49 protein-coding genes are annotated in these 57,671 nt (G+C 71.7%); 26 read left to right on the forward strand and 23 right to left on the reverse strand.

Features of this window, described 5'->3' with window-relative positions; genetic code table 11:
* Positions 1-145: 145 nt before the first annotated feature.
* Both ASD90_RS08865 and ASD90_RS08870 read right to left on the reverse strand, forming a co-directional pair.
* Positions 146-1,027: an SDR family oxidoreductase gene (locus ASD90_RS08865; RefSeq protein WP_082588590.1), complete on the reverse strand. Its 882-nt coding sequence runs from the start codon at positions 1,025-1,027 to the stop codon at positions 146-148.
* Positions 1,028-1,558: 531 nt separating this feature from the next.
* Positions 1,559-2,116, reverse strand: a complete 558-nt coding sequence (locus ASD90_RS08870) for an OsmC family protein (RefSeq protein WP_056754800.1) — start codon at positions 2,114-2,116, stop codon at positions 1,559-1,561.
* Positions 2,117-2,237: 121 nt separating this feature from the next.
* On the opposite strand from ASD90_RS08870, the gene ASD90_RS08875 reads away from it, so the two are divergent.
* A complete protein-coding gene (locus ASD90_RS08875) occupies positions 2,238-2,891 on the forward strand; it encodes a TetR/AcrR family transcriptional regulator (RefSeq protein ID WP_056756276.1) in 654 nt (217 codons plus the stop codon).
* 166 nt (positions 2,892-3,057) lie between these two features.
* Here ASD90_RS08875 and ASD90_RS08880 read toward each other — a convergent pair whose 3' ends face one another.
* Positions 3,058-3,384, reverse strand: coding sequence for a hypothetical protein (locus ASD90_RS08880; RefSeq protein WP_056754803.1), 327 nt, complete (start codon positions 3,382-3,384; stop codon positions 3,058-3,060).
* A complete protein-coding gene (locus tag ASD90_RS08885; RefSeq protein WP_056754806.1) occupies positions 3,381-4,229 on the reverse strand; it encodes an alpha/beta fold hydrolase in 849 nt (282 codons plus the stop codon). The genes ASD90_RS08880 and ASD90_RS08885 overlap by 4 nt, the downstream gene beginning before the upstream one ends.
* Before the next feature lie 80 nt (positions 4,230-4,309).
* Here ASD90_RS08885 and ASD90_RS08890 point away from each other — a divergent pair, with 80 nt between their 5' ends.
* A complete protein-coding gene (locus ASD90_RS08890) occupies positions 4,310-4,993 on the forward strand; it encodes a TetR/AcrR family transcriptional regulator (RefSeq protein WP_082588591.1) in 684 nt (227 codons plus the stop codon).
* Between the two features lie 126 nt (positions 4,994-5,119).
* Here the strand turns inward: ASD90_RS08890 and ASD90_RS08895 are convergent, their stop codons facing one another.
* Genes ASD90_RS08895 through ASD90_RS08905 form a run of 3 tightly spaced genes read right to left on the reverse strand, consistent with a single transcriptional unit; the run spans position 5,120 to position 13,123 of the window.
* The gene (locus ASD90_RS08895; RefSeq protein WP_056754809.1) at positions 5,120-7,450 is read right to left on the reverse strand and encodes a beta-galactosidase; all 2,331 of its coding nucleotides are present in this window, start codon (positions 7,448-7,450) and stop codon (positions 5,120-5,122) included.
* Entirely contained in the window at positions 7,447-9,642 is a 2,196-nt protein-coding gene (locus ASD90_RS08900; RefSeq protein ID WP_056754811.1) for a glycoside hydrolase family 3 N-terminal domain-containing protein, read from the reverse strand. Before ASD90_RS08900 ends, ASD90_RS08895 begins: the two co-directional genes overlap by 4 nt.
* A 1-nt stretch (position 9,643) precedes the next feature.
* Positions 9,644-13,123, reverse strand: coding sequence for a GH36-type glycosyl hydrolase domain-containing protein (locus ASD90_RS08905; RefSeq protein ID WP_056754814.1), 3,480 nt, complete (start codon positions 13,121-13,123; stop codon positions 9,644-9,646).
* A gap of 189 nt (positions 13,124-13,312) precedes the next feature.
* On the opposite strand from ASD90_RS08905, the gene ASD90_RS08910 reads away from it, so the two are divergent.
* From ASD90_RS08910 to ASD90_RS08960, 10 genes are all read left to right on the forward strand, one after another.
* Positions 13,313-14,995 (forward strand): ABC transporter substrate-binding protein, encoded by a 1,683-nt coding sequence (locus ASD90_RS08910; protein ID WP_056754817.1) that lies wholly within the window; start codon positions 13,313-13,315, stop codon positions 14,993-14,995.
* A gap of 61 nt (positions 14,996-15,056) precedes the next feature.
* On the forward strand, positions 15,057-16,043 hold the full coding sequence (locus ASD90_RS08915) for an ABC transporter permease (protein WP_056754821.1): 987 nt from the start codon (positions 15,057-15,059) through the stop codon (positions 16,041-16,043).
* Positions 16,040-16,993 carry an ABC transporter permease gene (locus ASD90_RS08920; RefSeq protein WP_235506508.1) on the forward strand — a complete coding sequence of 318 codons (954 nt, stop codon included), beginning with the start codon at positions 16,040-16,042 and terminating at the stop codon, positions 16,991-16,993. Before ASD90_RS08915 ends, ASD90_RS08920 begins: the two co-directional genes overlap by 4 nt.
* Positions 16,990-18,843 (forward strand): ABC transporter ATP-binding protein, encoded by a 1,854-nt coding sequence (locus ASD90_RS08925; RefSeq protein ID WP_056754824.1) that lies wholly within the window; start codon positions 16,990-16,992, stop codon positions 18,841-18,843. The genes ASD90_RS08920 and ASD90_RS08925 overlap by 4 nt, the downstream gene beginning before the upstream one ends.
* A 173-nt stretch (positions 18,844-19,016) precedes the next feature.
* Positions 19,017-20,063 carry a LacI family DNA-binding transcriptional regulator gene (locus ASD90_RS08930; protein ID WP_056754826.1) on the forward strand — a complete coding sequence of 349 codons (1,047 nt, stop codon included), beginning with the start codon at positions 19,017-19,019 and terminating at the stop codon, positions 20,061-20,063.
* 780 nt (positions 20,064-20,843) lie between these two features.
* The gene (locus ASD90_RS23775; protein ID WP_056754832.1) at positions 20,844-21,344 is read left to right on the forward strand and encodes a glucoamylase family protein; all 501 of its coding nucleotides are present in this window, start codon (positions 20,844-20,846) and stop codon (positions 21,342-21,344) included.
* Between the two features lie 123 nt (positions 21,345-21,467).
* Positions 21,468-21,944 (forward strand): hypothetical protein, encoded by a 477-nt coding sequence (locus ASD90_RS08945; RefSeq protein WP_056754836.1) that lies wholly within the window; start codon positions 21,468-21,470, stop codon positions 21,942-21,944.
* A 151-nt stretch (positions 21,945-22,095) separates the two neighbouring features.
* Positions 22,096-23,421 (forward strand): ABC transporter substrate-binding protein, encoded by a 1,326-nt coding sequence (locus ASD90_RS08950; RefSeq protein WP_200958586.1) that lies wholly within the window; start codon positions 22,096-22,098, stop codon positions 23,419-23,421.
* Between the two features lie 284 nt (positions 23,422-23,705).
* A complete protein-coding gene (locus tag ASD90_RS08955; RefSeq protein WP_157611064.1) occupies positions 23,706-24,431 on the forward strand; it encodes a carbohydrate ABC transporter permease in 726 nt (241 codons plus the stop codon).
* The gene (locus ASD90_RS08960; RefSeq protein ID WP_056754842.1) at positions 24,431-25,282 is read left to right on the forward strand and encodes a carbohydrate ABC transporter permease; all 852 of its coding nucleotides are present in this window, start codon (positions 24,431-24,433) and stop codon (positions 25,280-25,282) included. The genes ASD90_RS08955 and ASD90_RS08960 overlap by 1 nt, the downstream gene beginning before the upstream one ends.
* Positions 25,283-25,371: 89 nt before the next feature.
* Here the strand turns inward: ASD90_RS08960 and ASD90_RS08965 are convergent, their stop codons facing one another.
* Positions 25,372-25,704 (reverse strand): cupin domain-containing protein, encoded by a 333-nt coding sequence (locus ASD90_RS08965; protein ID WP_056754846.1) that lies wholly within the window; start codon positions 25,702-25,704, stop codon positions 25,372-25,374.
* An 82-nt stretch (positions 25,705-25,786) separates the two neighbouring features.
* Positions 25,787-26,170 (reverse strand): hypothetical protein, encoded by a 384-nt coding sequence (locus ASD90_RS08970; protein ID WP_056754850.1) that lies wholly within the window; start codon positions 26,168-26,170, stop codon positions 25,787-25,789.
* Positions 26,171-26,321: 151 nt separating this feature from the next.
* On the opposite strand from ASD90_RS08970, the gene ASD90_RS08975 reads away from it, so the two are divergent.
* Complete coding sequence (locus tag ASD90_RS08975) at positions 26,322-26,777, forward strand: hypothetical protein (protein ID WP_056754852.1); 456 nt, start codon at positions 26,322-26,324, stop codon at positions 26,775-26,777.
* Between the two features lie 41 nt (positions 26,778-26,818).
* Here ASD90_RS08975 and ASD90_RS08980 read toward each other — a convergent pair whose 3' ends face one another.
* Entirely contained in the window at positions 26,819-27,940 is a 1,122-nt protein-coding gene (locus ASD90_RS08980) for a carbohydrate kinase family protein (RefSeq protein ID WP_056754855.1), read from the reverse strand.
* A gap of 152 nt (positions 27,941-28,092) precedes the next feature.
* Between ASD90_RS08980 and ASD90_RS08985 the strand changes: the two genes are divergently transcribed.
* Positions 28,093-29,454: a 6-phospho-beta-glucosidase gene (locus ASD90_RS08985; RefSeq protein WP_056754857.1), complete on the forward strand. Its 1,362-nt coding sequence runs from the start codon at positions 28,093-28,095 to the stop codon at positions 29,452-29,454.
* A gap of 19 nt (positions 29,455-29,473) precedes the next feature.
* On the opposite strand, the gene ASD90_RS08990 is transcribed toward ASD90_RS08985, so the two are convergent.
* The gene (locus tag ASD90_RS08990) at positions 29,474-32,644 is read right to left on the reverse strand and encodes a discoidin domain-containing protein (protein WP_056754859.1); all 3,171 of its coding nucleotides are present in this window, start codon (positions 32,642-32,644) and stop codon (positions 29,474-29,476) included.
* A gap of 126 nt (positions 32,645-32,770) precedes the next feature.
* Between ASD90_RS08990 and ASD90_RS08995 the strand changes: the two genes are divergently transcribed.
* The 9 genes from ASD90_RS08995 to ASD90_RS23955 all read left to right on the forward strand — a co-directional run bounded on the left by ASD90_RS08995 (position 32,771) and on the right by ASD90_RS23955 (position 42,829).
* Positions 32,771-33,529, forward strand: coding sequence for a LamB/YcsF family protein (locus ASD90_RS08995; RefSeq protein WP_082588593.1), 759 nt, complete (start codon positions 32,771-32,773; stop codon positions 33,527-33,529).
* A gap of 23 nt (positions 33,530-33,552) precedes the next feature.
* On the forward strand, positions 33,553-35,154 hold the full coding sequence (locus tag ASD90_RS09000) for an urea amidolyase family protein (RefSeq protein WP_082588659.1): 1,602 nt from the start codon (positions 33,553-33,555) through the stop codon (positions 35,152-35,154).
* Between the two features lie 187 nt (positions 35,155-35,341).
* Entirely contained in the window at positions 35,342-36,298 is a 957-nt protein-coding gene (locus ASD90_RS24260) for a lytic transglycosylase domain-containing protein (RefSeq protein WP_056754866.1), read from the forward strand.
* 162 nt (positions 36,299-36,460) lie between these two features.
* Positions 36,461-38,185 (forward strand): nitrite/sulfite reductase, encoded by a 1,725-nt coding sequence (locus ASD90_RS09010; protein ID WP_056754869.1) that lies wholly within the window; start codon positions 36,461-36,463, stop codon positions 38,183-38,185.
* Entirely contained in the window at positions 38,182-38,931 is a 750-nt protein-coding gene (locus ASD90_RS09015; RefSeq protein ID WP_056754872.1) for a phosphoadenylyl-sulfate reductase, read from the forward strand. The genes ASD90_RS09010 and ASD90_RS09015 overlap by 4 nt, the downstream gene beginning before the upstream one ends.
* Positions 38,928-39,875: a sulfate adenylyltransferase subunit CysD gene (gene cysD / locus ASD90_RS09020; protein WP_056754874.1), complete on the forward strand. Its 948-nt coding sequence runs from the start codon at positions 38,928-38,930 to the stop codon at positions 39,873-39,875. The genes ASD90_RS09015 and cysD overlap by 4 nt, the downstream gene beginning before the upstream one ends.
* 73 nt (positions 39,876-39,948) lie before the next feature.
* The gene (locus ASD90_RS09025) at positions 39,949-41,319 is read left to right on the forward strand and encodes a sulfate adenylyltransferase subunit 1 (RefSeq protein WP_056754876.1); all 1,371 of its coding nucleotides are present in this window, start codon (positions 39,949-39,951) and stop codon (positions 41,317-41,319) included.
* Entirely contained in the window at positions 41,307-42,530 is a 1,224-nt protein-coding gene (gene cobA, locus ASD90_RS09030) for a uroporphyrinogen-III C-methyltransferase (protein WP_056754878.1), read from the forward strand. The genes ASD90_RS09025 and cobA overlap by 13 nt, the downstream gene beginning before the upstream one ends.
* Positions 42,531-42,655: 125 nt before the next feature.
* On the forward strand, positions 42,656-42,829 hold the full coding sequence (locus ASD90_RS23955) for a hypothetical protein (protein WP_157611066.1): 174 nt from the start codon (positions 42,656-42,658) through the stop codon (positions 42,827-42,829).
* 15 nt (positions 42,830-42,844) lie between these two features.
* Here ASD90_RS23955 and ASD90_RS09035 read toward each other — a convergent pair whose 3' ends face one another.
* On the reverse strand, positions 42,845-43,399 hold the full coding sequence (locus ASD90_RS09035) for a hypothetical protein (RefSeq protein WP_056754881.1): 555 nt from the start codon (positions 43,397-43,399) through the stop codon (positions 42,845-42,847).
* Positions 43,400-43,498: 99 nt separating this feature from the next.
* Between ASD90_RS09035 and ASD90_RS09040 the strand changes: the two genes are divergently transcribed.
* Entirely contained in the window at positions 43,499-46,555 is a 3,057-nt protein-coding gene (locus tag ASD90_RS09040) for an alpha-mannosidase (RefSeq protein WP_056754884.1), read from the forward strand.
* A gap of 59 nt (positions 46,556-46,614) precedes the next feature.
* Here the strand turns inward: ASD90_RS09040 and ASD90_RS09045 are convergent, their stop codons facing one another.
* The 7 genes from ASD90_RS09045 to ASD90_RS09075 form a co-directional block, all read right to left on the reverse strand.
* Positions 46,615-47,568, reverse strand: a complete 954-nt coding sequence (locus tag ASD90_RS09045; RefSeq protein ID WP_056754887.1) for a phosphotransferase enzyme family protein — start codon at positions 47,566-47,568, stop codon at positions 46,615-46,617.
* A 30-nt stretch (positions 47,569-47,598) separates the two neighbouring features.
* On the reverse strand, positions 47,599-48,192 hold the full coding sequence (locus ASD90_RS23455) for a hypothetical protein (protein WP_056754890.1): 594 nt from the start codon (positions 48,190-48,192) through the stop codon (positions 47,599-47,601).
* A gap of 56 nt (positions 48,193-48,248) precedes the next feature.
* Positions 48,249-48,917, reverse strand: coding sequence for a Type 1 glutamine amidotransferase-like domain-containing protein (locus tag ASD90_RS09055; RefSeq protein ID WP_056754893.1), 669 nt, complete (start codon positions 48,915-48,917; stop codon positions 48,249-48,251).
* A 19-nt stretch (positions 48,918-48,936) separates the two neighbouring features.
* Positions 48,937-49,329 carry a YciI family protein gene (locus ASD90_RS09060; protein ID WP_056754896.1) on the reverse strand — a complete coding sequence of 131 codons (393 nt, stop codon included), beginning with the start codon at positions 49,327-49,329 and terminating at the stop codon, positions 48,937-48,939.
* Positions 49,330-49,420: 91 nt separating this feature from the next.
* Positions 49,421-49,780 carry a YciI family protein gene (locus tag ASD90_RS09065; RefSeq protein WP_056754899.1) on the reverse strand — a complete coding sequence of 120 codons (360 nt, stop codon included), beginning with the start codon at positions 49,778-49,780 and terminating at the stop codon, positions 49,421-49,423.
* A gap of 139 nt (positions 49,781-49,919) precedes the next feature.
* A complete protein-coding gene (locus tag ASD90_RS09070) occupies positions 49,920-50,837 on the reverse strand; it encodes a hypothetical protein (protein WP_162260190.1) in 918 nt (305 codons plus the stop codon).
* Positions 50,838-50,961: 124 nt separating this feature from the next.
* On the reverse strand, positions 50,962-51,984 hold the full coding sequence (locus ASD90_RS09075) for an AAA family ATPase (RefSeq protein ID WP_056754904.1): 1,023 nt from the start codon (positions 51,982-51,984) through the stop codon (positions 50,962-50,964).
* Positions 51,985-52,200: 216 nt separating this feature from the next.
* On the opposite strand from ASD90_RS09075, the gene ASD90_RS09080 reads away from it, so the two are divergent.
* Positions 52,201-52,680 (forward strand): group II truncated hemoglobin, encoded by a 480-nt coding sequence (locus tag ASD90_RS09080; RefSeq protein ID WP_056756283.1) that lies wholly within the window; start codon positions 52,201-52,203, stop codon positions 52,678-52,680.
* A 120-nt stretch (positions 52,681-52,800) separates the two neighbouring features.
* Here the strand turns inward: ASD90_RS09080 and ASD90_RS09085 are convergent, their stop codons facing one another.
* The 4 genes from ASD90_RS09085 to ASD90_RS09100 form a co-directional block, all read right to left on the reverse strand.
* Entirely contained in the window at positions 52,801-53,631 is an 831-nt protein-coding gene (locus ASD90_RS09085; RefSeq protein ID WP_056754907.1) for an anti-sigma factor domain-containing protein, read from the reverse strand.
* Complete coding sequence (sigK, locus tag ASD90_RS09090; RefSeq protein ID WP_082588596.1) at positions 53,628-54,239, reverse strand: ECF RNA polymerase sigma factor SigK; 612 nt, start codon at positions 54,237-54,239, stop codon at positions 53,628-53,630. Before sigK ends, ASD90_RS09085 begins: the two co-directional genes overlap by 4 nt.
* A gap of 47 nt (positions 54,240-54,286) precedes the next feature.
* The gene (locus tag ASD90_RS09095; protein ID WP_056754910.1) at positions 54,287-54,949 is read right to left on the reverse strand and encodes a fasciclin domain-containing protein; all 663 of its coding nucleotides are present in this window, start codon (positions 54,947-54,949) and stop codon (positions 54,287-54,289) included.
* A gap of 111 nt (positions 54,950-55,060) precedes the next feature.
* Positions 55,061-56,638, reverse strand: a complete 1,578-nt coding sequence (locus tag ASD90_RS09100; protein WP_056754913.1) for a molybdopterin-dependent oxidoreductase — start codon at positions 56,636-56,638, stop codon at positions 55,061-55,063.
* A 261-nt stretch (positions 56,639-56,899) separates the two neighbouring features.
* On the opposite strand from ASD90_RS09100, the gene ASD90_RS09105 reads away from it, so the two are divergent.
* Positions 56,900-57,592 carry a hypothetical protein gene (locus tag ASD90_RS09105; RefSeq protein ID WP_157623122.1) on the forward strand — a complete coding sequence of 231 codons (693 nt, stop codon included), beginning with the start codon at positions 56,900-56,902 and terminating at the stop codon, positions 57,590-57,592.
* Positions 57,593-57,671 lie beyond the last annotated feature (79 nt).

Genomic DNA, 57,671 nt, shown 5'->3' on the forward strand with positions numbered 1-57,671 from the left:
CGAAGGCCAGAAAAGTATGAGTGCTGACCCGCCAGCCGCTACCGGAACCGAGCCTCCCAGCAACACCAGGCACCCGGCTAGAACCCATGAGATGAGTGTAGGAGACTCGATCTGCAGGACTGGATGCCAGCCGTGGGATGCAGGATCAGACGGTGTCCCAGTTGTGCTCGCTGATCCAGCGCACAAGCGATAGGGGCTCGACGCCAAACTGCGCGCGCGTCGCCGTCATGTCGACGGCCCCCGTACCGCGCCGGATCATGGACCTGACTTGCGCCGCGACCTCGAAGGCGACAGTTTCGCCAAAGATGGGCGCCAGCGCTCGCTCGTAGTCGTCGGGGTCGATGGGCAGGTAGCTCAGTGAACGCCCCATCACCTCACCGAACCGCGCGGCGATGTCGTCGCCGGTGAGCGCCTCGGGTCCCCCTACGTCGAACTCCTGCCCTGCCAGGTCGCCACGCTCGAGCGCGGCCACTGCGTACGCGGCCGTTTCTTCCGCCGAGACCCACGACATCGGGAACTGGGCGGGCAGCGGGAATGCCACGACACCTGACTCGACGATGCCCGGCCTGATCCATGGGCCCAGGAAGATCTCGTAGTAGAAGGTCGGGCGAATCACGACGCTCGGGATTCCGCTGGCGCGCAGGTAGTCGACGACCTCCTGCCGAGCCTGGTAGGCGTGCACATCCTCACCGGATATGACGTGGGCGCTGGTGTTGAACACCACGAGGTCCACCCCGGCCGCTTTGGCGGCGTCGACGGCGTTGCGGCCATAGGCCTCGTGCAGCTCGAAGTCGTACTGCAAGGGCAGTTGGAGGACTACGCGCTCGATGCCCTCATTCGCCGCCGCGAGACTTTCCCGGTCACCGAGGTCGGCCACCGCGACCTCGGCGCCGCGAGCGGCCCAGTGGGCGGCGTGGTCTGCGTCGCGTGTCACCACCCGCGTGTTCTTGCCCTGTTTGAGCAGCTGGTCCTCGACCGGAGTTCCTTGGGTGCCCGTTGCACCGTAAACGAGCACAGTTCCAGCCATTGTCGTTCCTCCAGTACTGACGACGGCGCACCGGACAGTGCGGCCCCGAGGATCCTCATGATCGTCCTCGCGGGTTCTGGTCGTCTACTGCTTCCAAGCCCCACCTTGAGGTGACAGCGCAGTGATCCACAAGATCCGGAGCCCGTTTAGGTGCCGACCTTTAGAGGAGAGCAGGCGTCCGACATCACGAAGATCCATTCGGAACCAACAATCATCGGCCGTATCGGCAGGATCCATCGGGGCTTGGCCCGGGACTTGACCCCTGGCCGGAGCAGTTACCGCTGCGGTACTGCTCATCATCTGACCACCCGGACAGGTGAAGGCAAAGCGAAGCCCCATCACGTGGGGGCTTCGCGCAGGCTGGGAGTTGCGTGGGCGCCCCGAGGCGTCTGGTGCCCGCGACTGCGCGCCGAAGTTGATGCCCAGCCCCGCTCGTGCGGCTTGCTCTGGGGGCGGAGGTCAGGCGGCTACATGGTGCGAGCCGGGCCTGATGTCCGCGCCGGGTCCGGCGCGGACATCAGGTGGATCACCTCAGGCGCGTGCAACGTCGATGGTCACGGCGACCGGGTTGGTGATCGTGTCCCGGACGGGCGAGAAGCGGGTGAGGGCGGCCAGCTCGGCGACCTGCTCGTCGTCGAACTCGCCGGCGACCTTGATGCTCACCTGGATCTGCTGGTAGCCGGGGCGGACGTTGCCGTCGAGGCCGAGGAAGCCCTGCACGTCCAGGTCCCCTTCGACCGTGCACTCCAAGCCCTGCAGCGCCATGCCGCGGGCGGCGGCGTGGTAAACGACGGTGCCTGCCAGGCAGGCTGCGAGGGCCTGCAGGGCGAACTCGCCAGCGTTGGGGGCCCGGTTCTCACCGAGCAGGACCGGCGGTTCGTCGCTGTCGACGAGGAACGGCTGGGCGCGGGTGGTGTCCTCCTGGCCCGCGCCGTAGAAGCCCTGGATCGTGGTGCGGCTGTGGCCGCCGTCGACCCAGTGGTTCCGTGCGCGGAACTGGAACCGTCCCAGACCGGGGTCGGCCGTGACGGCTTCGATGGTGGCGTTCAGGCGCTCGAGGTCGACGCCGTTGACGGTGCTGATGCTCATAGTGGTTTCCTCTCGGGTGTTGAGTGGTTCGACCGCGCCCGACCTTCCACCGATAGTTGGCACGATCGGTCGTACTACTTGGTGGCGTGACAGTACGACCGATCGTGCTATGTTGTCAATCATGACGAGCGATACCACGAGCCAGGTGAGACCCCGGCCGCGTCAGCGGCGTGCAGACGGGGAGCGCACTCGCCGGGCCATCCTGAGCAGGGCCGCGTCGCTGGCCACCGTCGACGGACTGGAGGGACTCTCCATCGGAAACCTGGCGGCCGCGACCGGGATCAGCAAGAGCGGTCTCTACGCGCACTTCGGGTCCAAGGAGGAGCTGCAGCTGGCCACCGTGGAGGAAGCGGAGCGCATCCTTAAGGAGGAAGTGGTGCAGCCGGCGCTCGCCGCCGCACCCGGCCTGGGTCAGTTGGCGGCGGCGTGCGAGGCGTTCTTCAGCTACGTGGAACGTCGCGTCTTCCCCGGCGGCTGCTTCTTCGCAGCCACCTCGCTGGAGATGGGAGCGCGCCCCGGGCCGGTCAGGGATCGCCTCGCCACTGTCCAGTCCGACTTCACGGCCCTGCTGCGCTCCTTTGCGGGGACCGCGATCAAGCAGCATGAGCTTGCCGCCCATGAGGACCCCGACCGGCTCGCCTTCGAGCTCCACGCGATCCTTCTGGGCGCCGACACCAAGTTCGTCCTGCATGACGACCCGGCCGTTATGTCCCTCGCCCGCGAAGTCATCAGCCACCGGCTGGGACTGGACACCATCGCCGACGCCCCCACGTGAGCTCGCCCAGGGCGGTCGCTGCAGACGGAAGTCCAGCGCCGGGGAGCACGTTGACGAACATGAGCGCGCCACGGGCACCGAGTACGCGCCCGGTCACCGTGATGAGGCTGCGTATGGCAGGTTCCTCCAACAAGCCCTTGCCCACGGTATCGACGTACGTCCCTTGCTAGCCGAGCGAGACGCGCCCAAACCTGAGCTTCACCCGGCTTAGTAGTGACGACGCTGCCCCGGGCGAGCCCGGCCCGACGGACGAGTAGTTGCCCACCAACTGCAGCACCGCACAGCCCATCAGCAGACACTCGACGCCTCGCATCTGGGTGAGCAGCCCGCGAACCAAGAGCACCGACACCACCGTCGGGCCGACCGTTTCCAGTCCGAGTAATCTGGACGGTCCGAACTCGGCGACGTTGTGGACGACCAGGCCGAGCCATGACAGCGCGACGGGTGGGACGACGGTCGTGGCCGGAGTGGCCCAGTCAGGCGATGCCGTCACTGCACCGTCGGCCGCCGTTCGGAGACAGTCGCTGCGTCCTCGGCTGCCCAGAAGTCGGCGACGAGTTGCGCCGTGGTGGCCGGTACCTCCAGCGGCACGAGGTAGGCGGCGTCCGGGACGATCGCCACGCCACCGGACGGGAGTAGTCGAGTTGCTTCTTGTGCCTGCGCGGGCGTGAAACCGTGGTGGTCGGCGCCCGTGATGATCAGAGTGGGCTGGGCGACGTGCCGGAGCGGGTCGCTCAGGTCGGTCCTGTGCAGCGAGACCGAGGTGATCGCGTTGCGCAACATTCGCCGATCCGCACGGCGCAGGCAGTCATGGACGAGGTCCACGGCCTCCGCGTCGCCGGCCCGGGTCCGGGGCGACAGCAGCACCTTGCTGGTGCCGTTGACCACCGCCGGCGAGGGCCCCGACGCCCGGTACAGGCCGAGAAGCAGATAAGTGCGCGCCCGCTCTAGCGGGCTCAGGGCTGCGATCGGGCTGCCCAGCATGACCAGGGTCCGGACGCGGCTGGGATGCCGCGTCGCTGCAAGAACGCCGACGTGACCGCCCCAGGCGTTGCCCACCCAGTCCACCGGCCTCTGGACCCCGAGTTCGTCGAGGATCGTGATGGCGGCATCGGCGCACTCCTCGCTGCTATAGCGGCGACCGGGATCTGTGCTGTTCCCGTGCCCCGGCCCGGTGACGATCAGCAGCTGCCGTCCGCCCTGAATCAGCGGCACGAGCCGTTTCCATGATCGGTCGTCCACGAACAGGCTGTGCCACAGCACCACCGGCTGACCCTGACCCAGGACCTGGACCTTCAGGTGCCCGACAGCCGTTTCCACGATGTGTTGCTCTTGCATGACGCCTCCGTTGACAGTGTCAACCTCTAGTGTCGATACCATTGGTTGACAGTGTCAACCCCCCAGATGTGGAGGAAGGGATGGACAGCGCACCGGAGGTGGTGGGCACCGGCGACGCGCTGGACCGTCGCCTGGTTCAAGCAGCCGTCAAGGCGCTAGAGGACACGCCCGCTGACGCGCTGAGCTTGCGACAAGTCGCCCAGTCCCTCGGCGTGAGTCACCAGGCTCCCTACGTGCACTTCGGCTCCAAGCGCCGGTTCCTGGCGGCGGTGGCAGGCGCCGGGCTGCAGAGTGCCGCCGACGACGCCGCGGCAGCCGTCGCCGCCAGCCCCGATTCGTTGAGCCGGTTGCATGCCCTGACGGGCGCCTACCTGTCCTTCATTCGCGACCGGCCCCATCTGCACGACCTGGCCTACGGGCCCGCCATCGCCAAACGAGACCACCCGGCGCTGCAGCGCGCAGCAGCCGAATACTGGTCCTTGCTCCACGACACCGTCGCAGCGTGTCAACCCCCCGGCATTGCCGAGGAAGAGGTGCTCCGCCGTTCCGCCGCCACCTGGGGGACCGTCTACGGCATCACCCGACTGGTCACCTTTCACCAGATACCCCAGTCGGTGCCCGCGGATGCGGACACGCTCGTCCACGCCGCAATCGACGCGCTCTTCACCGGATGGCAAACCCAGCGGATCACTCGCGAACCCTCCGACCACAACACGCCGAGAACGTCGCCATCCCCCCACAACGATGAGGCGGTTAGCCCATAGTGGGCGCTGAGCCTCTAGCCCTATCTGGGCGGTATGGGCTACGTGCAGGGAGTCCATCGCTCAGCAGCGAAACGGCCGGGGTGCGACGTGTTGTCGTGACCCCGGCCGTTTCTCGTGCCTCTGACTTCAGGGCCGCAGAGCGTGCTCCCCCGGGGCCAGCTCCACGGGCAGGCCGTCGACGATGACCGTCGTGCCGCCGTCCTCGTCGAGGCCGGGGCGGAAGTGCACCGTGCCGTCCGCGTCCACGCCGGCGATCTCCGCGGACGCCCAGTCCAGACGACGCCCCGCGACGTCGAGGCCGAGGGGCAGGATGTGCCCCGACCGCGGCGGCACCTGCAGGGTGGTGCCGACCGCGATCGGGGTGCCGTCGAGGGCGACCGTCACCGTGGCCCGTGCGCCCGAGGTGTTGATGACGTGCAGGGCCCGCTGGCCGTCGTCGGTGACCGTCGTCGTGGCGAAGACGCCCGGCCACTGGGTCTCGAGGCGCAGCCCAGGGGTCACCCCGAGGCTCGAGAGGGCCCGGTCGAAGAGCACCGGGTCCGAGGGGACCTGGGCCGCGAGGACGATCGCCCGCCCCTCGCCGAGCGGCACGTCGACGCCGCACACGGCGCCGTAGACGTCCGTCAGGACGACATCGCCACGCTCGTGCGACAGAGCCTGCACCCAACCAGCCCGCATCTCGGGCCACGGCTGCGCCCACCCGTGGGCGACGAGCGACGGGTAGTAGTGGCCGGTGTCGCGCACCACCTCACCGCCTCTGATCCCGAGGGCGTCCGCCAGCAGCGTGCACGGCGAGCCGTCCAGGTCGCGCTCCGGGACGCGGCCGAGGAGCACGACGTTGCCGCCGGCGCTGACGTGACCGACGAGCCGCTCCTGGACGACTCTCGACAGGTAACGCCCGGTGCCGACGAGCACGGTGCTGCCAGGCTTCGGGTCGCGCCGCTCGAGATGCGTTGCCCCGTAACGGAACCCGCCGAGCAGGAGTGAGCGTGCCAGCGCCTTGCGCTCGCCGGCGCCGCGGTGCGACGTCAGGTCGTCGACGACCTCGGTCATGAGCTCGGAGCCCGGGTGGTGATACTCCGTCATGTACGCATCGAGCACGAGTCCCAGCGAGAGGTCGTCGTGGTCCTCGTCCATGCGGGCGAGCCACGGCTCGTTGGCCTTGACCGCCAGCACTCCCTGCCGCGTCGCCTCGTAGGCGTAGCCGCGCTGCCCCTCGGGCCCGACGGGCGCGGCCGTGCCGTGGCGCTCGCCGGTGAAGCTGATCCGGTCGTTGCCGTCGTCGATGCGCTCGTCGAGTGGCGGGTTGATGCCGCCGGCGAAGAGGTAGTAGTTGACGAGCCGGTTGCCCTGGGCGAGGCAGAGACGCGTCTTGAGGTCGGCCGTCGAGGGGTCGTGCTGCATCTCGGCCCCGGCGCCGTAGTCACCCGACCCGGCCTCGAACTCGAGCGAGGTGAGCGGCTGGTCGCCGTCGTGCACCGCGGCCATGTAGGCGTTGATGACGTAGAGGTCGGTCATGGTGTCGAGCGTGGCCTCGCCGAGGTAGTGGTCGGACCCCGAGACCATCCCCGGGATGCCGGCATACGTGTCGACGAGCTGGCTGATGCCGATGGGGAACGGCGCGCCGTTGCCACCCTCGGTGCCGTGGATGTTGACGAAGAACGGCACGCCCGCGACGCCGCGCTCCTCGCACATCCGGCGCAGCGCCGCGACGTAGTCGGCGAAGCGGCGGCGCATGAAGAGGCCGAGGTCGAGCCGGAGCGCTCCGGCCCACTCCTCCTTGGGGGAGCGGACGACCTGCGCCCAGCCCTCCTCACCCGGCGCGACGGCATACGGCTGGTCGGCGCCGTGACGCTCGCGGACGAAGTCGCCGAACGCCTCGACGAGCCCGTCGGTGAGGTCGGGCGAGTTCGTCACCCAGGCGAGCATGCCGACCTCGTTGTCGAGCTGGACGCCGATGATCGGGCCCCCGTCGGGCTGCAGCCGCGGTGCGAGCACCGGCATGATCGCGTCGAACCACCGCGCGCTCTCCGACTGGAACGCCGGCGCCAGGTAGTCGACCGTGCTCGAGCTGACCTGCTCGCCGTCCCAGCCGACCGGGCTGACCTCGGGGTGGTCGCGGTAGACGCTGAACGGGATGCCCTCGTTCTTCAGCTCGGCCATGATGAACGGTCCGGGCCGGGCGATGAAGCGCAGGCCCTTCGCGGCGGCGAGGTCGATGAACGCCCCGATGTCGCGCTCGGGCCGGGTCTCGCCGGTGACGTCGATGCTGCCGTCGGGCAGCTCGTGGAAGATCCACGGGATGTAGGAGGCGACGGTGTCGCAGCCGGCCTCGACGAGCAGGTCGAGGCGCTGGCCCCACTCCGCGCGCGCGACGCGGAAGTAGTGCACCTCGCCCGACATGACGATGCGGGGCTCGCCGTCGATGCGGATCTGGCGGTGGACGGTCTCGATCATGAGGAGGCCTTCGGGGAGGTGATGGTGACGGACACGGGCTGGAGGCGGGCCGCGTCGGGCCCGGTGAGCAGGACGATCTCGCCCTCGTCGACGCGCGTCGTGAGGTCAGGGCCTGCGTATGCCGTCTGCTCGGCCTGCACGTCGAAGGTGACCTCGCGTGCTTGGCCGGGCTCGAGGTCGACGAGCGCCCAGTCGGTGAGCTCGACGAGGGGGCGGGTCACCTGGGCGACGGGGTCGCGGAAGTAGAGCTGGACCACCTCGCGGCAGGGGCGCCCACCGGTGTTGGTGACGGTGACGGTGAGCGTCGTGGACCCGTCGGTCGTCATCGTCGGCGACGACAGGCCCGGCGCCCCGTAGTCGACGGTCGTGTAGGACAGGCCGAAGCCGAAGGGCAGCCGCGGGTAGGTGAGGGCGTCGATGTAGCGGCCCTCCTCGTGGTCGACCTCGGCCCGGATGAGCCGGCCCGTCGGCCGCTGGTGCGTGCTCGTCGGGATGTGGCCCGTCGAGAGCGGGAAGGTCATCGGGAGCCGGCCGTGCGGCTCGGCGTCGCCGAGCAGGACGTCGGCCAGGGCGGTGCCGGCCTCGACACCGGGGTGCCACACGACGAGCACCGCGTCGGCGAGGTCGAGCAGCTCGGTGAGGTCGAGCGGGCGGCCCGTGTAGACGACGGCGACGAGCGGCTTGCCGAACGCCGCCACCGCGCGCACCAGCTCGAGCTGGCCCGGAGGCAGGCCGATGTCGACGACGGACTGCGCCTCGCCGGAGCGGGACCGGTGCTCGCCGAGGAGCAGCACCGACGTGTCTGCCGCGCGCGCCTGCATCAGGGTCACGTCGGGGAAGCGGCCGTCGACGACCGTGACGCGGTCGCCCAGGCGCTCGCGCAGGGCCGCCCCGGGGGTCACCACCTCCTCGCCGCGGCCGTCGAGGACCCACGTGCCGAGCAGTGCATCGCCGTCGTCGACAAAGGGCCCTGACAGCAGGACGCGTCCGGCGGCGTCGCCGAGCGGCAGGACGCCGTCGTTCTTGACGAGCACGTGCGCCGCCCGGGCCGCACGGAGGGCGACGGCCCGGCTCCCGGAGGTCGGCGCGTTCGAGGCACCCGGCCGGGCGGCATACGGACGCTCGAAGAGCCCGAGGCGGAACTTGAGCCGCAGCACGCGACGGACGGCATCATCGACGAGCGCGAGGTCGACCTCTCCCGACTCGACGAGCCCCTCGAGGTGCTCGAGGTAGGCGCCGCTGACCATGTCGAGGTCGACGCCCGCCCGGATGGCGAGGGCAGCGGCCTCCCGCTTGTCGGCGGCGACGCCCTGGAAGACGATCTGGCCGATGCCGTTCCAGTCGGCGACGACGACACCGTCGAAGCCCCACTCGCCCTTGAGGACCTCGCGGACGAGGTGCTCGTGGGCGTGCATCGGTATGCCGTCGACGTCGTTGAAGGCCGCCATGACGGTGAGGACGCCGGCGTCCAAGGCCGAGCGGAACGGGCGCAGGTGCAGGTTGCGCAGGGTGTTCTCGCCGACGCTGACCGTGTCGTAGTCGCGGCCACCGGCGGCGAGGCCGTAGCCGACGAAGTGCTTGGCGCACGCCGCCAGCCGGTCGGGGTCGCTCGGGTCGTCGCCCTGGAAGCCGCGGACGAGCGAAGCGGCCAGGCGGCCCGAGAGCACCGGCGTCTCGCCGAGCGACTCGGCGACCCGGCCCCAGCGCGGCTCCTCGGAGATGTCGACCATCGGCGTGAAGGTCCACGCCACCCCGTCGACGACGGCCTCGCGCGCCGCGACCTCGCCGATCTCCTCGGCGACGTCGGGGTCGAAGGAGGCGGCGATGCCGAGCGGGATCGGCGCGACGGTGCGGTGGCCGTGGATGACGTCGCGGCCGAAGAGCAGCGGGATGCCGAGGCGGCTGCCCTCGACGGCGTGGCGCTGGGCGGCGTCGATGTTGCCGACGAGCACGCCCTCGTCGCGCTCGTTGCCGCCGGTCGGGCCGGACGCGTAGAGGCTCGAGCTGATCCGGCCGGCCGCGATCTCGCCGGCATCGGCCTCGGGGTCGATGTTGGCGACCTGGTGGGTCTGGCCGACCTTCTCGGCCAGGGTCATCTCGGTCATGAGGAGGTCGATGCGCTCCTCGACGGGCAGCGTGGCATCGAGCCACGGCCGCTGCTGGGTGGGCGGCGTGGCGGTGACGTCAGTCATGTCAGTGGGTCTCCACGAGAATCTCGATGGTGGGTTCGGTGGTCCGGGTGCCGTGGTCGCCGTCCGGCGCCGGGGCCGCGAGCAGGTCGGCGGCCCGCACGGCCGCTCCCGCCCGGCGGTAGGGGTTGGTCAGCGGGCGCAGGCGCAGCTCGCGCCCACCCACGCAGACCCGCCGGACGCCGTGGCCCACGGGCCCGACGACGTAGCGGACCGTGAGGTCGCTGCCGGCGAGCGGCAACCGGGCCGTGAGCTCGCTCGCCCCCGTCTCGCCGTTCGGCGGCAGCACCGGGTCGATCTCGACGTCGTCGCCGCGCTGCCGGATGCCGAGCAGCACCTCGGTGACGAGGCGGAGCACGAGTCCGGGGCCGGAGGAGTAGACGCGCCACCCGCCCTCGAGCGGCACGTCGCCGGCCATGAGGGCGGCATACCGCTCGGACGCGTCGTAGCGGTCGGTGAAGGCGCCGTCGGACGACGAGTAGTAGCACGTCGTCTGGCGCGGGCGGGCTTGTGGCACCAGCGAGTCCAGCCCCACGGGACTCGCCTTGGCGAGGGCGTTGAGCAGCGCGGCACCGTCACCGACGCGGGCCAGCGCCTCGGCGTAGCGCAGGTGGGCGTGCATGTACATGAGGCCGATCTCGCGGCCCCAGAAGGTGCTCGCCTCGGCGCGCTGGAAGACCGTCATCGGCCCGCCGACGTAGCTGACCGGGCGGTCGAAGAGACGCGCGCCGTCAGGCCCGAGGAGGTGCTCCTCGGTGAGGTCGAGGTGGTGGCGGGCCTGCTCGGGCGTCAGCAGGTCGGCGCCGATCGCGTGGATCCAGGGCAGCACGCCGTAGCGCAGGCCGGTGCGCTCGTCGGTGGGGTGGACGAGCGGCTCGAGGCGGCCGTCCTCGTGCTGCAGCAGGTAGCCGGGAAGCACGGGGTCGGAGGCGAGCTGGTCGAGCAGGGCGTCGTGGGTGCGCTCGGCGAGCTCGTCCGCGTCGGCGGCGAGCGCCGTCGTGCCGCCCGGTGCACCGACCGCGTGGAGCCCCTCGGCGAGGGTGCGCAGCGACTGCGTCTGGAGCACGGCCGTCCACGTGGAGACGAGGTGGGCGGCGAGGTGCGGGTCGGCCGGCTGGAGCGAGTCGTTCCAGTCGCCGTGGCCGTATGCCGGCAGCGGGCTCCCGGGGACCGTGCTCTCGGCGATGCGCGCCACGGCACGCCGCAGGTGCTCGGCCACGGTCGCCGGCTCGCCGAGCGCGTCGTCGCCGACGAACGCGACCGTCTCGTCGAGGAGGCTCGCGTCACCGGTCGTGCGCAGGTAGTCGCCGGCCGCGAGGACGGGCCAGAAGACGACGTCGCCGTGCGAGTCCTGCTGGCCGGTCTCGGGTAGCGGGGGGAGGAACTCGAACGCCTGCGGCCAGTCGCCGCGGGCGTTCTGTGCGCGGAAGACGCGCAGCAGCACGTCGCGGACGGCGTCCTGCCGACCGAGCGCGGTCAGCAGGCCGACCGGTCCCTGGCAGACGTCGCGTGTGCCCCACGCGCCGCCGGAGAACTGCTCGAGGCCGCGCGGCGAGAGGTAGTGGACGAAGGCGTTGTGCGCGAACCACGGCAGAGCGGCGGAGAGGTTCGCGGCCTGGGACCCGGCGTCGCCGAGCGATGACCCGTCGAGGCTGACCGCGTGGCCGGCCTTGTCCCAGAAAGCCGCTCCGAGGTGCTCGCCGGTGGGGACGACCTCGCCGACCGCCGCGTCACCGGCCCCCGGCGCGGAGCCGACGACGACCTCGAGCTGCTCGCTCGGGTCGAACAGGACGGTGACCCAGCCCGGGCCGCGCCCGACGCCGTCGGCCTGGAGCCGGGCGTCGCCGACCTGCGGCGTGCCCGGGCCGGTCCACGAGATGCGCCACGGCCTCGGGTCGTGCGCCGTCGTGACCTCGACGTGGTCGCCCTCGGTCGCCACAGAGGGTGCCTCGGAAAGGTCGTCGGCCACCTGCATGGCGAGGAGCACCCGGCGCGGGGCCGCGCCGCGCTGCCCGACCGACAGCGTCAGGGCGTGCTCGTCGGCGGGGGCGCTCGAGGTCACGGTGAGCAGGGGACCGGACGCGGCGGCATACCACCACGTGCAGTGGTCGAGCCCGGTGAACCACGCGCTCGGCGTCTCGAGAAGGCTCCAGGTGCCGTCGGCGTCCTCGACGAAGAGCCGGAGGCCGTGGGCGCGCTGGAGGCCGAGGTAGGTGCGGCGACCCGTCACGACGGGGTTGCGTCCGACGTGCCCGCGGGTGATCTGCGAGTGGAAGGTGCCGGCCATCCAGACCGTCGACGCGAGGGAGCGCGAGTCGGGGGTGAAGGCGTCGCCCGTGCGGAGCAGGTGCCCGTGCGGGCGCAGGACCGCGAGCTCCTTGGCGGGCGTGACGAGCTGGCCGCCGCGGACGGTCCACGCCAGCTCGGTGCCGTCGTCGGCCGACTCGACGCGGGTCCGACCGTCGAGCAGGCCGGCGTCGTCGAGCTCGGCGCGGTCGAGGGGCCGCGACGCGAAGCCGGGGCTGGAGGACCACAGGGTCGCAGGGGTCGCGGCGTCGGCCCTGTCACCCGCCCTGTCACCCGCCCCGTCACCCGCGCCCCGCCGGCCGTGGGCGCCGTCGCCCGCCGGCGCCCACGGGGTCGGAGTGGCGGCCAGTGCGACGTCGGCCCAGCGGGCGTCGGCGTCGGACGTGGCCTCGGGATGGTCCTCGAGGACGATGCCCCAGAAGCCGGTGCGGTGGGTGTCGGCCGGTGCGATGAGGGCCGGGGCGTCCTGCAGGGCGATGAGCGAGTGCTCGTGCTGGAGGCGCGCGCTCGGCAGCTCCGGGGCGTCGAGCCCGGGCCAGGCCACGCCGCGCCCGGTGCGCTCGACGAGCTGGAGGGCGTCGGTCGCCCAGCCGGCGCCCGTGCCGACCGTGCCGACCATGAGCCACGGCACGCGCTCGCCGGGCATGTTCTGACGGACCGCGACCGCGGTGCCGTGGTCGGCCGTCGCGACCGGGGTGATGTCGAGGTACTGGCTGACGTAGTACTCGTTCACGCGGACGTTGCCGAGGGGCGCGAGGGCGGGGTCGTGGGTCAGGAGCGCGTCGGCCGTCACGGGCTCGCCCGTCGTGTTCGTCAGCTCGAGGTCCCAGTGCCACGTCGGCGTGGCCGGTGACCCGTCACCGAGCTGGAGGGTGAGGGAGTAGGCGAGTCCCTCGTGCCGGCCCCTGACGGTGACGGAGCCGTCGCCCGGGGTGACCACCGAGCCGCTGCCGGGCCCCAGCAGGGCCCGACGACGTATGCCGTCCGGCCGGTGCACGCGCAGGTGCACGTTCGTCAGGCCCGCCTCTGCGACGGTCGCGGGGTGCAGCAGCAGGCTGGTGCCGAAGGCCTCGAGACGGCGCAAGGCACCGTTGTCGAGCACCTCGGCGGAGAGCGTGGAGCTGCCCTCCGGGGTGAGGACCGTGGGGGCGGTCAGGACGGCGTTGTCGTCGAGCACCTTTCATTCCTACCAGCGGGCCTGATTTCGCTCCAGAGCGAATCCCCTTGAAAACAAATGAAAGTCAGGGCACGCACAAAGGACCCCATGAAAGTAGTTACATGCCTCCAGAGCGTTGACAGTCGTCATGAGCGCGCCCATAACCTGACGGAAATCCCGCCCTTGATGAAGGACTGACGGAGGTCTGCAATGACGCTGACTCGCACGAAACCCCTGTTGATCGTGACCGGCCTCACCGCCGCCCTGGCCCTGACCGGCTGTGCCGGCAGTGCGAAACAGAAGGAGAGCGACGGCGCAGCCGGCGCCGGCGGGATGATCCCCCAGCTGACGTTCCCCTCGGAGGCAGATGCGTCCGTCGGCAGCCTCGCGAACTACAACCCCTACGCACCGAAGCCGCTGACGACGACGTGGCTCTACGAGCAGCTCATCGTCCGCAACGCGCTCACCTGCGAGGAGACTCCGTGGCTGGCCGAGAAGGCCACCTGGGAGGGTGGCGAGAAGCTCACCTTCGACATCCGGCAGGGCGTCAAGTGGACTGACGGCCAGCCGTTCACCGCCAAGGACGTCGCCTTCACCTTCAACCTCATGAAGCAGTATCCGGCGCTCGACAAGCCCGGTGTCTGGACGTCGACCTTCGGTGCGCCGGCCACCAGCGTGACGGCGGAGGGCAACAAGGTGGTCTTCGCCTTCTCCGGCAACGCCGCGCCCAAGTACGACGGGATCATCGCGTCGAAGATCCTGCCCGAGCACATCTACTCGAAGGTCGGCGACCCGACCAAGTACGTCGACAAGACGCCCGTGTCCACCGGCCCCTTCAAGGTGGGCAGCTTCAACGGCCGCCAGCTCGTCCTCGAGCGCCGGCCGGACTACTGGCAGGCCGACAAGATCAAGGTGAAGAAGCTCGTCCTCGAGGGCCAGTACGACGCCTCGCAGGCGGCTCTCAAGCTGCGGTCCGGTCAGCTCGACGCCTACTTCGGTGAGATCCCCAACCCGGAGAAGACCTTCGTCAGCGCGGACCCCAAGAACAACCACTTCTACTACGCGCCCAACGGGATGTCGGTGCTCACGGGCAACAACGAGAAGCCGCCGTTCAACGACGCCAAGTTCCGCGAGGCCATCTCCTACGCCATGAACAAGCAGGAGATGTCGCTCAAGGCCACCTACGGCGTCATGAAGCCGGCGAGCCAGACCGGCCTCAAGCTGCCGTCCATGGACAAGCTGCTCCCTGCGCAGTACGCCGGCAAGGACACCGTCATGCCGTACGACCTCGCGAAGGCGGGCGAGCTGCTCGACGCCGCGGGCTACAAGAAGGGGCCCGACGGCAAGCGCACGAACCCGGACGGCTCGCCGCTCACGGTCAACTTCTCGGTGCAGGCCGGCTGGATCGACTACCAGGCCGTCGCCGACGTGGCGGTCAAGGGGCTGAACGACCTCGGCATCACGTCCAAGGTCACCGCTTCCGCACCGGACTCGGTGGACGGTCAGAAGAAGACCGGCGACTACCAGCTGATGATCGAGTACCTGCACGGTGGTTGCGAGCTCGCCAAGAACCTCGGCACCAAGCTCTCGAGCACCCAGATCCCGACGAAGACCGAGGTGCTGCCCAACGTCCAGCGCTTCAAGGACCCGGCGGTCGACGCGGCGGTCACGAAGCTCGCCGGCGACACGGACCGGGAGAGCCAGAAGACCGATCTCGCGCCCCTGGTCGACACGATGATGACGCAGTACCCGGTCACGTCGCTGATCTACGCCCCGGCCCGCGTCATCTACCGCACGGACAAGGCGGTCGGCTGGCCGAGCGAGCAGGACCCGTATGCGAACCCGCAGGACGACAAGCTCCTCATGCTGACCCACCTCACCGCCCCGCAGTGACCATCTCCATCTCAGTCGGGGCGGCCGCCAAGGTCGCCCCGGCTCGGGCAGGGAGGCCCGCATGACGTACTTCGCGCGGAAGTTCGGCTTCTTCCTGGCCACCCTCTGGGCGGTCGTCACCCTGAACTTCCTCATCCCACGACTGCAGCCCGGTGACCCGGCGGAGATCATGGTGAAGCGGATGGCCGGCAAGGACGCCGCCCTGGACCAGGCCCAGGTCGAGGCGATGCGGGCCATGCTCGGCACGCCGACGGATTCGCTGTGGCACCAGTACCTCTCGTATCTGGGCGAGCTCATCCACGGCAACTTCGGTCTCTCCTACACCTACTACCCGTTCCCGGTGACAGAGGTCATCGCCCAGGCGTTCTGGTGGACGATCGTGCTCGTGACGGTCGCCCAGGTGCTCTCGTTCGTCGGTGGGGTCGTGCTCGGGGCGTATGCCGCGTGGCGGCGCAACTCGCGCTTCGACTCGGTGGTGACGCTCGGGTCGACCTTCCTCGGCACCCTCCAGGTGTTCTGGGTCAGCCTGCTGCTGCTCTACGTCTTCGGCTACAGCCTCGGCTGGTTCCCGACGTCGGGCGGCTACGAGGAGGCGACCCCGGGCTGGAACTGGCCGTTCATCCAGGAGGCGATCTCGCACTCGTTCCTGCCGGCGTTCGCCCTGCTCATCGTCACACCGATCGGCTGGATCCTCGGCATGCGCAACACGATGATCATGAACCTCGGCGAGGACTACATCCGGCTCGCCAAGGCCAAGGGACTCCCCGACCGCGACGTCGCCCTGAAGTACGCCGCGCGAAACGCCTTGCTGCCCAGCGTCACCGGCTTCGCGCTCGCACTCGGCGGCGTGCTGGGCGGGGCGATCCTCGTCGAGACGGTCTTCGACTACCCCGGCCTCGGACGTCTCATGGGTGAGGCCGTCGAGCAGAAGGACTACCCGTTGTTGCAGGCGCTCATGCTCCTGACCACGGTCGGCGTGCTCGTCGCCAACCTCGCCGCAGACCTGCTCTACGGCGTGCTCGACCCACGAGCAAGGAGGGCTGAATGATGAACGCCAACACCACCCCCGTACCGACCCCGGGCGAGGACTTCATGGCCGCGGGGGAGGCCGGCCAGGAGCTCGCCGTCGAGCAGGTCAGCGACGCCGAGACACCTGACCGGTGGTGGCAGGTGATCTGGAGCAGCAGGAAGGCCCGGGTCGGCGTCATCATCCTCGCGATCTACGTGCTCGTGGCCGTCTTCGCCCCCCTGATCGCCCCCCACGACCCGCTCGACGGCTCGTTCGAGCCGCTCGCCGGCCCGAGCTCTACCAACTGGCTGGGCACGACGACGAGCGGCCAGGACATCGCGTCTCAGCTGATCTACGGCACCCGGATCTCCTTGCTGGTCGGGCTCTTCGGCGGTCTCTTCGCCACCGTGATCGCCACCGTCATCGGCCTCATCTCGGGTTACGCGGAGGGCACTCTGCTCGACGACGGGCTGTCCTTCCTGACCAACGTCTTCCTGGTCATCCCCGTCTTCCCGCTCATCATCACCCTCGTCGCCTACTCGGAGGTGCGCGGACTCTGGCTCATCGTGGGCGTCGTCGCGATCACCTCCTGGGCCGGAGCGGCCCGTGCGAAGCGCTCCCAGATCATCACGTTGCGCAACCGCGACTTCGTCACCGCGGCGAAGTTCTCGGGCGAGGGAACGTGGCGCATCGTCTTCCGGGAGATCATGCCCAACATGAGCTCACTCGTGCTGGCGAGCTTCGTCGGTGCCGCGACCGGTGCCATCGCCGCCGAGGCGGGCCTCGCGGCCCTCGGCCTCGGTGACAGCCGGAGCGTCTCGTGGGGCACCATGCTCTACCAGTCCAACGCGCAGGGGGCCATCGCCCAGGGACTGTGGCTGTGGGTCTTCGTGCCAGGCCTCGTTCTCGCCATCCTCATGACTGCGACGACGTTCATCAACTTCGGCGTCGACCTGCTGAGCAACCCCCACCTCCGGGAGGACGCATGACACTCCTCGACGTCCGCGACCTCAGCGTCCGCTACGAGCCCAAGGCCTCCCGGCCCCTCGACGCCGTCCAAGGGGTCACCTTCTCGATCGAACCGGGCGAGTTCGTCGGACTCATCGGCGAGTCCGGCTCGGGCAAGACGACCCTGGGCACCGCAGTGCTGCGCCTGCTGCAGCGGCCCGGTCGCATCAGCGGTGGCTCGATCGAGTTCAACGGGACCGACATCACGGACCTCCCGGAGGACGAGCTGCGCTCGCTGCGCTGGCGTGACCTCTCGACGGTCTTCCAGAGCAGCATGAACTCGCTCAACCCCGTCGTCCGGGTGGAGGGCCAGTTCCGTGACGCCATCGAGCAGCACTCGTCCCTGCGCGGCGAGGCGGTGACACGACGCATCCGTGAGCTCTTCGACATGGTCATCATCGACCCGAAGTTCATGACCGCCTTCCCGCACGAGCTCTCCGGGGGCATGCGCCAACGGGTCAACCTCGCGCTGGCCCTGGCGCTGGACCCGAAGTTCATCCTGCTCGACGAGCCCACCACCGGGCTCGATGTCGTCGTGCAGCACTCGATCCTCGAGAACGTCCGGCGCCTGCAGGCCGAGCAGGGCTTCGCGGTCCTGTTCATCAGCCACGACATCGGCACCGTGCTCGACCTCTCGGACCGCATCCTCGTGATGTATGCCGGCCGCATCGTCGAGGACCAGAGCGCCGGCGCGCTGCTGCGCGAACCCCTGCACCCGTACACGAAGGGTCTGCTCGGGTCGTACGGCGACCCACGCGACGAGATCGTCAAGATCACGTACGTCCCGGGTCGGCCGCCGGACCTCAGCCGCTCCATGGTCGGATGCAGCTTCGCTCCGAGATGCCCAGAGCGGATCCAGGTCTGTCTGGAGGAGGACCCGCCGCTCGTGCCGCTGAACGGTGGGCGCGCGGCGTGCCACGTCGCCGTGCTCCAGCGCGCAGAGGACGGCGCCGAGACGTTCGGGGAGCCGAAGCGCGGGTTCGAGGGACCGCAGTTCGTCAAGACCGCCGACGAGTCCCGGAGCGCCCTGACCAACGAGGTCGTGCTCTCGGTCGAGAACGTCTCGAAGGTCTTCGAGCGCCGTCGGGGGCTCACCGTCACACGCACGCAAGCCGTCAGTGATGTCAGCTTCGAGCTGCGGCGGGGCGAGGTGACGGCGCTCGTGGGGCAGAGCGGCAGCGGAAAGTCGACCCTGGCCAAGATGATCACCGGCGTGGAGACCCCGACTCAGGGCCGCATCGTGTTCCACGGCCCGGACGGCGACCGGCTCGTCTCGGGATTCAAGGGCAGGGCCCTGCGCGCCTATCGCAGCGACGTCCAGATGGTCTTCCAGGACCCGTACAGCTCGATCAACCCGGCCAAGCGACTCGGCTACGTCCTGTCCCGCCCGCTGGTCAACTACCAGGGACTGAAGGGTGAGGAGCTGCGCGAGCGGGTCAAGGAGCTGCTGGAACGGGTCGCCCTGACGCCGGCCGAGCGGTTCATCAACCGCTACGGCTACGAGCTGTCCGGTGGCCAGCGCCAGCGCGTCATCATCGCGAAGGCGCTCGCCGTCGAGCCCGAGATCATCGTCGCCGACGAGCCGATCTCCAGCCTCGACGTGTCGATCCGTGCCGAGATCCTCGAGCTGCTCAACGACCTGGTCAAGGAGAACGACGTCAGCATCCTCTACATCACCCACGACCTGCTCAGCGCCCGCATGCTCTCCGACGAGGTCATCGTCCTCAACGGCGGCAAGGTCGTCGAGAAGGGGCCGACCCTCGGAGTCATCCGTGCCCCCAAGGACGACTACACGCGCAGCCTGCTCGATGCGATCCCCAACCCGTTCTGACGCGCCGGTCGGGAGGACCTCCTGCACGTCGCGGCGGGGTGGTCCGGGAGGGAGCCCCGGCCGGCCTGACGGCATACGCCATCGGTCGGCGAAGGTGACGCCGAGGCGGTCTGCGTCCGGCTTGTGAAGCGTGGCGGCGCCGTGCACAGTTGACCCCGGGAGAGGGAGCCTGGGTGTCCACTGAGCACGACGACGCGCGACCGGTCACGATCTACACCGTGGCCGAGCGGGCCGGCGTGTCCATCGCCACCGTCTCGCGCGTGCTGAGCGGGTCGACCCCGGCGTCGGCGATGACCCGGCAGCGGGTGCTGCGGGCCGTCGAGGACCTCGAGTACGTCCCGCTGCGCGCCGGCCGACCCGTCGACGTGCCGTCCCACGAGACGCACGGCCTCGTCCTGCCGGGCCTGCGCGGGCCCTACTACTCCGAGCTGCTGTCGGGCTTCGAGTCCACGGCCGCGCGCGAGGGGCAGTCGGTCGTCGTCGTCGTGTGCGACGCGTCGAAGGACGCCGAGGCCTCGGTACGCAAGATCCTCGGCCGGGTCGACGGCATCGTCATCGCCAACGACACGATCAGCGACACGATGGTGCGCCAGATCGTGCGCTCCACCCCGACGGTGCTCGTCGCGCGCGACGCCATCGAGGGCTGCGACTCGGTGCAGGTCGAGAACTTCATCAGCTCGGCCGAGCTGACCCGGCACCTGCTCGAGCACGGCCGCACGCGGCTCGTCTTCGTCGGCGACCCCGACACCTCTCACGACGTCTCGGAGCGCTACCGCGGCTTCCAGCACGCCCTGACCCGCAAGCGCGGGGCCGAGGTGGCCGGTCCGATCCGGGTGCAGTACGAGGAGACGTCGGGCCGTCGTGTCATGGAGGGGCTGCGCGAGGCCGAGGCGGCCGGGGCCGAGATCGACGGGCTCGTCTGCGCCAACGACGAGCTCGCGCTCGCGACGATGGTGCTGCTGGGCCGCGACGGCCGACGCGTGCCGGACGACATCGCGGTGGTCGGCTTCGACGACATCATGACCTCGCGCTACCTCGCCCCCGGCCTGACGACGGTGCAGCAGCCGATGCGCGAGCTCGGACGGTGGGCCGCGATCCGGCTCCACGAGCGCATCTCCGGTCGCACGTTCGACGTGCACCCCCAGGTCCTGCCCACCCGCATGGTCGTCCGTGGCTCGTGCGGCTGCGACTGGGACCAGACCTCCGTCGTCAGCGACTGACGACTTCCGCTCCCCGTGCTCCTCGGCGGCCCTATCGACCGCCACGACGCACCTCGGCACGCTCACCCCGATCCCGTATGCCGGTTCGCGGCGGTCCGTCGGACCGTTGCCACCGTCTCCGCCCCAGGACCCGAGGACCTCCGTATGCCTGACCGCACCCTCCTGCTCCGCTGGGCCGCCGACACCTGGCGCTCCTTCGAGGCCATGACCGACCCCCGGTACCGGCCTGCCGACCGACAGCATCGCCGCCTCGCTCGACCCCGCGACCCGCAGCGGCTACGACCGCTCGGGCGCCCTGCTGCGGCAGATGCCCGACAGCGGTCACGAGATCCAGCAGTTCCTCTCCAGCGTCGACAACGGCTGGCTCGCGGCCGGGCTCATGGTGGCCGCGGCAGCCGAGCCTTCAGTGGCGGCCGAGGCGCACCCCGTCCTGCACCGGATGGACTTCGGCGCCTTCCACGACGCCGCAGCCGGGCCGAGTGGACCCGGTGGACGGCTGACCGGAGGCTTCTGGGTCGACGACCCGGGCCGGCCGACGCGTCGGGCCGCGTTCGTGCCCGGGCACGCGGAGGTGCTCCACACCGTGCACCACTACGACCTGCTCGACTCCGAGCCTCGCATCGCGAGCTACGTCGGCATCGCCCACGGCCAGATCCCGCCCGAGCACTACGCCTCGCTCGACACCCCGGTGCGCCACTACCGCCGCCGCGACGTCGTGCCGACGTTCGGCGGGTCGATGTTCGAGGCGCTCATGCCGACGATCTTCGTCCCCGAGTCGACGTGGGACCCGACACGTGGGGGGTCAACGAGGCGCGCACCGTGGCGCTGCAGCGGGAGTACGCGCTCGACGAGAAGGACTACGACTACTGGGGATTCAGCCCGTCGGCCTGCCCCGGCGAGGGCTACTCGGTGTTCGGCGTCCCACCGATCGCGTCGGAGGCGGAGGGCTACCCGAGCGAGCGGGACGGCGAGGTCGTCGTCACGCCGCACGCGTCGGCGATGGCACTCATGGTCGAGCCCGACGCGGCGGCGGACAACCTCGCGCGCATCGAGCGCGACCTCGGCGCCTACGGTCCGGGCGGCTTCATCGACGCCGTCGACACGCGTACCGGCCGGCACGCCGGACGGCATCTCTCGCTCGACCAGTCGATGGTGCTCGGTGCCCTCGCCGACGTCGTCGCCGACGGCTGCCTCCGGCGCTGGTTCTGCACGCCCGCGGTCGAGGCCGTCCTGCGCCCTGTCGTCGCCGCCCGCCGGATGCCTCTGACCGGACCTGCCTGAGAGCACCTGACAGGCCGGTCGTGGAGTCCTTACGGCACGTGGTGCCGGGAGGACTCCACGACCTCCGGCCCGGACCAGCCGTACTCTGGTCGTGTCCCTTCGGACGAGAGGTGGGGCGCGGACGTGACGCAGTGGCGTGAGCAGTGGTCGGACCAGGAGTGGTTCACGCTGCGACTCGCGCCCGTGTGGGTGCTGAGCGCCCTCGCCGGCCGGGTCCGCTTCGACGACGACGAGCGCGGCGCCTTCTGGGACGCCGTCACCGACGCAGCCCTGCGCAGCACCGGTCCCGGGCGTGAGCTGCTGGGCACGGCCGCAGCCGAGCGCCGGTGGCTCTTCGACGAGTTCGAGCTCGACGGCCGTCCCGTCGTCTCGGGCCTGCTCTCCGTGACGCGCCTGCTCGAACGCATGGACCCCGACACACGGACCGACGTCCGGTCGAGCATCCTGCGCGTCGGTGCGGGCGTGGCCCTGGCCCGTGGCCACTTCGGCCGCCGCATGACGCTCGAGGACGAGCAGACCCTGCTCCTCGTCGAGCAGCTGCTCCAGACGGCCCCTGAGACCCTGAGCGACAACCCGCTCAACTCCCCGGCCACCATCTGAACCGCGCCGGCGTCGGGGAGTGGCCCATCCGGCATACGCGGAGGTAACGGGCATACGATCGCCGGGTGGGCGAGGTCGAGCAGACTGGCCGAGCGCCCGTCGTGGTGAACGGTGCCCGCACACCCGGGCAGGAAGGACGCAGGGGAACCTCATGTCAGACAAGGAGATCGGCCGCGGGATCGGCCAGGCCCTCGGAAGCCACCTCAGCCGGCGCTCGCTCTTCGCGCTCGGTGGTGCCGCCGCCGTGACGGGTGTGCTCGCCGCGTGCGGCAGCAACACCGGACGCGAGCCGGCAGCCACCGGCGGGGCGACCGGCGGTGGCAGCGGCGCCACGCTGAACCAGTGGTACCACCAGTACGGCGAGGCCGGCACGCAGCAGGCCGTCGAGAGGTACGCCGCCGCCTACAAGGACGCGACCGTCAAGGTCGGCTGGAAGCCCGGCGACTACGACCAGTCCACGGCCGCCTCACTGCTCACCGACGCCGGTCCCGACGTCTTCGAGTACGGCAACGGCCCGACGATCGACATGATCAAGGGCGGCCAGGTCGTCGACCTCACCGACCTCGTCGGAGACACGAAGTCCGACTTCAACCCGAGCATCCTCGAGCGGATGACCTACGAGGGCAAGACGTATGCCATCCCGCAGGTCGTCGACATGCAGCTGCTCGTCTACCGGAAGTCGCTGCTCGACAAGGCCGGCATCGCCCCGCCCCAGACCATCGACGAGCTCATCGCCGCGGCGAAGAAGCTGACGCAGGGCAACGTCAAGGGTCTCTTCCTCGGCAACGACGGCGGTGCCGGCCTCATGGGCGGCCCGATGCTGTGGTCGGCGGGGCTCGACTACCTCACCGCGGACAACCAGTTCGGCTTCGACGACCCGCGGGCCGCGACCGCCCTCGGCAAGCTCCGCGAGATGTGGGACGCCAAGGTGCTGCTCCTCGGGGCGCCCAAGGACTGGTTCGACCCGTCCGCCCTCACCGCCGGCCTCACCGCGATGCAGTTCACCGGCCTGTGGACCTTCCCCGACCTCAAGAAGGGCCTCGGCGACGACTTCGGCGTCATGGCCTGGCCCGCCCTCGACGGCAGCGGCAAGGCCTCGGTGCCCGTCGGCGCCTACGGCTCGTGCGTCAGCGCCAAGAGCAAGGACGTCGAGGCGGCCAAGAAGTTCGCCAAGTGGCTGTGGATCGACCAGACCGCCTACCAGCTCGACTTCGCGACGGCCTACGGCTTCCACATCCCGTCCCGGACGAGCCTCATCGGCCAGGCGACGACCCTGAAGGAAGGGCAGGCGGCCGAGGCGGCCAAGCTCGCCACCGACGTCGGCCACGCGCAGAGCCCGATCCTGTGGACGCCCAAGTGCGCCACGGCCTTCGGTGACGCGATGAACCGCATCGTCAAGGAGGGCGCCGACCCGGCCGGCGAGATCGCCAAGGTCAAGACGGTGGCCGACGCCGAGCTGAAGCGGGTCCTCGCCTGACAGCGCAGGCCGACCCGGCGGCATACGACAGCGCCGCGCAGCGGGAGGCGGCCGAGCGGGCGACGGGATCTCGACCAGCCGGGTCACCGAGACCGTCGCTGGGTCGCCGCCTGCGCGGGCGCCAGGACCGCAACCTGTGGTTCTGGGTCTTCGTCGGGCCGTTCGTCATCGGGCTGGTCGTCTTCGTCTACGTCCCGATCGCCTGGTCGATCTACCTGTCGTTCTTCGAGTCGTACAACACGGTCACGCCCACGACGTTCGTCGGCGTCGGCAACTACGTGGACATGCTGCGCGACCCGGCGTTCCGCAACAGCCTGCTGACCTTCCTCGCCTTCGCCGTCTTCATCGTGCCGACGACGTTCGTCATCTCGCTCGGCGCGGCCCTGCTCGTCGCGCGCACCCGGGTCATGCAGTCGTTCTTCCGGTCGGTCTTCTTCCTGCCGACGGCGTGCTCCTACGTCGTCGCGGCGCTCGTCTGGAAGATGTCGATCTTCAGCGGCATCCGCTCGGGTCTCGCGAACGCCGTGCTCGGCTGGTTCGGCATCGACTCGATCCCGTGGCTGAGCCTCGCCGAGCCGCCGTGGTACTGGCTCGTCATCGTCACGGCACGGCTCTGGCTGCAGGTCGGCTTCTACATGATCCTCTTCCTCGCCGGCATCCAGCGGATCAGCCCGACGCTCTACGAGGCGGCCGCGATCGACGGCGCCGAGGGGTGGAAGGTCTTCCGCCACATCACCCTGCCGCAGCTGCGCGCCACGTCGACGGCGGTGCTGCTGCTCCTGCTCATCAACGCGTTCCAGGCGTTCGACGAGTTCTACAACATCCTGTCGACGTTCGGCACCTACCCGCCCTACGCGCGACCGCCGCTCGTCTACCTCTACTACACGGCGCTCGGCTCGGGCCAGGACTTCGGCCACGGGTCCGCCGGCGCCGTCATCCTCACCCTCATCATCGCGATCGTGGCGGTGGTGCAGGGCCGCATCCTCCGACTCGGCGACAGGGGCGACTGATGGCGATCGTCCGGAGCAAGCGGCAGTCGCGGATCACCGGGTGGGCCCGCTACAGCGCCCTCGTCGCGGCGGCGCTGCTCTTCCTCGTCCCCTTCTACCTGCTCGTGCGCAGCGCGTTCATGCGCGAGCAGGACCTCGGGTCGCCCGACTTCCACTGGCTGCCGCCGGTCTGGGAGACCTCCAACCTCACCGGCCTCTTCGACAACCCGGCGATCCCGATGGCGCGCAGCCTGCTCAACTCGGGCCTCATCGCGGTGACCCAGACGGTCGGCGTGCTCGTCGTCTCGGGCCTCGCCGGCTACGGCCTGGCCCGCATCCCCTACCGCTGGTCCAACGCCGTCTTCTACACGATCACCGCGACGCTCCTCATCCCCGCAGCCGTGACGTTCGTGCCCAGCTTCGTGCTCGTCTCGACGCTCGGCTGGATCTCGACGCTGCGCGGCCTCATCATCCCGGGCCTCTTCCAGGCGCTCGCGACGTTCCTCTTCCGGCAGTTCTTCCTCGGCTTCCCCAAGGAGATCGAGGAGGCGGCCTTCATCGACGGCCTCGGCTACTGGGGCACCTTCTGGAAGATCGTCGTCCCCAACTCGATGGGCTTCGTCGCGGCCATCGGCACGATCACCTTCATCGGCTCGTGGAACGCCTTCCTCTGGCCGCTCGTCATCGGCCGCGACCAGGAGTCGTGGACCGTGCAGATCGCGCTCTCGACCTTCCTCACGGCGCAGTCGGTCCAGGTCAGCCAGCTCTTCATGGCGGCCCTCGTCGCGATCGTGCCGCTGCTGCTGATGTTCCTCTTCCTCCAGCGCTGGATCGTCGAGGGCGTCGAGCGCACCGGCATCGCCGGCGACTGAGTGCGGTGGATCGCCCGCGCCTGGTGCCGATGATCCACCGCGCCACCGATGCGTAGCGGCGACCGACGGCGTATGCCGTGCAGCCCGGGTCAGGGCAGCTTGGCGACCGTGAGCAGCACGGCAGAGTCTTCGAGCGCCTCGAGCGAGTGGCGAGCCTGCGGGACGACGAGCAGGTCACCCGGCGCGCCCTCCCAGGCCGCGTCGGCCGTGCTGATGCGCACCCGTCCGCGCAACACCTGCACCGTCGCCTCACCGGGGTTCTCGTGCTCGGTCATCGACCGACCTGCAGCCAGCGCGACGACGGTCTGGCGCAGCACGTGCTCGTGGCCGCCGTAGACCGTGTCGGCGCCGCGACCGCTCGACGTCGTCGTGGCGTGCTCGATCAGCTCCCGGGCGAGGGCGGTCAAGGACGACTTCTCCATGCACTCACCATGGCACCCCGGGGCCCGGCCGTCGATGGTGCCGACGCCACCCGTGGCGTATGCCGTGCGGCCGGCAGTCCGCTCAGCGCACCCTGCGGAGGTGGTCGGGGGCCGGCATCCGGCGCACCTCGACGCTCCAGAAGCGGATGACGAGCGGGTAGGCAGGCACGAGCGTGACGTGGTGCTCGAACCCGCCGTCCTCGGTGGGCACGACCTCGGAGCGCTCGACCTCAGCGGCGGCGGCGACGGCGCGGTCGAGGTCGCGCCGGTTGGTGTGGAGCACGACGGCGCCGACGTACGTGAGCGTGGCCAGCTCGTGGCCACGGTCGGTGTCACCGGCGAGGAGGGTCCACGAGAACGAGTCGCCGGCGATCGACCAGTCCTGCACCTGCGCGGCATGGAGGTCGAGGGCCGCGAGGTCGCTGACGTCGGCGGGCAGCTCGGGCAGCTCGGGCAGTTCGGGCACGTCACCATCGTGCCCGTTGGCCGCCGGTCACGGTCGGACGATTGCACCCCGATCCGGCTCACGCGCGAGCAGCTCCGTGGGCAATGCCACCATCTGGCGGTGGGGGACCCGGACCGTGCCACGATGACAGGAGAAGGCGAGGTGTCGGCACATGGACCTGGATGCACTGCTTCTGACCGTCGAGGAGGGTGTGCTCGACGAGGCCTACTCGGCGCTGCAGCGCTCGCAGGTCACGCACTACGAGCTCGCGGGGGAGGCGCTCACCCGGCAACGCCTGGCCGAGCTCTTCCACCTCGTGGTCGGTGCCATCGGCACCCGCCAGCTGGGCGACCTGAGCCAGCACGTCGAGCAGATCGCGGTCGAGCGCTTCAACCACGGCTTCGACATCTCTGAGGTCCAGGTCGCCTTCAACGCCTTGGAGGAGGCGATGTGGCGACGGGTGGTCGCAGCCTCGCCACCCGACGAGCTGGCCGAGGCGATCGGTCTGCTGAGCACCGTCCTGGGGTTCGGCAAGGATGTGCTCACGCGGACGTACGTCTCCCTCGCCTCCAAGCAGCACGTGGCCTCGCTCGACCTCTCCGAGCTCTTCGGTGGCGCGGCCTCCTGATGCCCGGTCCGCGGCCACGTTTTCCCCACCAGGGCTGAGGGTCAGTCGAGGTCCTGCACGTCGGCGCGCTTGGCGATCGTCGCGGTCGCCCGGCGGCAGGCCATGACGGGCACGCGCGGCACGATCTCGTCGAGGAAGCCGAAGCGCCGGCGGAGGGAGCGGTGGTACGCGTCGCCGCTCGTGTCGGAGACGAGCGCGGTCCACCAGTCGGCGAGGTCGCCCCAGCCGGGTGCCGCGAGCGAGCCGCCGTACTGCTGGAGCGCGAGGCCGGCGCAGAGGCTCGCGAAGGTCATCCGCTGCTCGAGCGGCCACTCGGCGAGGGTGCCGACGAGCAGGGCTGCCCCGAAGACGTCGCCGGCCCCGGTGGGGTCGACCTCCTGGACGCGGAGCGACGGGACGCGCGCCTCCTCGCCGGTGCGGGCGTCGATGCCGAGCGCCCCGTCGGCGCCGTCGGTGACGATCGCGACGGGCACCCGGTCTGCGAGGGCGTAGACGGCTTCGACCGGGGAGCCGGTGCCGGTGTAGGCCATCGCCTCGACGGCGTTCGGCATGAAGACGTCGCAGCGCTCGAGCCGGTCGAGCACGTGGGGCGACCACTGCTCCTTGGGGTCCCAGCCGACGTCGGCGAAGACGAGTGCCCCGTTGTCGCGGGCCCGGTCGACCCACGTCGGGCCGTTCGCGCCGAAGGCCTCGTCCTCGCCGAGGTCGACCATGACGGCGCGCGACCGCGGGGGCGTCCCGATGAGCTCGCTCGCGGGGACGGGCGAGGGGTGCCCGTGCGAGACCATGCTGCGGTCCCGGTCGACCGACATCGAGACGGTGACGGGGCTGTGCCAGTCGGCGAAGCGGCGGCTGCGCGCGAGGTCGATGCCCTCCTGCTCCGCGAGGGTGCGCCAGCAGAAGTCGCCGTAGTCGTCGTCGCTGAACGCGGCCGCGAGGCCGGTGCGCAGCCCGAGCCGGCGGGTGGCGACGGCGAGGTTGGCGATGCCGCCCGGGCACGACGCGAGCCCCTCGGCCCACACCTCGGTGCCCGGCTTGGGTGCGCTGGGCAGCCCGGCGAAGATCATGTCGAGGAAGACAGTGCCCCAGACGAACACGTCGAGCGGCGGATCGTCGTCCGTGCGACGGGACGCGAGCGGGTCGAACGTGTGGTTGAGAGGCACGTCTCCATGATCCCGCACCCGCGCCCGCGACTCGCCGGGTTTCCCGCCGACGTATGCCGTGTGGCCGCCTCCCGGGCACCGTCGGGCCGGCGCCCCGTCCCGTCGGGTGGCCGCGCCGTCACACCTTGGTACGGTCCGAGGGTGGTGCTGCCATGAAGCTGGTCATCCTCGGCGGGGGCGGGTTCCGCGTGCCGCTCGTCCACGGTGCGCTGCTGCGCGACACCGCGGACCGCCGCGTCACCGAGGTCGTCCTCCACGACACGGACAGCGCCCGGCTCGACGTCATGCAGCGGGTCCTCTCGGCCCAGGCCGCCCTGCACCCGCGTGGCCCGGTCCTGCCGCCGTCGGTCACGGCGACGACGGACCTCGACGCGGCGCTCGAGGGCGCCGACTTCGTCTTCTCGGCGATGCGGGTCGGGGGCCTCGAGGGTCGCACCGCCGACGAGCGGATCGCCCTCGACCTGGGGCTCCTCGGCCAGGAGACGACCGGCCCCGGCGGCGTCGGCTACGGCCTGCGCACCGTGCCGGTCGCGCTCGACGTCGCCGAACGCGTACGCCGTCTGGTCCCCGACGCGTGGGTCATCAACTTCACCAACCCGGCCGGTCTCGTGACCCAGGCGATGCAGTCGGTGCTCGGCGACCGGGTCGTCGGCATCTGCGACTCGCCGCTGGGCCTCGCCAAGCGGGCCGCGGGCGCGCTCGGGCACGACCTCGACGACCTCGAGATCGACTACGCCGGGCTCAACCACCTCGGCTGGCTCACCGGCCTGCGCCTCGACGGCCGCGACCTGCTCCCCGACCTCCTCGCGGACGAGCCCGCGCTCGGCGCCATCGAGGAGGGACAGCTCTTCGGCACCGAGTGGCTGCGGTCGCTCGGGTCCCTGCCCAACGAGTACCTCTTCTACTACTACTTCACGCGCGACGCGATCGCCCAGATCACCGGGGCGCCGCAGACCCGCGGTGAGTACCTCGTCGGCCAGCAGGCCGACTTCTATGCCGGGGTCGCCGGCGCGCCCGAGCAGGCCTGGCAGCGCTGGGATGCCGTGCGCCGCGACCGCAACGCGACCTACATGCAGGAGACCCGCGAGGGCGACGACGGGCAGGCGCACGAGCGCGCCGAGGCCGACGTCGAGGGCGGCGGCTACGAGGGCGTGGCGCTCGCCCTCATGGCGGCGATCGCCCGCGACGAGCCGGCGCGCCTCATCCTCAACGTCCGCAACGGGGGCGCCGTCGCGGGGCTGCCGGACGACGCGGTCGTCGAGGTGCCGTGCCGGGTCGATGCCGCCGGGCCCGTGCCGGTCGCGGTCAGCCCTCTGCCCGGTCATGCCCTCGGCCTCGTGCAGCAGGTCAAGGCCGTCGACGAGCTCGTCATCCGGGCCGCCGTCGAACAGTCGAGATCCCTTGCGGTGCAAGCGTTCGCCCTGCACCCGCTCGTCGACTCGGTCACGGTCGCGCGCGAGCTGCTGACCGCATACGCACGCCGTCTCCCCGAGCACTACCGACGCCTGGCGTAGACCCCCCGGCGCCCCGTGGTCAGCCGGGCGTCACCGAGAAGGACACGACGGTGACCCGCTTGCCCGAGTCGCCGGGTGCCGTCACCTCCAGCGCGACGTACCGCGCCGACGTGTCGAGCCGGACGGCACCCAGCACCACGCCGGGGTCGACACGACCCACCCGGCGGAAGGTGAGCCCGTCGTCGGACACCTCGACGGAGCCGGTGCCCGGAGCGGTCCCCCAGTCGACGACCGCGCGTCCGAGAGCCGTCGACGACCCCAGGTCCACGACCATCCTGCCGGAGCCGGTGACCTCCCACGCCGTCGTGGCGTCCCCGTCCACGGCCGCCGCGGGCGAGGTCATCGTCGCGGGCAGGGGTGAGGTCGGGAAGGTCTGACGGGTGAGTGCGAGGTCGTCGAGGGGGTATGCCGTGCCGCTCACCCTCGCGGTCGTCGTGCGGGTGAGCGACACCGTCACGCGACGGCGCTCGCCGTTCGCGAACGCGACCTCGACCTGGCCGTCGATGCCGCTCAGGCGGGCGGTCACGGCATCGTCGACCGAGACGACCAGCCCGTCCGCCGGCCGGCCTCCGCCGATCGCCGAGACCGTCGCCCGGGGGGCGAGCACCACGCCCGACGACGAGCCGAGCGCGGCCGTCAGCACGCTGCCGTCGCCGGTGATGCGCTGCGTGCCCTCGTAGCAGGGCACGGCACCGTCGGCAGCCAGCGCGATGTCGGTGTCCACGTCCGCGTCGGTGAGGTTGACGATGCTGAGATGCCCACCCGCGAGGGACGCCGTGACGCCCGGCGTCGCGGGCCGGGGCGCGTCCGCCTCGGCGGCATCCGCGAGCCGCGCGAGGTCGGCGGACCGGACGTCCGGGAGGCCTTCGACGACGATGCCGGCGCTCCCCGCGGCCGGACCGGCCGACAGGGTGAGGATGCTGTCACCGACCTCGATCGGGTTGGCCGAGCCGCGCACGAGGAAGCCGACCCGGTCGTCGATGCCGACCCAGCGGGAGCTGCGCAGCACGCGAGGGTAGGCGGCCCGCGTCGTCCACGTGGTGCCGTCGTCCGAGGTCTGCACGACGTAGGCGCGGCCGGCCGCGGCCTCCCAGTCGATGGTCACCTGACCGACCGCCGTCGGAGTGCCCAGGTCGACGGCGAGCCAGCTGTCGGCGCGCGGCCGGTCGGCCCGCGACACCGCCCAGCGGGTCGTCGAGTCGGCGTCGGTCGCCAGGGACGCAGCGCGGCCCGTGTCGCTCGACGACGCCGTGGTCGGGCGCCGGACGGCGAGGTCCGCCCCGTCGGGGGCCGAACGCACCTCGAAGGAGATGACCGAGTAGCCGTAGGTCGGGTCCGGCGTCACGCCGAGCATCCGCACGTGACGTGCCGTCACCGACCCGGCGACGTCGACGACGTCTCGGCGTGCGACCCCGGCCGGGAGGCCACCCTGTGCGTCGGCGGCCTTGGCTTCCAGCGTGCCGTCCGCGGTGACGAAGGTTCGGGTGCCCTCGAGCCCGCGCACGCCGGGCATCGTCAGGTTGTGCAGCCCGAACGTGCCTTCGCGGTCGGCCACCCCGGAGCTGGTCAAGACGACCTCGCCACCGGGCAACGTGGCGAGCCCGACGCGTCCGGCGGTGCCGAGGGTGAGCACGGTGACCGACGCCTCGTAGCCGTCCCGCGCGGCGGCATAGGTGCGCGCACTCCGGGCGGTCACGCCGAGGTTGGTGCGAGGGAGGTACATCGGCGACGTGCCGCCGAGGTTGAAGAACCAGTCGTCGTGGTCCGGCTGCCACGCGAGCTTGACGAAGCCGGCTTTGCTGATCGCGCCGGCCCAGGCCCGCGGGCTCTGGTGCGACACGATGCCGGGGCCCGAGCCGAGGTCGACCGCCCCGGTGCCGGCGGCATACAGCTCCTCCGACGTCAGGGGCTCGGGGCCCCCGCCGTGCGCGGCTCGCCACTCGTGGAGCAGGAAGCTGATCGCGACCTCTGCCCGTGCCTCGGGCTCGTACTTCGGCTCACCGGAGAACTTCGTCAGCCGGTGCTCCGGTGGGTAGGCGAGGTAGGGCAGGAGCCGGTCGGCGAGGTCGGCCTCCGAGCGGGCAGCCGCCCGGTCACCGAGGACCTGCGCGAGGAAGGCGAGCGGGATGACGTCGCGTCCGTAGAGGTGCTCGCGGTCGTCCACGAGCGGCATGAGCGGCTCGCCGGCGTCGCTCATGAACCCGACGAGCCGGTTCCACAGGGGCTCTCCGTTGGGCTGACGGGTCAGCACCTCGGGCAGCGGACGCCCGGCGACGACGAAGTGCGCGGCGTTGCGCCCGGACGTGCGCCACATCTCCGACTGGTAGTGCGGACCGAAGGAGCCGTGGTTCTCGACGACGAACGTGTCATGGACGTTGTGGGCCGTGTTCGTGAGCACCGGGATGCCGTCGACGACCGTCGGGTTGGCCGCGTCGGCCTGCGGGAGGCTCCCCTCGTTGCGGCTCCAGCGTCCGTAGGCGGCGAACCAGTCCTGCCAGCGCGCGTCGTCGGGCGCCCAGGCGAGACCTGGGGCGAGGGACTGGGCGTAGACACCCATCTCCTCCAGCTTCGTGTCACCGACCCAGCCGCCCTTGAGGCCGTTGGGGGTCCACGAGCCGGACGCCGGGTCGTCGCCCGTGCCGAGCGAGGTCGTGTACGCGGCCTGCTCGACGGCGATCGCCCGCATGCGGTCGCGGGTCGTCTCGTCGAGCTCGTCCCAGAGCAGGCGTGCGGCGAGCTGGACGTAGAGCTGGAAGGTCGTGTCGAAGAAGAGCGTGCGGCCCCACTCGGTGCCGCCGACGTTCCGGTTGGACGCCGCGAAGTGCCTGAGGCTCGCCAGGGTGCGTGCGCGCAGTGTGGCCTCGTCGACCCCCGCCTCGTCGGGGTCGTAACCCCCGCGGGTGAGCAGTACGGCGTGCCCGAGGACGACCGCGAAGCCGAAGTCGGTCGTGCGGTAGTGCCCGGCCGCCGCGTCCCACTGGGTCTCGGACCATCGCGTGTGGCGCAGCAGCGCCCGGTGGTAGGTCTGGGCCACCGGGTCGGCGTCGAGCCACCCGTCCGGTGCGGCGAGCGGCGCGGACAGACCGAGCGCCGAGGCCGGTGATGCCTGGACGCCGGGAAGGCACGCGGCCACACCTCCCGCTCCGAGGAGCCCGAGGAAGCGACGGCGCGAGGTGACGGTCGTTGTCATGGCGTGATCCTTCGACCGTGTCAGAGGGTCAGTCAACGGTCCGTCACGGTGCTGTCCGATCAGGACAGGGGGATCGGACACGGCCAGGCCATGCGGCGCCGACCTCCGGTGCGGGAGGATCGGGTCATGCGCCTCGACCTCAACGCCGACGTCGGTGAGTCCTTCGGTGTGTGGACCCTGGGCGACGACGCCGCCGTGCTCGACGTCGTCACGAGCGCCAACGTCGCCTGCGGCTTCCACGCCGGGGACCCGCTCACGCTGCGCACGACGTGCCGGTATGCCGCCGAGCGGGGTGTCGTCGTCGGCGCGCAGGTCGCCTACCGCGACCTCGCCGGCTTCGGTCGGCGCTTCATGGACGTCCCGGCCGAGGAGCTGACCGCCGACCTCATCTACCAGCTCGGCGCCCTGTCGGCGATCGCCCAGGTCGAGGGCACTGACGTCGCCTACGTCAAGCCGCACGGCGCCCTCTACAACGCGGTCGTCCACCACGAGGCGCAGGCCCGGGCGCTCGTCGACGCCGTCGTGGCGGTCGACACGTCCCTGCCGGTCCTCGGCCTGCCCGGCAGCCTCGTGCTCGAGCTCGCGGCGGACGCCGGGCTGCGCGCGGTGACCGAGGCCTTCGCCGACCGTGCCTACACGCCCGAGGGTCGGCTCGTGCCGCGCACGGAGCCGGGAGCGGTCCTCCACGACCCGGTCGAGGTGGCGGCGCGTGTCGTCCGACTCGTGCTCGACGGCGTCGTCACCGCCGTCGACGGCACGGACGTCGAGGTGCGCGCGGAGTCCGTGTGCATCCACGGCGACACCCCGGGCGCCGTCGCGATGGCGCGGGCGGTGCGGGCGGGTCTCGAGCAGGCCGGCGTCGAGATCCGCCCCTTCGCGGGCTGAGCGTGGAGGCGCGGCTGCTTCCGATGGGTGGCGCAGCCCTGCTCGTCGAGGTGGCCGACACCGACGCCGCGCTGGTCCTGCGAGCCCACCTGGCGCCGCTCGTCGAGCAGGCTGCCGGCGTATGGGCGGCCGTCGACCACCTCGTCGTGGGCGCACGCACGGTGCTCGTCGTGGTGCGCGATCCCGGCCTGCGGTCGGACGTCGGTCGGGCGTGCCTCGACGAGGCGGCCGGACTCGCCGCGACTCCCACGGTCCCGGGCGAGGACGTCGTCGAGATCCCGGTCCGCTACGACGGGCCCGACCTCGAGGAGGTCGCCCGCCTCACCGGCCTCTCCCGCGACGCGGTAGTCCGGGCCCACACCGGCACGACCTGGCGGGTCGGCTTCGGTGGCTTCGCGCCCGGCTTCGCCTACCTCGTCGACGGAGACCCCCGACTGCGGGTCCCACGCCGGGACGAGCCGCGCACGCGAGTCCCGGCCGGATCGGTCGCTCTGGCAGGCGATTTCAGCGGTGTCTACCCCCAGGACTCGCCCGGGGGCTGGCAGCTGGTCGGGACCACCGATGCAGCCCTGTGGGACGTCGACCGCGACCCGCCCGCCCTCCTCGTGCCCGGTCGGTCGGTCCGCTTCGTCGATGTCGACGCCACCTCGCCCCCGTCGTCGAGTGGCCCCCTGGCCCCACGCACCACACGGGTGACCGGGGCGGGAGCGACAGCCGGGCCCCCCGAGGGGCAGGACCGTGCGGCCGGGCGGGGGCTGGAGGTGCTCGCCACCGGGCCGCTCACGCTCGTCGAGGACCTCGGCCGGCCCGGCTTCGCCGACGTGGGGGTGGGACGCTCCGGCGCAGCCGACCCGACGGCATACCTCCTCGGTCTGCGTCTGGTCGGGCACGCAGACGCCGGCGAGGCGACGCCCGCCTCCCTCGAGGTCACGCTCGGTGGGCTGTCCGTGCGTGCCCGCGGCGACCTGCTCGTGGCGCTGACCGGAGCTCCGTGCCCGGCGGACGTCGACGGCAGGCCGGTCCCGCACGCCGCGCCGGTCGCGCTCGCCGACGGGCAGGTGCTGACGCTCGGGGTCCCGACGGTCGGCCTGCGCACGTGGCTCGCCGTGCGGGGCGGTGTCGTGGTCGCGCCGGTGCTGGGGTCGCGGTCGACGGACACGCTGGCGCGCCTCGGACCGCCCGTCCCCTCGGTCGGCGACGTGCTCCCCGTCGGACTTGCGCCGGCGTCGTTCCCCGTCGTCGAGGTGGCACCGCAGCCGTCGTTCCCCACGGGCGAGGTCGTGCTCGACCTGGTCCCGGGATCCCGCGCTGACTGGTGTGACCTCTCAGGTCTCGACGACGTGCGCTGGACCATCTCCTCTCGCAGCAACCGCGTGGGAATCCGCCTGGAGGGCAAACAGATCCATCGACAGGGCGCGTATGCCGACCGCGAGCTCCCGAGTGAGGGCATGGTCACGGGGGCGGTGCAGGTGCCACCGGGTGGTGAGCCCGTCGTCTTCCTCACCGACCACCCGGTGACCGGCGGCTATCCCGTCGTCGCCGTGCTGACGCCGCCCGCCGTGGCCCTCGCGGCACAGCTGCGTCCCGGACAGCAGGTGCGGCTGCGCTGGTCACGCGGCGGGTGACGAGGATGCGAGCGACCTGCCGGGGTGGATTCCTTCACCGAGGTGTCGCGGGCGCCCGGCGTCGCGACGACGCGAGCCGCGGGGCAGGATGGTCCGTGGCCCGACGGGACTCGGCGTTCGTCGCCATGATCGGGGAATTCGCGTTCTACTGGTGAGTGGGGCGCCCACGCGCCACCGAGGAGGGGACATGTCACGCCGGACCGGGCGAGGCCTGACCGCGGCACGAGCCGCCGCGGCCTCCGTCGCCGTGGCTGCGGTCCTGCTCGGTGGGGCCCCAGGGGCCGTGGCCGACACCGCGCCCGCCGTGCCGACGCCCACCCCGGCGCCGCTGCTGTCTCCCCTGGTCGGCGGTGGGACTGCGTCGCCCACCAGCACCGCCGGCGCGACTCCATCTGATTCACGACCGCCCTTCGACGCCGGGTTCGGTTCCGTGGCAGGCGATCTCGTGCTCCCGGTCTTCGACGAGATCCGCGTCGCGGCGGCACTCCTCGTCGGGGACGCGGCCCAGGTTCCGGTCCCGGTCCCCGCCGCCTCCCTCGAGCCGGGCGGCGGGTCGAGCAGCAACCCCACGCCGTGGCGACCGAAGGCGGTCATCAGGATCCCGGTCGCCGTCAAGGCGCCCTCGAAGGGCACCACGAGGCCGGCCGCGCGGACCAAGGACGAGATCCTCTGGGCGGCATACGCGGGCGCTGCGCAGCGGCAGCGCAGCTGTCGCATCCCTGTCATGCTCCTGGCCGCGATCGGCGAGGTCGAGTCGTCCTCGCTACGTGGGCGCCGGCTCGACGCCGGGCACGACGTGGTCCCGCCGGTCTTTGGCCCCGTGCTCTCGGCGATCCGCGACAGCGACGGCGGACTCTACGACGGCGACTCGGTGTGGGACCGCGCCGCCGGGCCGATGCAGTTCATCCCGGGCACGTGGCGCCTGTGGGGCGCCGACGGCAACGGCGACGGCGTCCGCGACCCGCAGAACGTCGAGGACGCCGCGCTCGCCGCCGCGAACTACCTCTGCGCCGGTGGGCGCGACCTGTCGCGACCGGCCGACCTCACCGCCGCCGTGCTCTCCTACAACCACTCGCAGCGCTACCTCTCCACCGTGCTCGGCATCGTCCAGGCCGTCGACTCCGGCCAGCTCGCCGGCCCCTGACCCTGAAGCCCAACCGTCGAAAGGCCACAAACCGGGACGCGGTTCGTGGCCTTTCGACGGTTGACGGGCGTGCCTGCCCGGCATTCCCACCGGGTTGGTGGGAAAGGGCCGCACTCTGGACCCGGTTGGGCTGGGATAATCGCTGGTTATACATTCGATCACATGACCGTCACCGAATCCGCGACCGGAACGGGCCCCGCGCGCCCCGGCACGCGTCCGCCCCGCGCCGGCCGCTCCAACGGGCAGTGGAAGGTCGACGGCACCGAGCCGCTCAACGGCAACGAGGCGTGGAAGCAGGAGGACGGCGGGCTCAACGTCCGCGAGCGCATCGAGCAGGTCTACTCGCGCGAGGGCTTCGCGTCCATCCCGCCCCAGGACCTCTCCGGCCGGTTCCGCTGGTGGGGGCTCTACACGCAGCGCCGTCCCGGCATCGACGGCGGCCGCACGGCCCAGCTCGACGACACCGAGCTGTCCGACGAGTACTTCATGCTCCGCGTCCGCCTCGACGGCGGCGCGATCGGCCTCGCCCAGCTGCGCGTCCTCGCGGAGATCAGCCACGAGTTCGCCCGCGGCACGGCAGACATCAGCGACCGCCAGAACATCCAGTACCACTGGATCCGCGTCGAGGACGTCCCCGAGATCTGGCGCCGCCTCGAGGCCGTCGGCCTCCAGACGACCGAGGCCTGCGGCGACACCCCCCGCGTCATCCTCGGCAGCCCGCTCGCCGGCGTCGCGCAGGACGAGATCATCGACCCGACGCCGGTCATCGACGAGATCCTCGACCGCTACATCGGCGACCCCGAGCTCGCCAACCTGCCGCGCAAGTTCAAGTCGGCCATCACCGGCCACCCGAGCCTGGACGTCGTGCACGAGATCAACGACATCTCCCTCGTCGGCGTCGTCCACCCCGAGCTCGGCGCCGGCTACGACCTCTGGGTCGGCGGTGGCCTCTCGACGAGCCCCCGCCTGGCCGAGCGCGTCGGGGTCTTCGTGCGGCCCGAGGAGGCGGCCGAGGTCTGGCACGGCGTCATCCGGATCTTCCGCGACTACGGCTACCGCCGCCTGCGCAACAAGGCCCGCCTCAAGTTCCTCCTCGCCGAGTGGGGCCCCGAGAAGTTCCGCCAGGTGCTCCAGGACGAGTACCTCGAGCGTGAGCTCCCCGACGGCCCGCCGCCGGCCCCCGCCAATGGTCCCGGCGACCACGTCGGCGTGCACCTGCAGAAGGACGGCAAGCGCTACATCGGCGCCGCCCCCACCGTCGGGCGCATCAGCGGTGACGTCCTCACCGGTCTCGCCGAGCTCATGGAGTCGGTCGGCTCCGACCGGCTGCGCCTCACCCCGCACCAGAAGCTCGTCGTCCTCGACGTGCCCGGTCGCCGGGTGCGCGGCGCCGTGACGCGCCTCGAGAAGCTCGGGCTGAGCACCGCGCCGAGCCCCTTCCGCCGGCACACGATGGCGTGCACCGGCATCGAGTTCTGCAAGCTCGCCATCGTCGAGACCAAGGCGACGGCCGCGACGACGATCGCCGCTCTCGAGCAGCGCCTCGCCGACGTCACCGGGCAGCTCGACACCCCGATCAGCCTCAACGTCAACGGCTGCCCCAACTCCTGTGCGCGCATCCAGGTGGCCGACATCGGCCTCAAGGGCCAGCTCGTGACGATCGACGGCGAGCAGGTGCCGGGCTTCCAGGTGCACCTCGGCGGTGGCCTCGCCTCCGTCGACCGCGACGAGGCCGGCCTCGGACGCACCGTCCGCGGCCTCAAGGTGACGGCCGACGACCTGCCCGACTACGTCGAGCGCGTCGTGCGGACCTTCCTCGACCAGCGCGAGTCCGGCGAGAGCTTCTCGTCGTGGACCCGTCGAGCAGACGAAGGAGCACTCCTGTGACCGCAGTCCCCCTCGCGACCCCGAAGGTGCCGCGCAGGCGCCGCAGCGAGGTCGAGCTCAAGGCGATCGTCGACGACTTCAACGAGACGCTCGGCGCCGACCCCGAGCACGAGCCCACGGCCGACGAGGTCGCCGCGTGGGCGGCCTTCCACTTCGACGGCACCCTCGCGGTGGCCTGCTCGATGGCCGATGCCGTCCTGCCCCACGTCGTCTCGCGCTTCGCGCCGGGCGTCGACGTCCTCTTCCTCGAGACCGGCTACCACTTCTCCGACACGATCGTCACCCGCGACATCGTCGCCGAGGACCTGCCGATCACGCTCGTCAACGTGCTGCCCGAGCTGACCGTCGCCGAGCAGGACGAGAAGTACGGCGCCCGCCTCTACGAGCGCGACCCGGCGCTCTGCTGCCAGATGCGCAAGGTCGAGCCGCTCGCGCGGACCCTGCCGCTCTACGAGGCGTGGGTCACCGGCGTGCGGCGCGAGGAGGGCCCGACCCGGGCCGACACCCCCCTCGTGACGTGGGACGCCAAGAACGGCCTCGTCAAGATCAACCCGCTCGCGGCGTGGACCTTCGACGAGCTGCTGGCGTATGCCGGTGAGCACCAGGTCGAGGTCAACTCCCTCCTCTCCGACGGCTACCCGTCGATCGGCTGCGAGCCGTGCACCCGCCGGGTCGAGCCCGGCGAGGACCCCCGCGCCGGCCGCTGGGCCGGCTTCTCCAAGACCGAGTGCGGACTCCACACATGACGACGACCACCACCACCCCGCCGGCCGTCGCCGCCGCCGACTCCGACGACCGCCGCCTCACGCACCTCGACGCGCTCGAGGCCGAGGCGATCCTCGTCATCCGCGAGATGGCCGGCGAGCTCGAGCGGCCGGCGCTGCTCTTCAGCGGTGGCAAGGACTCCGTCGTCATGCTCCACCTCGCGACGAAGGCCTTCTGGCCGGCGCCGATCCCCTTCCCGGTGCTGCACGTCGACACGGGCCACAACTTCCCCGAGGTGCTCGCCTACCGCGACGAGACCGTCGAGCGGCTCGGTCTGCGGCTCGTCGTCGCGAGCGTCCAGGACTACATCGACGACGGACGGCTGCGCGAGCGCGCCGACGGCACCCGCAACCCGCTCCAGACGCTGCCGCTGCTCGACGCCATCAACGACAACCGTTTCGACGGCGTCTTCGGCGGCGGCCGCCGCGACGAGGAGAAGGCGCGCGCCAAGGAGCGCATCGTCAGCCTCCGCGACGAGTTCGGCCAGTGGGACCCGAAGAACCAGCGCCCCGAGCTGTGGAACCTCTTCAACCCCAGGCACCGTCCGGGCGAGCACGTGCGTGTCTTCCCGATCAGCAACTGGACCGAGGTCGACATCTGGCGCTACATCGACCGCGAGGACATCCCGCTCGCGCCGCTCTACTACGCCCACGAGCGCGAGGTCTTCCAGCGCGACGGCATGTGGCTCGCGGTCGGTCCGGTGAGCCGGCCCCGTGACGACGAGCCCGTCGAGACGCGCCTCGTGCGCTACCGCACCGTCGGCGACATGTCGTGCACGGGGGCCGTCGAGTCCCCGGCCCGCACCAACGCCGAGATCGTCGTCGAGGTGGCCGCCTCGACCCTGACCGAGCGCGGCGCCACGCGTGCCGACGACCGGATCTCCGAGGCCGCCATGGAGGACCGCAAGAAGGAGGGCTACTTCTGAGCTCCCCACGACGTTCTCCACTCGTCCCTCGCTCCGATACGTCGCGGGGGCCCCACGACAAGGACACCCTGAGATGAGCGCCACCAGCACGCCCGTCCTCGACCCGGCCGCCGTCGCCGGCGCCGCCCGCGGGACGCTCCTGCGGCTCGCCACCGCGGGCTCGGTCGACGACGGCAAGTCGACCCTCGTCGGCCGGCTCCTCCACGACACGAAGTCGGTGCTGTCCGACCAGCTCGCCGCCGTCGAGCGGGTCAGCCGCGACCGCGGCCTGACCGCTGCAGACCTGGCCCTGCTCACCGATGGCCTGCGCGCCGAGCGCGAGCAGGGCATCACCATCGACGTCGCCTACCGCTACTTCGCGACGGCGAGCCGCTCGTTCGTCCTCGCGGACTGCCCCGGGCACGTGCAGTACACCCGCAACACCGTGACGGGCAGCTCGACGGCCGACGTCGTCGTGCTCCTCGTCGACGCCCGCAAGGGCGTGCTCGAGCAGACCCGTCGCCACCTCGCGGTGACCGCGTTGCTCCGGGTGCCGCACGTCGTCGTTGCCGTCAACAAGATCGACCTCGTCGACTTCTCGCAGGAGGTCTACGACCGCGTCGAGGCCGAGGTGCAGGCCGTGGCCCGTGAGCTCGGTGTCGTCGACGCCATCGCGATCCCGGTCAGCGCGCTCGACGGCGACAACGTCGCGGAGCGTTCGCCGCGCACGCCCTGGTACGACGGCCCGAGCCTGCTCGAGCTGCTCGAGGCGCTCCCGCCCTCCGACGACCCGGGGGGCGAGTCCTTCCGGCTGCCGGTGCAGCTCGTCATCCGCCCCCAGGGGGCGGCCCGCGACGAGGCGCACCGCGACTACCGGGGGTATGCCGGCCAGGTGGCCTCGGGCGTCGTGCGCGTCGGTGACGAGGTGGTGGCCCTCCCGTCGGGCCGCCGCACGACCGTCGCGGGCATCGACCTCGGCGACCGCGAGCTCCAGGAGGCCTTCGCGCCGCAGTCGGTGACACTGCGCCTCGCCGACGAGATCGACATCTCGCGCGGCGACGTCATCGCGGCCGCGGCCGATGCCCCCGAGCCGACGCAGGACATCAAGGCCGTCGTCTGCTGGCTCGGCGACGCGCCGCTGCGCCCGGCCCAGCGCCTGCTGCTCAAGCACGGTTCGCGCACGGTGCAGACCGCCGTGCGCTCTCTCGACGGAGCCCTCGACCTCGACGACCTCCACACGGTCCCCGCGGAAGCCCTGTCGCTCAACGACATCGGCCTCGTGACACTTCGTCTCGCCGCGCCCGTCCCGGTCGAGAACTACTCGACCTCGCGCCGCGGTGGCTCGTTCCTGCTCATCGACGCGCACGACGGGCGCACCGTCGCCGCCGGCATGGTCGGCGCGACCCTGCCCACCGCCGCCGACGCCCCGACCGAGCCCGAGGGTGACGAGGAATGGGAGATCTGAAGCCGGGCCTGCCGGTCGTCCTCGACCTGACCGGCCGCCTCGTCGTCGCGGTCGGCGGCGGCCCGGTGTCCGCGCGCCGGGTCCGGGCCTTCCTCGACGAGGGCGCCGTCGTCCGCGTCGTCGCCCCCTGGCTCTGCGAGGACCTGCGCGACCTGGCCGTCGCCGGCCGGGTCGACTGGGCCCCGCGCGACTACGCCGGACCCTCCGACCTCGCCGGCGCCTGGTTCGCCCACACCGCCACGGGCGAGCCGTCGGTCGACCGCGAGGTCGCCGCCGACGCCGAGGCCCTGCGCATCTGGTGCGTCGACGCGACCGACGCGGCCGGCACCACCGCGAGCGTCGCCGCTCGCGCCGACGTGACCACCCCGGACGGCCGCGTCACGGTGGCCGCGTATGCCGCGGGCGACCCCGGTCTGGCCGTGACGGTCCGCGACGGGGTGGAGCGGGCGCTCGCCTCGGGCACCCTCGACCTGCGCCGCACCCGCACGCACGGCAGGCGCGGCTGGGTCGCCCTCGTCGGCGGCGGCCCCGGCACCGACGGCCTGCTCACGACCCGCGGTCACGAGCTGCTCGCGTCGGCCGACGTCGTCGTCGTCGACCGGCTCGCACCCCGGGCCGTCGTCGACCGGCTGCCCGCGTCGGTGCGCGTCATCGACGTCGGCAAGACGCCCGGCCACCACCCGGTGCCGCAGTCGCGGATCAACGACCTGCTCGTCGAGGAGGCCCGGCGGGGCCTCGGCGTCGTGCGCCTCAAGGGCGGCGACCCCTACGTCCTCGGGCGCGGTGGCGAGGAGCGCGACGCGTGCGAGGCACACGGCATACGGGTCGAGGTGGTGCCCGGCGTGACGAGCGCCGTCAGCGTCCCGGCGGCGGCCGGCATCCCCGTCACCCACCGCGGCGTGGCGCGCGGCTTCACCGTCGTCACGGGGCACGACGACATCCCGGTGCTGCCGACGGGCGGTGACCACACGCTCGTCCTGCTCATGGGCGTCACCCAGCTGGCTCGCACGACCGAGCTGCTCGTCCGGCACGGCCGGGCGGCCGACTGCCCCGTCGCGGTCGTCGAACGCGGCTTCGCGCCCGACCAGCGCACGACCGTCGGCACGGTCGGCACCATCGCCGAGCTCGCGCGCGAGCGGGGTGTGCAGGCCCCCGCCGTCGTCGTCGTGGGTGACGTCGTGCGCCTCGGACCCGACTGGCGCCGGCGCTGAACCGCGCTCACCTCGCCCGACCCCAAGGGGTCGGGCCATCCGTGTTTGGCGGCTGCCCGCGCGTCGGGCTATCGTGGTGGCCAACGCATACCCCTATGGGTATCCATCGAGCGAGGAGAGCGACCATGTGCCGAGCGGCCACCTGCAGGACCTGCGGCAAGACGACGTGGGCCGGCTGCGGCCAGCACGTCGACCAGGTCATGCGCAACGTGCCCGCGGGCCAGCGCTGCCCGGGTCACACCGAGCCGGACAAGGCGTCCGGCTCCGGCTTCCTCAGTCGCATGCTCGGTCGCGGCTGACCACGACCGTCCGCGTCAGGCGAGCGCGGCCGCCTGCGCCTCGACGATCGAGACGAGCTGCGGCCACCGCACCGCCTCTGCCCGTCCCCCGAGAGCCGCGACGACGACCGTGCTGCCGGCGACGCACCACACGGTGAGCGTGCGCGAGTGCTCGCCGTCGAGGACGAACGGCTGCTCGGCTGCCTCGACGTGGGTCGTGCCGGCCACCTCGGGTGCCGCGACGGTCCGCAGCTCGCCGACGTCGGAGAGGCCCTTGCTCTGTGGCATCGTCCGCGGCAGGGCGCGCAGCTCGGTCACGGCCGCGCGAGCGTCGTCCGGTGACGCGAAGGGGATGACCTGGATGAAGAGGTCGGCCCGGCCCACCTCCTGGTAGCCGCGCACGCTCGTCACCGAGCGGATCGCGCGCGCCCGGGTGATGGCCTCGCTCGTGCTTCCGCTCGCACCGGTGCGGTACGTCCGCCCACCGCGCGCAGCCCACGGGCCGCCGGGCAGGTCCCCCGCCGCCAGACAGGCGTTGCGCGAGCCGATCGACTTGACCTGCGCCAGCATGAGGCGTCCGATGTTCGTCACGCGGTCACGATATGCCGGAGGTCGGCGCCCGTGCGGCGATCGGTCCGGGTCAGGCCGATGTGCCGACGTCCGCGGACCCCGCACTCCTGAGAGGCAGTCATGCACGACGACATCCCCCTGACCGTGGGCCGCGTGACGCGCGTCCTCAAGGAGCGCATCCTCCCGGCCGTGCACGCCGAGTCGGTGCCGCTCACGGCCCAGTGGCACGAGCTGCCGGGCGAGCCGGTCCCCCCGGCCGAGGGGCTCGCGCTCGACTACACGCCGTATGCCGTGGGCACCCCGTGGGGCGCAGCCTGGGGCACGACGTGGTTCCGCCTCACCGGCCGCGTGCCGGCGCACTGGGCCGGACGACGCGTGGAGGTGGTCGCCGACCTCGGCTTCGACCGCGACATGACCGGTTTCCAGTGCGAGGGCCTCGTCTACCGGGCCGACGGCACGCCCGTGAAGTCCCTCAACCCGCGCAACCAGTGGGTGCTCGTCGCGGACGAGGCCGAGGCCGAGCAGGCCGTCGAGCTCTACGTCGAGGCCGCCTCGAACCCGATCCTGGTCGCGGGCAACCCCTTCGTGCCGACGCGCGAGGGCGACATCGTCACGAGCTCGTCGACGCGCCTCTACACGACGGGCCGACTCGACCTCGCGGTCTTCGAGCGCGACGTCTTCGAGCTGGCGCTCGACGTCGAGGTGCTGCTCGGGCTGCAGGCCGAGCTGCCCGCCGGTCCCCGCCGGATGCGGGTGCTCCAGGCGCTCGACGACGCCATGGACCGCCTCGACCTCCAGCACGTCGCCGCGACGGCCGCCGATGCGCGCGCCGCCCTCGTCGACGTGCTCGCGCAGCCCGCAGAGGCCAGCGCGCACGCGATCTCGGCCATCGGCCACGCGCACATCGACTCCGCGTGGCTCTGGCCGGTGCGCGAGACGATCCGCAAGGTCGCGCGCACCACGTCGTCGATGACGACGCTCATCGACGAGACCGACGACTTCGTCTACGGCATGTCGAGCGCCCAGCAGTACGCGTGGATCAAGGAGCACCGGCCCGAGGTCTGGGAGCGTGTCCGGGCCGCCGTGGCGGCCGGGCGCTTCGTGCCGCTCGGTGGCATGTGGGTCGAGAGCGACACCGTCATGCCGTCGGGCGAGTCGCTCGTGCGCCAGTTCCTCCACGGCCAGCGCTTCTTCGAGACCGAGCTCGGCATCCGCTGCCGGGGCGTCTGGCTGCCCGACAGCTTCGGCTACTCGCCCGCCCTGCCGCAGCTGATGCGCCGGGCCGGCTTCGAGTGGTTCTTCACCCAGAAGATCTCGTGGAACCAGGTCAACACGTTCCCGCACCACACCTTCCTCTGGGAGGGCATCGACGGCTCCCGCGTCCTCAGCCACTTCCCGCCGATGGACACCTACAACGCGCAGCTCTCGGGCTCGGAGGTCGCCACGGCGTCGCGCCAGTTCCGCGAGAGCCGCCACGCGAGCGGCTCCATCGCCCCGGTCGGCTGGGGCGACGGAGGCGGCGGCACGACCCGCGAGATGACCGGCACGGCGAGCCGTCTCGCCGACCTCGAGGGCAGCCCCACGGTGCGCTGGGAGCACCCCGACGCCTTCTTCGACCGCGCCCGCGGGGAGCTGGCGCACCCGCCCGTCTGGGTCGGCGAGCTCTACCTCGAGCTGCACCGGGCCACGCTGACGTCGCAGCACCGGACCAAGCAGGGCAACCGGCGCACCGAGCACCTGCTCGTCGAGGCGGAGCTGTGGGCGGCCACGGCCGCGGTGCGGACGGGGACGGCATACCCCCACGACGAGCTCGACGCGCTGTGGCAGCAGGTGCTGCTCCAGCAGTTCCACGACATCCTGCCCGGGACGTCGATCGCGTGGGTGCACCGCGAGGCCGTGGAGCAGTACGGCCGGGTCACCGAGGCGGCCGAGGCGATCGTCGCCCGCTCGCTCGCGGCGCTCGTCGGTGAGGGCGGAGTGGAGGTCGAGGCCAACGCCGCGCCCTTCGAGCGGTCGGGGGTGCCGGCGGGTGGCGCCGTCACGCGTGAGCCCGCGACCCACGAGCCGGGGGCGTATGCCGTGTCCCTGAGCGAGCGCGACGGCGGCTGGGTCCTCGACAACGGCGTCGTCACCGTCACCGTCTCGGCCGACGGGCTGGTCACCTCGGCCGTCGACGTCGCGACGGGACGCGAGGCGGTCGCGCGGGGGCGGGCGGCCAACCTGCTCCAGCTCCACCAGGACGTCCCGAACCGCTGGGACGCGTGGGACGTCGACCGCTACTACCGCAACCGCGTCACCGACGTGCGCGACGTGAGCGCCCTGACGGCATCGGTCGGCGAGGACGGCGTGGCCCGGGTCGTCGTCGAGCGGCGCATCTCCCCTGCGTCGACGGTGCGGCAGGAGCTCTCGCTCGCGCCGGGTGCGCGGGTGCTCGAGATCTCGCAGGAGACCGACTGGCACGAGACCGAGACGTTCCTCAAGGTCGCCTTCCCCCTCGACGTGCGTGCCGAGCACGTCGCCGCCGAGACCCAGTTCGGCTTCCACCGGCGGGTGACGCACACGAACACGAGCTGGGAGGCGGCGAAGTTCGAGACGTCGATGCACCGTTTCGTGCTCGCCGAGGAGCGCGGCTTCGGGGTCGCGCTCGTCAACGACTCGATCTACGGCCACGACGTCACCCGCGACGTGGACGGTGACGACGTCGTCACGACGGTCCGTCTGTCGCTGCTGCGGGCGCCGCGCTTCCCCGACCCCGGGACCGACCAGGGCGTCCAGACCCACCGCTACGGCCTCGTCGTCGGCGCGGACGCCGACGTCGCCACCCGCGAGGGCGCGCTCATGGGCACGCCGGCCCGTCGGGTCACCGGTGCGCACGGCGTCGACCCGCTCGTCACCGTGACCGGCGAGGGCATCGTCGTGTCGAGCGTCAAGGAGGCCGCCGACCGCTCGGGCGACCTCGTCGTCCGGGTCTACGAGTCGCTCGGGGGCCGCGCCCGGGGCACCCTGCGCCTCGACCTCCCGGTCGCGTCGGTGGCGACGGTGACGCTGCTCGAGGAGCCGCTCGAGGAGCCACTCGAGGAGCCGCTCGGCGGCGGGGAGCTCGCGGTCGTCGACGGCGCCGTGCCGCTCGTGCTCGGGCCGTTCGAGGTGCGCACCCTCCGCGTCGTCCGGGCGTGAGGGCGTCCGCGGGCCGTTGGTCGGTGTGCCGTCGCGTGGTCGTCCGGCGCTCGCCGCGGTCAGGTGACGGCGGCGAGCACCCGGTCGATGCGTGGGAGCGTCACCGGGTCGTCGGGGATCTCGAGGAACCAGGCCGCCAGGCGCTCGCGCTCCGACGCGCTGCTAGCGCCGACCCAGCGGGAGCACGCGAGCTGGCCGATGTGGGCCTGTTCGGCGACGAGCATCGTGAAGTGGCCGCGCCGGGTCACCTGTCCCGGCCCGCCGGCCTCACGGTAGGCCGTGTGGAGCCGTCGCGCCCGCGCCGGGTCGTCGTCGCCGAACTCGAAGAGCACCATGGCGAGCTCCTGGCTCGGGTCGGCCGGGCCGAGGTTCTCGAAGTCGATGACGCAGACCTCGCCGCCGACCGTGGCGAGCACGTTGTCCGCCCAGAGGTCGCGGTGGCAGACCCGAGGTGACTCGTGCGGCTCGATGACCGACTCCACCGCGACGAGCTCGTCGACGAGCGCGCCGAGCTCACCGGCGAAGGGAGCCCCCTCGTCGAGGACCCGCTGGTGCAGGTCGCGCCAGCGCTGCTCGCCGAACCCCGTCGCGAACCAGTTGTCGACGACCCCGTCCGACGGCGCCCCCGCCCGGTGCAGTCCCGCGAGGGTGCGCCCCACCGCCACGGGGTCGAGCCGGCGCGTCCGCGGCTGCAGGTCGACCCACTCGAAGACACGGATCGCGGTCTCGCCGTCCGCGGTGGCGACGGTCGTGGCGACCCCGCCGGTGGCGGTGCGCCGGATCCGCGGCGTCAGGACACCCTCCTCGCGGGCCGCGTCGACGAGGTCGGCATCCCTGGAGGCGGCGTCGAGGTCGGGCGTCGCGAACCACTCCTTGACGGCATGGCTGCCGTGTCCGGTGTCGAGCCGCCAGACCTGGCCGAGCTGCCCGCGGGCCACGGGCCCGGTCAGGGTCGACGTCCCGTCGAGACCGTAGGCGTCCGCGACCTCCTGGGCCGCTGAGGGGGTGAGCATCGGATCTCGCTCGCGCTCAGACGATCCCGGTCACGGAAGCACGCGCCAGACGGCGACGCCGACCGTGACGACGGCGAGTGCGAGAGCGGCCCAGCCGAGAGGCGACCGACCGGATCGCCCACGACCGAGCAGGAGCAGCAGCGCCGCGAGGACCGACAGGACCGCCGCGACGACGGTCTCCTCGGCACCGAGGTCGATGGTGCGGATGAGGATCGTGTCGGTGACGCCGTGGCGGGTCATGAAACCCAGCAGCCGGATGAGGAAGAAGAGCCACCAGCCGACGGTGATCCAGAAGAGGGCGACGCCGATCTGGCCGAGCAGGGGGTCGACGGTGTCGTCAGTGGCCCTGGTCGGGGTCGCCGGCCAAACCGGCTGTCCCGCATACGGGTTCGGCGGCACGGGCGGGGCAGACGGTGGTGCGGCGGGCCACGAGGGGTTGGCAGTGGGCAGCTCCCGCGTCGGCTCGAAGACGGGGATGGCCTGGGTCGGGGCTGCGGCTGCCGGCGTCGCCGGTGCTTCCGCGCCGGCACCAGGTCCGCGCGGGATGTTGGGCACGGGAACCGTGAACTGCTCGTCCGGGCCGGTGGACCCGGTGGACCCGCCTGGCACGGGGGTGTCGCTCATGGCGACAACGTACCTCGCGCGTCGACGGACAGGCGCGCTCGGACACCACGCGCGCCTCAGCGGGGGAAGTGGCGCCACGTGCCCTCGGAGACGACCTCGACGCGTCCGTCCTGAACGACGACCGCGGTGTCGTCGTCGATGGCGTAGGCCGCGTTGTCGATGGTCCCGGCCCACCGCTCCGCCTCGGCCATCGAGTTGCCGGGCATCATCGGGTGGTCGACGTGGGGGCAGATCGAGAAGTCCACGACACCGAGCGTCGTGTCGTCGCGACCGGTCGCGGGGTGCCACCGGACGAAGTCGTCGCCGACGCGAGGTGTCATGACGAGGCTGCCGGCGCTCAGCCCGACCCACAGGGCGTCGAGCGACGGCAGGAGGTCGGCGAGGCCGGACTCGCGGATCCAGTGGTGCAGGTACATCGGGTCGCCGCCGTTGACGAGCAGCACGTCGGCCTTGCGGACCTCCGGCACCCAGTGGTCCTCGTCGAGGCTGGGCAGCGCGGTCAGCTCGAGGACGCCCATCGACCTCCAGCCGAGCTCGACCATGGGCGTGCGCGGTTCCTGGCCGGCGACGAAGCTCCACGCCTGGCCCATCCCGCCCCGGTTGGCGTGCGAGGCGGTGGGGATGCACAAGGCGTCGCACTCGTCGATCGGCTTGCCGAGCAGGCGCACGAGCGCGTCGTGGATGCTCGGGTTGGTGATGCCTGCGGAGGTGAGCAGGAGGTCCACGTCGTCTCCTCGTCGAAGGTCAGGCGTCCACCGGAGGTGGGCCTGCGAGCGGGCGTACCTCGATCGGGACCCCTGTCGGCGCGCCACCGGGGCCGGGCGACGACGACGCCTTGGCAGCGATGGCGTACGCCCGCTCCTCGCTGTCGCAGTCGACGACCCAGAAGCCGATGAGGAACTCCCTGCCCTCGGGGAAGGGTCCGTCGGTGACGACCGCGGCGCCGTCGTCGGAGCGCACGATCCGGGCCTTGTCGGGCCAGCCGAGCCCGGCGTTGAACACCATCTCGCCGCTCTCCTCCAGCTCCTGGTCGAACGCGCGCTGGAACTCGACCATGTTCCTGATGTCCTCAGGGGCCCAGTCCAGGACCTCTGTGCCGTCATCGCGGCCCACGTGCATCATGAGCATGTACTTCATCGCGACGCTCCTTCGAGGGTGACGTGCCCAGCACTCGACACTAGGCCACGGCGCAGCCGCCGTGCGGGGCACGCCGCCCTCGAGGACGGGGTCAGTCGACCGTGGGACGCGGCTTGAAGCGGCGCACCTCGTGGGTCCAGCCGCACGCCTCGGCGATCTTGCCCGCCCACATCTTGGCGGCCTCGTCGTCGGGGACGTCCACGATGGCGAAGCCGCCGAGGAACTCCTTCGTCTCGACGTAGGGGCCGTCGGTGATCATCACGGTGCCGCTGGTGGGGTCGGCGTGGTAGACGGGGCCGTCCTCCTCCTCCAGACCGCCGGCGAAGACGTACACGCCGGCAGCCCGCATCTCGTCGACGGCTGCCCTCGCGAGCGGCCCGCGTCCACGGAACCACTCCTCGGAGTGGTCGCCCACCCACTGCTGGTTGAAGTAGAGGAGGTACTCGGCCACGACTGGCTCCTTCGGTTGTGGCGGACCGAGGTGGTCCGCGTCTGCCTACTACACGAACGGCGGACTGCGATTTCGACACGGTCGTGCCGGGGATCGGGCATCGAGGCGGCGAAGCGGCGAGGCACCTCGGAGGATGTCCCTAGAGGATGTAGCTGCTGGAGGCGCTCCAGATGGCGTGCGTGCGGCAGTTGGAGTCGGCGTACTCCTTCGACGTCGACTCGAAGACGGAGTAGAGGCGGTTGACCGACGACCCCGCGGAGCTGGGGGCCCAGACGATCCCCTCCATCATCGGGAGGGTGTTGTGGCTCGAGCGCGCGCCCGTCGACCGCACCTGCGTCGTCACCTTGCTCAGGTTGTCCCGGCCCCACGAGCGGCTGAAGACGAAGTGGCCGCTCGTGACCTGCACGCCCTGGACGATGGTCGGCGTGCCGTAGGACGCGTTCGGCGTCAGGGTGACGGAGCCGGCGCTGGAGGTGGGGTAGCGGCGCATGACGTTGTTGTAGAAGTCGCCGACGAAGAGGTTGCCGCCGTCGTAGTCGACGTAGGACGCCCGGGTCAGGCTGTTCAGGGTGTAGCGGGCCGCATAGCTGACGGGCTTGCGGGTGCCCGCGGGGACGGACCGGATCCGGTCGATCGGGATGCGGTAGATCCGCGCACCGCCGACGCTGTCGGCGACGTAGAGGTTGCCCCGACCGATGGTGAGGCCACCGGTGTGACCGGTCTTGGGGACCCCGCTCAGCTCGATGGTCTTGACCCAGGCCGAGGTCGAGCGCTTGTAGACGACGACGCGCGGCACCTCGAGCGCGTCCCGGTGGTATATCGACACGTAGAGGTAGTCGCCGCTGGCGTCGTACGTCATGCCCTGGGGCACCCAGTTGGTGTCCTTGTAGGCGCCCAGGGTGTGGCCCGTCCAGTTGTCGAACGGGTCGAGCTGCGGGTCGGCGCAGCTGGTGACCGAGGCGAAGCCGACCGGGTCGGCTGCGGTGGCGGGCGTCGCGGCCACGACGCCGAGCGTCGATGCGAGGGTCAGTGCGATGCCGGCGGCCGTGGTGCGCATGCGTGTCTTCATGAGGTTCCCCTGTGCTCGTCGGAGGACCTCTTCCCCCGATGCTCGGAGACTACTCGTGGGCCTCGCCCGATCGGCTCCGGTCGCGGGGGCAGTCGGCGCGCCGCCGGCGACCTCAGCCCACGGGGTCGGCGAGCTGCCAGCCGGCGGCGACGACCTCGTCGACCGCCGCCACGGCCGCGACCAGCCGCTGCTCGTGGCTGCCGCCCACCTCGACCCAGGGCACGCCGTGCGCGCCCAGCTCCTCGCGGAACCGGCCCTGCATCCACGAGCGGCCGTGCTCGCCGTCGCGCACGCGGTCCGGGGCGGTGGGGGTCTCGTCGCCGGTGAGGACGTAGAGCGCGGGTGCCGGGCGCGCGTCGGCGAAGGCCCGCACCGTGGGGGACGGGCTGCCGAGGTGGCGTTCGTGCCACAGGGTCGTCGCGAAGGCGTCGGTGTCGCAGAGGAGCAGCGGGCGCGGCGCCGCGGCCGCCGCGGCGTCCTCGAGGGCGGCCTGCTCGCGTGCCACGAGGTCGAGCTCGGTGGTGTGCCACGGCCCGGTCGGGCCGCCGGGTCGCCGCTCGGTCCACTCGCGGCCGAACTGGGGGACGACGGTCGTGCCGTAGTGGGCGCCGAGGGCGTCGGCCAAGGTCGTCGTGCGCGTGGGCTCGGCGCCCACGACGACGACGCGCTTGGTGAACCAGGCCCGCACCGGTGACGGCAACGCCCACCACGAGCCGGCGACGTCGGACCGCACCACGGTCCCGGAGATCGGTGTCGACGCACGCCCCGGGTCGACCTGCACCCACGTCGCGCCGAGCCGGCGGGCCATCTCCTCGCCGTACGCGTCGCTCGTGAACACCGCGTCGACGGGAGCGTCGAGGTGCGACTCGATGACCTCCATGTGCAGGTCCCAGACCTCCGGCGAGTGGAAGTCGACGTCGTGGTCGTCGGGCGCCGCGACGACCCGGGCCGTCGGGTGCTCGGCCTGCACCCAGCCGACGCGGACGTCGACCGGGATCGACTCGACGGCGTGGGCCATGACCTCGACGGTGACACGGTCGCACGTGCTCGTGGCCGCTCGCACGAGAGCCTGGTGCCCGGCGTGGAAGGGGTAGAACTTGCCGATGACGAGCCCGTGCCCGTGACGCCCGCTCACTGGTCGCCCCGAGCGCTCGCGAGCACGTCGTCCGCGCTGACTGCGCCCGCCGGCTCGGTCCGGTCCATGGCAACAGAACGTACCGGGACGACCCGCCTGCCGTCGCCGACGAAACGGTTCGGTCGCGCCTGATGACGCCCTGTCACCGTAGCGAAGGGGCGGTTCACGACCATCAATCCCGGTGCGGTGGGCCGCCGCGTGAGGTGCACTGGCCTCATGGGTGGAGTCAACGAAGCGGAGCTGCCGACGTTGTACGAGTGGGCGGGAGGTCTGGCGGCGCTGCGCCGGATGATCGACTGCTTCTACGACCGGGTCGAGGTCGATGAAGCCTTGTCAGGCTTCTTCCCGGGCGGTGTGTCCGAGCATCATCGGGCGCACGTCGCGGACTGGTGGGCCGAAGTGCTCGGCGGCCCGGCGACGTACACGGAGCGGCACGGGGGGTACGAGTCCATGCTCCGCCACCACCTCGGGCTGGCCATCACGGCCGCGCAACGGCAGCGGTTCGCCGCCACGATGAGCCTGGCCGCCGACGACGCGGAGCTGCCCGGCGATCCGGAGTTCCGGGCGGCGATCATCGGGTACCTCGAGTGGGGCTCCCGGCTTGCCATGGAGAACTCCCAGCCCGACGCCGACCCGGTCGAACACGCGCCCACCCCACGATGGGGCTGGGGCGTCGCGCCGCCGTACCAGGGGTGACCGGTCCGGCTGTTGTCGCAGCGCCTCTGGACGAGGCCGCGAGGTCGGGCGGTCACGAGCTCCAGCTGGGGAAGCCGGGAGCGAGCTCGTGACCGCCCGACGTGCGAGCGACCGGTTGTCTCAGGCGAAGGCGATGAACGCCACGGGGTCGGACGTCGGCTGGTCCGAGCCGCCGTCGGGCTCGACGGTGATGCCGGCGCCCTTCGAGTGGCTCGCGTCGCCGTTGAGCACGACCACCTGGTCACCACCGCCGGGCATGAGACCCGCCGAGGTCATGTGACCCGTTGCGTCCTGCAGCCACAGCTGGAAGACCTTGCCCGTGGGCGGCTGCGACATGCCGGAGGTGACGATGACGGCCTTGTGGAGCGCGTTGGAGCGCACGATCGTGGCGGTCGCACCACCGGCGAGGCGCTGCCCGTAGCGCGTGGCGTCGGGAGCCGCGAGCACCTGGTCGGCGATGGCCCGGGACGGGTCCTTGTCGATCTGGCGCCAGACGGTGAACCCGCCGATGGCGAGCACGGCCACCGTGGCGGCCGCGACGACGACGCGCCAGCCGCGGGCGAGCCCGCGCGTCTGACGGGACCGACGTCGGCCGGCGAGGTCGTCGCCGTGATCGACGCGCGACCCGGAGGCTGCTGGGGTGGTCGTCTGCTCCTGGACCGGTGCCGGAGCGGTGGACGTGACGGTCTCGTCGGCCGGGTCGTCCTGCTGCACCGGGAGGGGCGGCAGCGGGCGGACGGTCGCGATCTCGGCGAGCACCTTGGCCTTGAGCGAGGCCGGCGGCGCGACCTCGGTCAGCACCGACAGCTCCGACGCGGCGGCGACGAGGCTCTCGACCTCGGCCTGGCAGGCGGTGCAGCCGGCGAGGTGGCGCTCGAAGCGCGCCCGCTCGACGTCGTCGAGGGCGTCCACGGCGTAGGCACCGGACAGGGCGTGGATGTCCTCGCTCACAGTGTCACCCCCAACGTGTCTCGTAGTCTGATCAGTCCATCACGGATGCGTGTCTTGGCGGTCCCGAGTGGCAGGTCGAGCATGGTGGCCACCTCCGTATGGGTGTAACCCGAGAGGTAGGCCAGCTCGAGGGCCTGCCGCTGGACCGGTGTGAGCGTCTCCAGCGCCCGGTGAACCCGCTCCGCATCGAGCCGTTCGACGACGGCCTCCGCTGTGGAGTCGTGGGTGACGTCCTGGTTGCTGGCGCCGTACCCCTCGTCGCGGTGGCGGGCTGCTTCCGCCGACCGGACCCGGTCGACGGCCTTGCGGTGAGCGATGGTGAGCATCCACGAGAGAGCCGCACCCTTGCTCGGGTCGAAGCGTGCGCTGTGCCGCCAGATCTCGAGGAAGACCTCCTGGGTGACCTCCTCGGACTGGGCCGGGTCGCGCACGACCCGGCGGACGAGACCGAAGAGCCGGGAGGAGACGGCGTCGTAGAGCTCGCTGAACGCCGTCTCGTCTCCTGTCGCTGCTCGACGGAGCAGCTGCTCCAGGGTGGATGGGCGGGCGGGTCCCCCCGGCGAGTGATCGCCGGAGGGAACCACCGAGAACCGTGACATGGGGTCCATTGTGTCGCCCGTCGTCCGTGGTCTGCGTCAGCCTGGTCAGCGGACGATCAGGGCATCAGGACGCCGTCGATGATGTACACCGTGGCGTTGGCGGTCGGGACGTTGCCGCAGATGACCTTGGCGTCGGCCTTGCCGACGGTGAAGTTCTCGCCCGAGCCCTTGACCGTGATCGTGGTGCCGGCGAGCGTCTTGTGGTCGCCCGCGAGCTGGTCCGGCGAGAGCTTGCCGGCCACGACGTGGTTCGTGAGGATCTTGGTGAGGGTCGGCTTGTCGGCGAGGACCTTCTTGAGGTCGGCGGCCGGGATCTTGGCGAACGCGTCGTTGACGGGCGCGAAGACGGTGATCTCGGGAGCCGAGTTCAGGGTGTCGACGAGGCCGGCGGTCTTGACGGCGGTGACGAGCGTCGAGAGCAGCGGGTTGTTGCTCGCTGCGGTCGCGACCGGGTCGGTGGCCATGCCGTTGAACGAGCCCGAGCCGTCCTTCGGCACGGCCGCGCAGCCCTCACCGAAGACAGCCGCGGCGGCGTCCATCGACTCGGACGAGGTCATCGTGTCGGAGGGCGTGCTCGTCATGGCGTCCGAGGACGTCGCGGCGGGCGTGCTGCCACCGGCGGCGGCGGTGTTGTCGCTCGAGCTGCCGCAGGCCGCGAGGCTCAGGGGCAGGGCGATGGCGAGGGCGACGAGGCCGGTACGGGTCTTCATGCTCTTCATGTCAGTCACTCCTTGTGGCTGTGTGGTGCACGGTCATCTGGGATTCGGTGCCGCTGTGGCTCCGGATTGCTTGTCGGAGAAGTTTTTTCGCGGGTTCTTGGCCGTATGCGTTCACGCGACGGTCACCACCACCTCCTGGATGCCGCTCGACCCGCTGGGGAACGGCGTGGCGCGCTGGGTGATCTGCGGCTGCCCCTCGAGGTCGGTCGCGCGCACGGCGATGCGGTGCAGACCGGGCGTGGCGTCCCACTCGAGGTACCACTGGCGCCAGTAGTCGATGCCGACGTCGGGACCGAGCTTCGTCCGCTGCCACGCGCCGTCGTCGACCTTCACCTCGACGGTGCCGACACCGCGGTGCTGGGCCCAGGCGACGCCGCCGATCGCGGTCGTGCCGGCCTTGATCGTCGACAGCGGCGCGGGCGTGTCGATGCGGGCGCTCGTCTTGATCGGGGCGTCCGTCGCCCACTGCCGCTTCGTCCAGTAGGACTGGTCGGCGGCATACGTCGTCAGGGTGAGCCTGGTCAGCCACTTGGTCGCACCGACGAAGCCGTAGAGGCCGGGCGTGATGAGGCGCGCCGGGAAGCCGTGGGTGGCACGGAGCTGGGCGCCGTTCATCCCGATGGCGATCATCGCGTCGCGTCCGTCGCGGACGACGGCGAGCGGGGTGCTGATCGTGAAGCCGTCGACGGCGGTGCTCAGCACCTGGTCGGGGCTGCCCGTGATGCCCGCGCGGTCGAGGACGTCGGTGAGCCTGACGCCGAGCCAGCGGGCGGCGCCGATGTAGCCTCCGCCGACTTCGTTGGAGACGCAGGTCATCGTGATGTCGCGCTCGATGAGGGGCATGGCGGCGAGCTCGTCGAAGGTCATCGTGAAGGGCTGGTCGACCATGCCGTCGACCTCGAGGGTCCACGTGTCGACGTCGACCTGGGGCACGACGAGGTTGGTGTCCACGCGGTAGAACGTGTCGGTCGGGGTGCGCAGCGGCGAGATGCCGGAGACGGTGGTCTCGAGCCCCTTCGGGAGCGCCTTGGCCTTGTCGGCGGCGGCGGGCAGCACGACCTTCTTGACCGACTGGGCGCCGGCCCGCAGCTGTCCGCCGACGGCGGCGAGCACCGCGAGGGCGGTGATGCCGAGCGCGCCGCCGATGAAGCCGCGACGGCCGGCGCGTGAGCGGGTCTCGGCGTCAGGGACGGTCGTCATGACCGACCCCCGGGGGCCGGCTGCCTCGTCGCGGCCGGGGGCCCTGCTCGGGGCGTCGCCCGCGGCGGCTCCGGCCAGGCGGGCGAGCCAGACGAGGGTCGCGACGCCGACGGCCATCGCGGCGACGGCGGGGAGGGCGTCGAGCGGGCGGGCGGCGGGACGCAGCAGGGCGGCTGCGCCGGCGAGGCCGGTGAGCAGCACGATGAAGCCGACGGCGACGGGCAGGCGCCGGCGGGCGAGCAGGCCGGCCACGGCGGCGAGGACCAGCGTCCCGACGAGCACCGAGCCCTGGAGGATCAGCTTGTCGTTGGTGCCGAAGGTCGCGATCGCCCACTCCTTGACGGGCGTGGGGGTCAGGTCGATCACGGTCGACCCGATGGCGAGCACCGGCGACGATGCAGGAGCGAGGAAGCCCGCGACGAGGTGGCCGGCTGCGATCCCGGCGACCGCGGCGAGGATCCCGCTGAGGGCAAATCGTAGGCGCGTCATGACTGGTCGTTCGGCGCGAGAGGGCGATCCGGATGGTTTCTCGAAGATCCCTTGGAGGAGGGTCGCGTTCAGCGCGGGGCATCCTCGCCCGGGCTGTGATCGAGGTGGCGCCTCGGAGCTGCCAGGTCACGATTGGTGCACGGTGCTCCGTGGTCGGCAGCCCTCGACTCCTCACCCGCCTAGCCTGCCCGGCAGGAAGAGGGGTGTCGGATGGGGGCGACTCAGACCGGTTGGGGGAAGGCGCTGAAGGTTGCCCTCGTCGTGATCGGCCTGTCGATTGCTGGTTATCTCGGCCTGATGGTCCTTGTCCTCCACGCGATGCAGGAGCCGTATCCGTTCCTGGACGTGCACAACGAGAGCGGCCGCCCGTTGCTCATCGAGCAGGCCGACGCCGTGTCCTACCGTGGCACGGCGGAGCTGGGCGTGCTCGCGTGGCGACCGCAGGAGGGCTGGCCGACGGGCAGCTATGAGTGCGAGCAGGAGCAGCTGGTGGCTCGCGACCTGAACGGCGCGGTCGTCGCGCGGCGGGCGGGCGCGTGCCCATCCGACTCGTGGACCATCACCGCGGAAGACTTGTCCGCCGCGCCCCGCTACCAGCGAGCGTCGGCGCCTGCTGACCACGTCGAGATCCGGCTCGTTCTGGATCCCTACTCGTCGGAGGCCGAGGTAGCCGCGTGGTGGCGGGCGCTGCCACGGACCCTCGAGCGAGCCGCGGCAGCAGGATCGGCGACGGGGGTGAGCGTGCACGGCCCGTTCGTCGAGGACCGGGACCTGACGTTGTACGTTCGCGGTCAGGATGCCGCCACGGTCCTGGAGTTCGCCCGCGCCCAGGTGCTGCGGCCCTCACCCGGCAGGGTGTACGCGTTCGTCAGCGCACCGGGCGAGCCCGCACCTCAGACGGGAACGCCGGTGCTTCTCGACGCGACGACCACACCGAGCGCGCCCACGCGCTGAGGACGACGAGACCACGGAGTCTGCCGGGACGACCCTGCGCGGCGCTCACGGGGAAGAGGTCCCGAGCCGGAGTTGTTCA

This window comes from Terrabacter sp. Root181 (assembly GCF_001428505.1).
Lineage (GTDB): Bacteria > Actinomycetota > Actinomycetes > Actinomycetales > Dermatophilaceae > Terrabacter.

Coding starts and splice junctions, on each gene's coding strand:
- ASD90_RS08865 (WP_082588590.1), bottom strand. CDS start 1,027: ATGGCTGGAACTGTGCTCGTTTACGGTGCAACGGGCACCCAAGGAACT.
- ASD90_RS08870 (WP_056754800.1), bottom strand. CDS start 2,116: ATGAGCATCAGCACCGTCAACGGCGTCGACCTCGAGCGCCTGAACGCC.
- ASD90_RS08875 (WP_056756276.1), top strand. CDS start 2,238: ATGACGAGCGATACCACGAGCCAGGTGAGACCCCGGCCGCGTCAGCGG.
- ASD90_RS08885 (WP_056754806.1), bottom strand. CDS start 4,229: ATGCAAGAGCAACACATCGTGGAAACGGCTGTCGGGCACCTGAAGGTC.
- ASD90_RS08890 (WP_082588591.1), top strand. CDS start 4,310: ATGGACAGCGCACCGGAGGTGGTGGGCACCGGCGACGCGCTGGACCGT.
- ASD90_RS08895 (WP_056754809.1), bottom strand. CDS start 7,450: ATGATCGAGACCGTCCACCGCCAGATCCGCATCGACGGCGAGCCCCGC.
- ASD90_RS08900 (WP_056754811.1), bottom strand. CDS start 9,642: ATGACTGACGTCACCGCCACGCCGCCCACCCAGCAGCGGCCGTGGCTC.
- ASD90_RS08910 (WP_056754817.1), top strand. CDS start 13,313: ATGACGCTGACTCGCACGAAACCCCTGTTGATCGTGACCGGCCTCACC.
- ASD90_RS08915 (WP_056754821.1), top strand. CDS start 15,057: ATGACGTACTTCGCGCGGAAGTTCGGCTTCTTCCTGGCCACCCTCTGG.
- ASD90_RS08920 (WP_235506508.1), top strand. CDS start 16,040: ATGATGAACGCCAACACCACCCCCGTACCGACCCCGGGCGAGGACTTC.
- ASD90_RS08925 (WP_056754824.1), top strand. CDS start 16,990: ATGACACTCCTCGACGTCCGCGACCTCAGCGTCCGCTACGAGCCCAAG.
- ASD90_RS08950 (WP_200958586.1), top strand. CDS start 22,096: ATGTCAGACAAGGAGATCGGCCGCGGGATCGGCCAGGCCCTCGGAAGC.
- ASD90_RS08955 (WP_157611064.1), top strand. CDS start 23,706: ATGCTGCGCGACCCGGCGTTCCGCAACAGCCTGCTGACCTTCCTCGCC.
- ASD90_RS08960 (WP_056754842.1), top strand. CDS start 24,431: ATGGCGATCGTCCGGAGCAAGCGGCAGTCGCGGATCACCGGGTGGGCC.
- ASD90_RS08965 (WP_056754846.1), bottom strand. CDS start 25,704: ATGGAGAAGTCGTCCTTGACCGCCCTCGCCCGGGAGCTGATCGAGCAC.
- ASD90_RS08975 (WP_056754852.1), top strand. CDS start 26,322: ATGGACCTGGATGCACTGCTTCTGACCGTCGAGGAGGGTGTGCTCGAC.
- ASD90_RS08985 (WP_056754857.1), top strand. CDS start 28,093: ATGAAGCTGGTCATCCTCGGCGGGGGCGGGTTCCGCGTGCCGCTCGTC.
- ASD90_RS08990 (WP_056754859.1), bottom strand. CDS start 32,644: ATGACAACGACCGTCACCTCGCGCCGTCGCTTCCTCGGGCTCCTCGGA.
- ASD90_RS08995 (WP_082588593.1), top strand. CDS start 32,771: ATGCGCCTCGACCTCAACGCCGACGTCGGTGAGTCCTTCGGTGTGTGG.
- ASD90_RS09000 (WP_082588659.1), top strand. CDS start 33,553: ATGGGTGGCGCAGCCCTGCTCGTCGAGGTGGCCGACACCGACGCCGCG.
- ASD90_RS24260 (WP_056754866.1), top strand. CDS start 35,342: ATGTCACGCCGGACCGGGCGAGGCCTGACCGCGGCACGAGCCGCCGCG.
- ASD90_RS09010 (WP_056754869.1), top strand. CDS start 36,461: ATGACCGTCACCGAATCCGCGACCGGAACGGGCCCCGCGCGCCCCGGC.
- cysD (WP_056754874.1), top strand. CDS start 38,928: ATGACGACGACCACCACCACCCCGCCGGCCGTCGCCGCCGCCGACTCC.
- ASD90_RS09025 (WP_056754876.1), top strand. CDS start 39,949: ATGAGCGCCACCAGCACGCCCGTCCTCGACCCGGCCGCCGTCGCCGGC.
- cobA (WP_056754878.1), top strand. CDS start 41,307: ATGGGAGATCTGAAGCCGGGCCTGCCGGTCGTCCTCGACCTGACCGGC.
- ASD90_RS23955 (WP_157611066.1), top strand. CDS start 42,656: ATGTGCCGAGCGGCCACCTGCAGGACCTGCGGCAAGACGACGTGGGCC.
- ASD90_RS09040 (WP_056754884.1), top strand. CDS start 43,499: ATGCACGACGACATCCCCCTGACCGTGGGCCGCGTGACGCGCGTCCTC.
- ASD90_RS09045 (WP_056754887.1), bottom strand. CDS start 47,568: ATGCTCACCCCCTCAGCGGCCCAGGAGGTCGCGGACGCCTACGGTCTC.
- ASD90_RS23455 (WP_056754890.1), bottom strand. CDS start 48,192: ATGAGCGACACCCCCGTGCCAGGCGGGTCCACCGGGTCCACCGGCCCG.
- ASD90_RS09060 (WP_056754896.1), bottom strand. CDS start 49,329: ATGAAGTACATGCTCATGATGCACGTGGGCCGCGATGACGGCACAGAG.
- ASD90_RS09070 (WP_162260190.1), bottom strand. CDS start 50,837: ATGCGCACCACGGCCGCCGGCATCGCACTGACCCTCGCATCGACGCTC.
- ASD90_RS09080 (WP_056756283.1), top strand. CDS start 52,201: ATGGGTGGAGTCAACGAAGCGGAGCTGCCGACGTTGTACGAGTGGGCG.
- sigK (WP_082588596.1), bottom strand. CDS start 54,239: ATGGACCCCATGTCACGGTTCTCGGTGGTTCCCTCCGGCGATCACTCG.
- ASD90_RS09095 (WP_056754910.1), bottom strand. CDS start 54,949: ATGAAGAGCATGAAGACCCGTACCGGCCTCGTCGCCCTCGCCATCGCC.
- ASD90_RS09100 (WP_056754913.1), bottom strand. CDS start 56,638: ATGACGCGCCTACGATTTGCCCTCAGCGGGATCCTCGCCGCGGTCGCC.